Annotated in this window: 32 protein-coding genes; 17 read left to right on the top strand and 15 right to left on the bottom strand. The window is 49.6% G+C overall.

What is annotated here, in order from left to right:
• Positions 1 to 136 precede the first annotated feature (136 nt).
• The gene (locus tag ACLR2L_RS06550) at positions 137 to 520 is read left to right on the top strand and encodes a carbohydrate porin (RefSeq protein ID WP_413366722.1); all 384 of its coding nucleotides are present in this window, start codon (positions 137 to 139) and stop codon (positions 518 to 520) included.
• 167 nt (positions 521 to 687) lie between these two features.
• Here the strand turns inward: ACLR2L_RS06550 and ACLR2L_RS06545 are convergent, their stop codons facing one another.
• Positions 688 to 1,368: a Fe2+-dependent dioxygenase gene (locus tag ACLR2L_RS06545; RefSeq protein WP_413366720.1), complete on the bottom strand. Its 681-nt coding sequence runs from the start codon at positions 1,366 to 1,368 to the stop codon at positions 688 to 690.
• A 20-nt stretch (positions 1,369 to 1,388) separates the two neighbouring features.
• Complete coding sequence (locus ACLR2L_RS06540) at positions 1,389 to 3,713, bottom strand: TonB-dependent receptor (RefSeq protein ID WP_413366718.1); 2,325 nt, start codon at positions 3,711 to 3,713, stop codon at positions 1,389 to 1,391.
• Between the two features lie 220 nt (positions 3,714 to 3,933).
• Here ACLR2L_RS06540 and ACLR2L_RS06535 point away from each other — a divergent pair, with 220 nt between their 5' ends.
• Entirely contained in the window at positions 3,934 to 4,377 is a 444-nt protein-coding gene (locus tag ACLR2L_RS06535; protein WP_140957622.1) for a DUF2721 domain-containing protein, read from the top strand.
• A 21-nt stretch (positions 4,378 to 4,398) separates the two neighbouring features.
• Entirely contained in the window at positions 4,399 to 6,138 is a 1,740-nt protein-coding gene (locus ACLR2L_RS06530; protein WP_413366716.1) for a GGDEF domain-containing protein, read from the top strand.
• Here the strand turns inward: ACLR2L_RS06530 and ACLR2L_RS06525 are convergent.
• From ACLR2L_RS06525 to ACLR2L_RS06515, 3 genes are read right to left on the bottom strand one after another with little or no spacing between them, the layout of a single operon-like run.
• Complete coding sequence (locus ACLR2L_RS06525; protein WP_413366714.1) at positions 6,119 to 6,739, bottom strand: flavin reductase family protein; 621 nt, start codon at positions 6,737 to 6,739, stop codon at positions 6,119 to 6,121. The genes ACLR2L_RS06530 and ACLR2L_RS06525 overlap by 20 nt on opposite strands.
• A gap of 12 nt (positions 6,740 to 6,751) precedes the next feature.
• Positions 6,752 to 7,708 carry a hypothetical protein gene (locus ACLR2L_RS06520; RefSeq protein ID WP_413366711.1) on the bottom strand — a complete coding sequence of 319 codons (957 nt, stop codon included), beginning with the start codon at positions 7,706 to 7,708 and terminating at the stop codon, positions 6,752 to 6,754.
• Positions 7,708 to 8,724: a purine phosphorylase gene (locus ACLR2L_RS06515; RefSeq protein WP_413366709.1), complete on the bottom strand. Its 1,017-nt coding sequence runs from the start codon at positions 8,722 to 8,724 to the stop codon at positions 7,708 to 7,710. The genes ACLR2L_RS06520 and ACLR2L_RS06515 overlap by 1 nt, the downstream gene beginning before the upstream one ends.
• Before the next feature lie 307 nt (positions 8,725 to 9,031).
• Between ACLR2L_RS06515 and ACLR2L_RS06510 the strand changes: the two genes are divergently transcribed.
• Positions 9,032 to 9,478 (top strand): Hsp20 family protein, encoded by a 447-nt coding sequence (locus ACLR2L_RS06510; RefSeq protein ID WP_140957630.1) that lies wholly within the window; start codon positions 9,032 to 9,034, stop codon positions 9,476 to 9,478.
• Between the two features lie 137 nt (positions 9,479 to 9,615).
• Here the strand turns inward: ACLR2L_RS06510 and ACLR2L_RS06505 are convergent, their stop codons facing one another.
• Positions 9,616 to 11,799 (bottom strand): prolyl oligopeptidase family serine peptidase, encoded by a 2,184-nt coding sequence (locus ACLR2L_RS06505; protein WP_413366707.1) that lies wholly within the window; start codon positions 11,797 to 11,799, stop codon positions 9,616 to 9,618.
• A gap of 349 nt (positions 11,800 to 12,148) precedes the next feature.
• Between ACLR2L_RS06505 and ACLR2L_RS06500 the strand changes: the two genes are divergently transcribed.
• Positions 12,149 to 13,147, top strand: a complete 999-nt coding sequence (locus ACLR2L_RS06500; protein ID WP_413366705.1) for a proline iminopeptidase-family hydrolase — start codon at positions 12,149 to 12,151, stop codon at positions 13,145 to 13,147.
• A 194-nt stretch (positions 13,148 to 13,341) separates the two neighbouring features.
• Here ACLR2L_RS06500 and ACLR2L_RS06495 read toward each other — a convergent pair whose 3' ends face one another.
• On the bottom strand, positions 13,342 to 14,211 hold the full coding sequence (locus ACLR2L_RS06495; protein WP_140957635.1) for a LysR substrate-binding domain-containing protein: 870 nt from the start codon (positions 14,209 to 14,211) through the stop codon (positions 13,342 to 13,344).
• Positions 14,212 to 14,328: 117 nt separating this feature from the next.
• On the opposite strand from ACLR2L_RS06495, the gene ACLR2L_RS06490 reads away from it, so the two are divergent.
• From ACLR2L_RS06490 to ACLR2L_RS06465, 6 genes are all read left to right on the top strand, one after another.
• The gene (locus ACLR2L_RS06490; RefSeq protein WP_140957637.1) at positions 14,329 to 15,456 is read left to right on the top strand and encodes an S-(hydroxymethyl)glutathione dehydrogenase/class III alcohol dehydrogenase; all 1,128 of its coding nucleotides are present in this window, start codon (positions 14,329 to 14,331) and stop codon (positions 15,454 to 15,456) included.
• A 65-nt stretch (positions 15,457 to 15,521) separates the two neighbouring features.
• Entirely contained in the window at positions 15,522 to 16,361 is an 840-nt protein-coding gene (fghA, locus tag ACLR2L_RS06485) for an S-formylglutathione hydrolase (protein WP_413366702.1), read from the top strand.
• A 149-nt stretch (positions 16,362 to 16,510) separates the two neighbouring features.
• Positions 16,511 to 18,544 carry a TonB-dependent receptor gene (locus tag ACLR2L_RS06480; protein WP_413366700.1) on the top strand — a complete coding sequence of 678 codons (2,034 nt, stop codon included), beginning with the start codon at positions 16,511 to 16,513 and terminating at the stop codon, positions 18,542 to 18,544.
• Positions 18,545 to 19,294: 750 nt separating this feature from the next.
• Positions 19,295 to 21,403 carry a TonB-dependent siderophore receptor gene (locus ACLR2L_RS06475; protein WP_413366698.1) on the top strand — a complete coding sequence of 703 codons (2,109 nt, stop codon included), beginning with the start codon at positions 19,295 to 19,297 and terminating at the stop codon, positions 21,401 to 21,403.
• 128 nt (positions 21,404 to 21,531) lie between these two features.
• Positions 21,532 to 22,023, top strand: a complete 492-nt coding sequence (locus ACLR2L_RS06470; RefSeq protein WP_140957645.1) for an Lrp/AsnC family transcriptional regulator — start codon at positions 21,532 to 21,534, stop codon at positions 22,021 to 22,023.
• Between the two features lie 2 nt (positions 22,024 to 22,025).
• On the top strand, positions 22,026 to 22,958 hold the full coding sequence (locus ACLR2L_RS06465) for a 2-hydroxyacid dehydrogenase (protein WP_413366696.1): 933 nt from the start codon (positions 22,026 to 22,028) through the stop codon (positions 22,956 to 22,958).
• A gap of 57 nt (positions 22,959 to 23,015) precedes the next feature.
• On the opposite strand, the gene ACLR2L_RS06460 is transcribed toward ACLR2L_RS06465, so the two are convergent.
• Genes ACLR2L_RS06460 through ACLR2L_RS06450 form a run of 3 tightly spaced genes read right to left on the bottom strand, consistent with a single transcriptional unit; the run spans position 23,016 to position 27,262 of the window.
• Positions 23,016 to 24,491 carry a tryptophan halogenase family protein gene (locus tag ACLR2L_RS06460; RefSeq protein ID WP_413366694.1) on the bottom strand — a complete coding sequence of 492 codons (1,476 nt, stop codon included), beginning with the start codon at positions 24,489 to 24,491 and terminating at the stop codon, positions 23,016 to 23,018.
• On the bottom strand, positions 24,488 to 26,053 hold the full coding sequence (locus tag ACLR2L_RS06455; protein ID WP_413366692.1) for a tryptophan halogenase family protein: 1,566 nt from the start codon (positions 26,051 to 26,053) through the stop codon (positions 24,488 to 24,490). The genes ACLR2L_RS06460 and ACLR2L_RS06455 overlap by 4 nt, the downstream gene beginning before the upstream one ends.
• 42 nt (positions 26,054 to 26,095) lie before the next feature.
• Positions 26,096 to 27,262, bottom strand: a complete 1,167-nt coding sequence (locus ACLR2L_RS06450; protein WP_413366690.1) for a helix-turn-helix domain-containing protein — start codon at positions 27,260 to 27,262, stop codon at positions 26,096 to 26,098.
• A gap of 858 nt (positions 27,263 to 28,120) precedes the next feature.
• On the opposite strand from ACLR2L_RS06450, the gene ACLR2L_RS06445 reads away from it, so the two are divergent.
• The 6 genes from ACLR2L_RS06445 (at position 28,121) to ACLR2L_RS06420 (ending at position 38,240) form a co-directional block, all read left to right on the top strand.
• Complete coding sequence (locus ACLR2L_RS06445) at positions 28,121 to 31,099, top strand: TonB-dependent receptor (protein WP_413366688.1); 2,979 nt, start codon at positions 28,121 to 28,123, stop codon at positions 31,097 to 31,099.
• A gap of 80 nt (positions 31,100 to 31,179) precedes the next feature.
• Positions 31,180 to 31,902 carry a SapC family protein gene (locus ACLR2L_RS06440; protein ID WP_413366686.1) on the top strand — a complete coding sequence of 241 codons (723 nt, stop codon included), beginning with the start codon at positions 31,180 to 31,182 and terminating at the stop codon, positions 31,900 to 31,902.
• Positions 31,895 to 32,917, top strand: a complete 1,023-nt coding sequence (locus tag ACLR2L_RS06435) for a cupin-like domain-containing protein (RefSeq protein ID WP_413366684.1) — start codon at positions 31,895 to 31,897, stop codon at positions 32,915 to 32,917. The genes ACLR2L_RS06440 and ACLR2L_RS06435 overlap by 8 nt, the downstream gene beginning before the upstream one ends.
• 238 nt (positions 32,918 to 33,155) lie before the next feature.
• Positions 33,156 to 35,708 carry a carbohydrate-binding protein gene (locus ACLR2L_RS06430; RefSeq protein WP_413366682.1) on the top strand — a complete coding sequence of 851 codons (2,553 nt, stop codon included), beginning with the start codon at positions 33,156 to 33,158 and terminating at the stop codon, positions 35,706 to 35,708.
• Between the two features lie 98 nt (positions 35,709 to 35,806).
• Positions 35,807 to 37,333, top strand: coding sequence for a glycoside hydrolase family 30 protein (locus ACLR2L_RS06425; protein WP_413366680.1), 1,527 nt, complete (start codon positions 35,807 to 35,809; stop codon positions 37,331 to 37,333).
• 142 nt (positions 37,334 to 37,475) lie between these two features.
• Positions 37,476 to 38,240 (top strand): DUF6445 family protein, encoded by a 765-nt coding sequence (locus ACLR2L_RS06420; RefSeq protein WP_413366678.1) that lies wholly within the window; start codon positions 37,476 to 37,478, stop codon positions 38,238 to 38,240.
• Positions 38,241 to 38,266: 26 nt separating this feature from the next.
• Here ACLR2L_RS06420 and ACLR2L_RS06415 read toward each other — a convergent pair whose 3' ends face one another.
• The 5 genes from ACLR2L_RS06415 to ACLR2L_RS06395 form a co-directional block, all read right to left on the bottom strand.
• Positions 38,267 to 39,817: a carboxylesterase family protein gene (locus ACLR2L_RS06415; RefSeq protein ID WP_413366676.1), complete on the bottom strand. Its 1,551-nt coding sequence runs from the start codon at positions 39,815 to 39,817 to the stop codon at positions 38,267 to 38,269.
• 117 nt (positions 39,818 to 39,934) lie between these two features.
• Positions 39,935 to 40,306 (bottom strand): cupin domain-containing protein, encoded by a 372-nt coding sequence (locus ACLR2L_RS06410; RefSeq protein ID WP_140957651.1) that lies wholly within the window; start codon positions 40,304 to 40,306, stop codon positions 39,935 to 39,937.
• 129 nt (positions 40,307 to 40,435) lie between these two features.
• Positions 40,436 to 43,582 carry an efflux RND transporter permease subunit gene (locus ACLR2L_RS06405; RefSeq protein ID WP_413366674.1) on the bottom strand — a complete coding sequence of 1,049 codons (3,147 nt, stop codon included), beginning with the start codon at positions 43,580 to 43,582 and terminating at the stop codon, positions 40,436 to 40,438.
• A gap of 20 nt (positions 43,583 to 43,602) precedes the next feature.
• Positions 43,603 to 44,880, bottom strand: a complete 1,278-nt coding sequence (locus ACLR2L_RS06400) for an efflux RND transporter periplasmic adaptor subunit (protein ID WP_413366672.1) — start codon at positions 44,878 to 44,880, stop codon at positions 43,603 to 43,605.
• A gap of 3 nt (positions 44,881 to 44,883) precedes the next feature.
• Positions 44,884 to 46,035: TolC family protein (locus ACLR2L_RS06395; protein ID WP_413366670.1), on the bottom strand; the 1,152-nt coding region annotated here is incomplete at its 5' end.

The following is a 46,035-nucleotide window of genomic DNA, read 5'->3' as shown; positions in this document are numbered from 1 at the left end:
TGATTCCGGTGTACTTGAACACCGATTCCGGAAATTAGCCCAAAACTGTACTAAATAAATCCGGAATCAGTGTTCAAATAATTCCAGAATAAGTGTTCAAGTGTTTCCGGAATCGCTGTTCAGATCCGGCCGGAATATGCAATTAGTCAGTAATCAATATCAACTTAATGATTCTGCAGCAAAACTGAACAGCTTTGTTCGGTTTGGAGTCACCGACTCCCACGTTAACGCGCTAGGTAGTTATTGGGGGCTGGGTGTTACACTGAGTGAATTTAGCTCACGGCGTCCCGATGATCAGCTTGGAATTGCCATCGCCAATGCCCGTACCAGCACCTACGGACAAATTTATGATGGTTTGTCCGCCACCAGTGAAACCAACATTGAGATGACCTACCAAGCCACAATTGGCGAACAAATTATCCTGCAGCCTGATATTCAGTACATCATCAATCCAGGCAATTTAAAACAACGAGAAAATGCCCTGGTATTCGGACTACGCGCACAGTTTACATTTTTGTAAAATGCCCCTGATACCCAAATAGTTTGCAGGCTGTTACTTGTACTGCAGGCCTTGTTTATTTTTTGTCTACTATCAACGAATCCTTTCAGTGAACCTTGCCACTTTGTCCGTTTATGGTCATCACTAGTTGGTAGCTGTCGTTATTACTCTCGCATAACAGCAAACCACTACACAGACGCAAACTGACGAATCAGGTTGTGATACACGTTGTGAAGGTTATCGAGTTCTTCGCGGTCGGTTTGTTGTTTCGCGATCAGCATTTGAATGGTTTGGTCAAGGTCGAACAGGGTTTTGCGCAGGCTGATATCCGCTACCATGCTTTGCATCCAGGTGATAGCCGCCAGGCGCTCGCCTTTGGTTACTGCGGTAACTTTATGCAGGCTGCTCGACGGATACACTACAGCAGAACCGGCAGGCAATTTCACTTTTTGCTCGCCAAATTCGGTGGCAACCACCAGTTCACCGCCCTCGTATTCGTCGGGATCACTGAAGAACAAGGTCATTGACACGTCACTACGCAGTACATCAGGCGAATTAGGGATCCGCATTACTGCAGCATCAACGTGAAAGCCGTAGGTTTCTGATTGCTGATAACGGTTGAATACCGGAGGGAAAATGCGCTGCGGCAGCGCCGCAGACACGAGTTTAGGTGTGCTGCCGATACGGGCAAGCACTTCATTGCTGAGTTGCTTTACCCGTTTGTCGGTAGGATCGGCCTGGTTGTTTTGCTTTACGCTGGCAGCCATACCCATGGCGGTAGACTTGCCATCCTGCCAGGGAAGCTCTTTGAGCACCTGCCGGTACAAAGCCACTTCCTCAGCAGATAACATATTTTCAATAACAACCATGCCGTTTTTACTCCGTTCGCTTAGAACTCGTAGTTTATGGTGGCGCGGAAGTTACGTCCATCGCCTAAGTACATAAACGAGCCTGAACGGTATGCGGCAGTCCAGTATTCTTCGTCAAACGCGTTGCCAATGTTCACACGCACAGTCAGCTTTTCGTTTACGTAGTAGTTGGCAAACAAGTTAACCACTGCATAAGACGGTACTACGATGCTGTACTGGCCTGCATCGGCATCATAGCCCGCTGCAGTATCTGGCTGGCCGCCGTACATTTCGCTTTGGTAGCTGTAGTCACCACCAAAGGCGAACGTTTCGTTCGGCTGATAGCGAAGTTGCACGTAATAGCTGCGATCGGCAAAGTTACTCAGCGCCAGACCCACGTTGCTCTCAGAGTATGATTCCAGTACTTTTGAACTCATTAACGACGCAGATGCCTGTACACTCAAGCCTTCAATAATGTCGCCACTCAAGCCAAATTCTGCACCTTGTACGCGGTTCTTACCGGTATTCAGGGTGCCCAGTGTGGAGTAGCTGTCGCCCACACTTTCCATTACGTCGCCTTTGGTCATGCGGAAAATAGCCGCCGTTGCCATTAACTGCTCGTCGAATACCATCCACTTGGTACCCAGTTCGATGTTTTCAACGGTTTCAGGATCCGCTTCGGCTGCCTGAGTAGGATCACCACACAAACCACCGTAGCCGCAGTTTGCGCCTAAGTCTGATTCGCCACCGTTAATATTGGTTGCGGTGCTATAGGTGGCATACAGGTTGCCGTTTTCAGCAACTTCATACACTACGCCAAGGTGGCCGTTGTACATGCTATCAGAGAATTGATACAGCAGGTCGCCACTGCGGCTGGTGGTATCATTTGAATAATCAAAGCTATCCTGACGAATACCGAAAAATACATCCACGTTTTCAGCCACTTTAACGGTATCCATGATGTATACCGATACGGTTTCGATGTCGAACAGTGCGTCAGTGCTGTCTTTAGTGAAGCTGCGGTTCATTAAACCGCCCACATTCGCTACTGCATTACCGTCACCGTCGAGCGCACAGTAACCCTGTGATACACCTCCGCGGCCGCTCACCATACAGTTACCCTCGTTGCCGTAGGCAATGGAGTACACACCGTTATCTACTGATTCGTCGGTATATTCCAAACCAAATACCAGCTGATGAGTCTGACCCAGCACAACCGGATTCACAAACAGGTTAAATTGCGTGGTGAAGTAATCTACTTCCTGCCAGCCCTGGTGAGTACTCAGCGTTATGGTTGCCGCACCGGGTGCCACGGGATCAGATGCGTCGCGATTGGTGCCGCGTGCACCGGTAGTAATATAACCGTTCTCGGTTTTGCCGGTACGCGTCGCATTGTAAAGACGCACTTCGTCTGTGATCCAATAGTTGGTTCTTAACGTGAAGGTATTTACTTCTGATTCCAGGAAGTCTTCGTCCTGGGCATAAACCACGATGTCGCGAATTGGCTGACGGGCATCGCGATCGAAGTAGCTGCCTAAATCCGGGCGATCTTTGGCATCGAGGTAGTATACGTCGGCAATGAACGATAATGCGTCAGTGGCTTCGTACACACCAGACAGTTGCAAACCATCACGCTCACGCTCAATGCGATCACGACCTGGTTTGGTTTCGTCGGCAGTTAACGCATTAATACGCACGGCTGCATTGTCGGTGAGGGTAGCGTTATAGTCGGCGGTTACACGGAAATAATCGTCAGAACCCGCACTCAAATCTACCCGTCCAAAGTTATACGATGTAGAGGCTTTTTTAGTAATGCTGTTTACCGCACCACCTGATGAACCGCGGCCAGCGAAGGTTGAGCTTGGGCCTTTAGTAATTTCTACACGTTCCGTAGCAAAGCTCTCGCGGGTAGTCATACCCGGGTCGCGCAAACCGTCGACAAACACGTCACTGCGCGCTTCGTGGCCACGAATAATATAACGGTCGCCAAACGCGTTGCCGTTTTCACCGGTACCCAGTGTTACACCCGATTGAGCCGCAAGAATTTCCTGCAGATCCGTTTTACCTGATTCCTGAATTTGATCCTGGGTTAATACGCTGATGGTTTGCGGAGTGTCTACCAGATCAGCAAGACGACGAGGATCACCTGATTTATTCACGCGATAAATTGAATGGCGAATGCCGTGAATTTTAATCAGCTCAATGGCTTCATCAGAACTTTGTGCCGCACATTCTGCAGAAGAAGTGTTGTCACAGGTTTCATTTTCCTGTGCATACACAGCAGAACTTCCGATAGCCAACGCGGCAGCAATAGAGGTAGCGCCCAGAGACAGTGCCAGTCCCTGTGGGTGTTTTTTATGTGTCATTGTATGTTCCTTGTGTCCGATTTTGCGCGCAGAGTATAAATGTAAACATACGTAAATTGAACATAAATGAGAATCATTTTTATTTGATCTCGCAATATCAGTTATGATTAAAAGCAATATCTTACTTCAATAGGCTATAAGATACTGATTCTGCTATTGAATCACGCTACACTATTGCCATAATTCCACTGTTTTATTAACTACGGCCAGCCTGAAAACCATGGAAACACTGATTCCTTCTCTGTCTACCCTAATAGAAATTGCCGTTGCACCCGTGTTTTTACTGGCTGGTATTGCCGGCTTCCTTAACGTGATGTCCGGGCGATTGGGCCGAATCACCGATAGGGTTCGCGCGGCAGAAAAAGACATTGTTAAACTGACCGCTGAGCAGGAAAGCAGCCGGCTCAAAACCGAGATTATTTTGTTGTGGCGCAGGGTAAGATTAATTAACTGGGCAATTGGATTTTGTACCGCGTCGGCTTTTATGGTGTGCAGCGTGATCATGAGTTTATTTGCCGGGGAATTGTGGCAAATCAAATTAAATCTGCTGGTGATCACGTTGTTTATTTTAGCCATGCTACTATTGATTTGCGCGCTGTTATTGTTTTTATTAGAAGTGAAGCTGGCAACGGCAACGATTCGGGTGATCAGAACCATCCGATAATTTACTAAAAAGGAAAGTAAGGTGTTGGTGAATGCGGTAATAACATCGTGTTTGTGTGTAGTTACCCTATTGTTCAGTGCGGGGTTGTCTGCGCAAACCCGCTGCGAGCATGCCCTGCCGCTGTCGGAAATTACCGTAAACCGGGCGATTAATGAGCACGATATACCGTTGCTGCAAGAAAGTATTAGCGCTCGCGCCTGTGATGACCCGGCCAACACCACACCTTCCCAACTAAATGACGCCATTGACATTTATTTGTACCTTCAGGATTTCTCCCGCCCGGATCCGGTAGCATCTGCAGAACGTTTACTCAGTCAGCTTTCACTCAACCAAAATCTCGACCAGTTGGCACTTTACACACAACTGCTTGCGCAATACTCGCTGCACACCGACGACGTAAAACAAGCGCTGGCGCTCACACACCTGCTTACCAGCGAAATTCTGCCCAACATGTCTGGCGAATCCCTGGCTTTTGCGCAAATTGCGGTGGCCGATATTCATGCCAAAATTGGCTTTTTCCAGTCTGTGCGTGATTTGCTCACGCCCTTGTTAAATCATTCGGTACCAGCCATTGCCATTCAGTCGGCCATCAATCTTTGGCATGCTCCGCGTGATGAAACGCAGCTATCCGATGTACTCAGCGTGCTACGCAGCAATACTGTGCAATCTGTTAGCCTACCATTACAGGCGAGGGTTGCTCTGGTGTTAGGTAAACAGGCAGAAGAAGACAATCAACCCCAGTTGGCTGCGGCTTACTTTACTCAGGCACAAAATTTGGCGAAACAGGTTGGACAAACAACGTTGCAAACAGCGGTGTGGCTGTACCAGGCCCAACATGGTTCAGACAATAGCAGCGAAGCCGCGATCCAGCAGTTAAACGCGTTGCCAGAAGGGATGCTCTCCAGCGCTGATAAACTCAGCTTAACCACCATGAATGCCAATCGCGCACAAGCGCGTAACGACTGGCAGGCATCGACTGGCTATTATGAGAAAGCACAAACGCTAAACCAGGTTGTTACCCGCAACAAAGCACTGGCGCGGGAATATGCCAGTTTTCAATTAATCGAGCAGGCCAAAGCCCTGGAAGCGGCACGCCAGGAGTCTGAATTACAAAGTTTGAAAGTAGAAAAGCAATCACAGCAACAGCTCATCTATTTATTGGCTTTAGTATGCTCGTTGTTGTGCCTGGCAATGGTGATTTTACTGTTTGTGCGCAAGTACAAAGACGCCAAGCGCTTTGAGCATCTGGCTAACACCGATGGACTCACTCAGGTTTTAAACCGCCGGGCAGTGCAGGATTATGCCGGGCAGGTTCGCAAAGAGTTTCTGCATAACAATAAGCCATTCGTGCTGGCACTGGCCGATATTGACCATTTTAAATCGGTAAACGATACCTATGGCCATGACGCCGGGGATATTGTACTGACTACCTTTGCAGAACGGGCCAAATTGCTGATCCGTCAGCATGATGCAGTGGGACGTTGGGGCGGCGAAGAATGGTTGTTTGTGTTACCCGCCACAGAAATATCAGCCGTTCAGGGGCTGTTTGAACGCTTGCGCAAAGCGGTTGCCGAAGTCGATATTGGCACGCAAACTCTCAATATTACCTTCAGCATGGGCGCTGTGCAGGCCAACAGGCAAACAGAAGTAATAACCCTGATCAATCAGGCTGACGAGTTATTATATAAAGCCAAGCGCAACGGCCGGGATCAGCTGTGTGTCCCCAACGGGCAGGCAGACACTACGCCGGACGTCCCATAAAAAAGCCGTTATCAGCGCTAATGGTAAAGTAATCACCCGGTCCACCCGCGCGCATGATGGGCTGCGCGTCTACCAGTTGGAAAACGCCTTCGTTTAAATAGGTATGAGCAATGTGAACTGCCACCACCTGCCCGAACACCACCCAGGTATCCAACGGCTGTTTTTCGGTATTGTTGAGCTGTACTATCTGCGTTAACCGGCACTCCATCGACACCGGACTGGCAGCCACGAAGGGCACATTAACCTGTGTTGGTGAACCAGCATCAAGTCCTGCCAATTCAAACTCACTCACGTCGGCACTTACTGGCTGACTGGTACGGTTCATCGCGTCGGCCAGCGGCTTTGTGGCCATGCTCCAGCAGAATTCACCGGTATCTTCTATGTTTTTCACGCTGTCTTTGTAGCCAACGCTGGCAAAACCTATAATCGGCGGCGTGTTATTGAAGGCATTGAAAAAACTGTAAGGCGCCAGGTTCATAACACCATCTAGGCTCTTAGATGCTATCCAACCAATAGGACGCGGTGCAATGATAGCTTTAAACGGGTCATGGGGAAGACCATGTCCATTCTCTACAAGATAAGAATAAAATTGCTCAGACATACGTATTTCCTGTTAATAAACCCAACCGTCGAGGCAATTGGTTGGCTCGCCTAATTCATTAATCTCTACAATGAAGTCTTCAATGAAATCAGCTTGTTCAGGGTTGGTTTCCTTGGCTTTTTGAAGCCAGAACAGGGCATCGGGTTTATTTCCCTGACACCCCTGGTAGTTACCGTACCAGCGCTGCGCTTCAAATAATCCCGCTTCGGCGGCTTGCTTGTACATTATTACACTGGCTTTTCTATCAGTGTGCGCTTTACCTTGAGCCAATGCGTAAAGATTATCGGCACTTGGCTCCTGCTGATAGGCAAATTCGAACAGCTCTACCGCTTTCTCGTGGTTAATCCCAATGGTAGGTAAAAATACCAGCTGTGCATAATGGTAGCCGCCAGTGTTTAAGGCTTTTGCAAGTCCAATGATTTCGGCAGCGCTTAATGTTTTATACGCCAATACTTTTGAACGAAAATGAGCCAGTGCTTCCTGCTCACTCACTCCGCGAGCGTGTAATCCCATAATAGTGGGCAATGCAGTGAGCGCCTCTATGGCGGGACCAACCAGATTTTGTTGCATCCCCGAAAACCATTGCTGAACACCGTTTTGTTCACATTCGCCAATGTCTCTAAGCGTGTTGTTCAAAACGTCTGCTACCATGGCGTTAGCCTGCTCGGGATCGCCGAATTGTTGCTGCCATTGCTGAAAGGTCATGCCCGTATGCATACGCAGATGATAGTCGATAGACGAATCTTGTTGAGAGGTAAAGTTCAGCGCCAAATGGCAGTGCTCAGACATGCGCTCAAACAAGGACTCAGTGAGAGCCAGGCGCCCAACTAACGTGGCATAGTTGCGCGCAAGCTCCTGTTTTCGCGGCTCGGCATAGGCTACCGCTGATAATGCCAAACCAACCAAGAGTACGACAATGACAGTGTCTTTGAGTAAAGCAACCGCCCGCTGTCGACATCGAATCACCATTACTCAGCCTTTGCCAATTCATCCATTACGGCAAACAGCACGTTAGCGCCTACGCGAGACACTTCTTTGTCGTAGATATGCTCCACATTCACACCTTCCTGGCCACCGGCCAAATCGCTGATTGCACGAATAATTACCCAGTCCACGTCGTTTACCGTGCATACCTGACCAATCGCTGCTGATTCCATCTCAGTGACTTCCGCCTCAAATACATCGCGGGTCCACTTGCGGTATTCACGGTTGTCCATAAATACCGAGCCGGTAACACCATTTCCGCCAACATGTAATTTGGCTTCGCGCTGGTCCAGAATCATTTGCGCGGGCATGGCATTCATTGCCTTTTCTGCCGCCGATAGCAGCCGGTTACTGGCAGAAAAATAAGCGGTATCAACCGGTTTTTCCATACCCTCTTTAATGATCAGCACTTCGTCGGGATGAATAAACGCAAACGGTTTGTAGTTGGGGTAGTGAGGGTCGGCAGCTTTGCGCGCAGGTTGTTCCTGCATAAACTTCGCGTAGTACTCAGGCAATACCGACTGGCCGGGATTAGCCGGATCCGGATTCGCATACACGCTTTCATCGTGATAATACCAACGCGCTGGCACAATCACGTCGCCCGGTTGCCAGGCGGGATTCACTGCGCCCGCAATGCCCATATATACCACTTGCTTCACCGGGAAATAGTCTAATGCCATTTGCATGGTCATCGACGCATTCGCAATACTCATGCCTGTGGCAAACACTAAAATAGGCTGGTCGTGATATTTACCCAAGCGATACTTCACACCTTTGTAAGTAACCGTAGAGGTAATACTGGCATTTGGATCGGCTTCAATACGCCCCAGAATCCCCTCCATCTCAGGCGCATAGGCAACCACTACCGCAGTAAAGCCTTCATTGTGCTGCGCAAATTGAGGGCCAAAGGCGGGTGGTGGCGTTGTTTGACATGCCGATATCACAAGTATCATTACGCCAAGCCATAGCACGCGTAAAGGACGGGAAGTTACTGCTACCATAAAAATCTCTTTTTTAATGTGTAAAATGCGGGAATGTGAATACGATTACTGCCTGCGTTCGTATTTCCGTGATACGGCTTAGTTCCGCGGCCAACAGACGCTAGCTTATCAGGTAATTTGTTGGCATGTGAATGTGTGTTACTCGCGGCTATTGTTACGCTTATCGAAAAAAAATTAATTTTTTTACTTGAAAAGCGATTGGGCGGTCACATATATGAGTTGTCGGTGCTTAACAGTAAGGCCGAAATAACCGCCGCCGAATTCGGGGCATCACTTTTTACATATTGCTTTATACAAGGATATGACTATGCGTACTATCGATCTATCTCCACTTTACCGTTCTTTTATTGGTTCAGACCACCTTGCATCATTAGTTGATGCTGCCAGCCGCGCTGAAAAGCAAAGCACCTACCCGCCTTACAACATTGAATTACTGGCGGAAGACAAATACCGAATTACTATGGCCATTGCCGGTTTTAGTAAAGATGACATCAACATTGTGGTGGAACATAACACCCTGGTGATCAACAGTACTAAAACAGTTGATGCCAAAGACGCTCAGGAACGTAAATTCCTGCATAAAGGCATATCTGAGCGCAACTTTGAACGCAAGTTCCAGTTGGGCGACCACGTAAAAGTACTCAGTGCAGATTTGGAAAATGGCTTACTGCATGTCGATCTGGAAAGAGTGATCCCGGAAGCGAAGAAGCCTCGTAAAATTGAAATAGGCAGCCGGTTATTCGAAAACGAATAAGTTGTAGCTCCCTGGTTTCCATGTGTTTCTCTCATTGAACGGCGCTTAACGCGCCGTTTTTTTTATATCTGACGTTCATCGCCCAGACGCTAAGTAAATATCAACGCCTGGGCTGGCTTGTGTCTTTTTTCCCTAACTTATTCGGTCATTAACTTTTCAGTCAGATAAGTAAACTCTAACGCTACGCGTCTGGCCGTTTCCTGCTGGTTTGCCGCCGCAGAGTGCCCGCCATCGATATTCTCGTAATACAGGAATGGTTTACCGGCGGCTTCAAACAGTTTTGCCATTTTGCGTGCATGCCCTGGATGTACACGGTCGTCTTTGGTAGAGGTAACAAAGAAGGGCTCCGGGTAGTCTGTTGCTGCGTGGAAGTTGTGATAAGGCGACATTGCTTCTAACCACTCGCGCTCTTCAGGCACATCAGGAGAACCATATTCCCCTACCCAACTCGCGCCAGCCAGCAGTAAGTGATAACGCAGCATATCCAGCAATGGCACCTGCACAATTACCGCGTTCCACAAATCGGGGCGCTGAGTAAGCATTACGCCCATCAGTAAACCGCCGTTAGAGCCGCCCTGAATCCCCAGATGTTCAGGTGAGGTGAGTTTGTGGTCGATTAGCCATTCACCTACTGCAATAAAGTCATCATAAATCACCTGACGATGGGTTTTCAGACCGGCCTGATGCCACTTAGGCCCAAATTCACCGCCACCACGAATATTGGCAAGCACAAAGGCACCGCCGCGTTCCAGCCAGAGTTTACCGCGCAAGCCGTTATAGCTTGGGCGCATCGACACCTGAAATCCGCCATAACCGTAGAGCAAGGTAGGAGTATTTCCGTCGTGTTTGATACCCTTTTTATGAATAACAAAGAACGGGATAAGCGTGCCATCTTTAGACGCAACCTGTTTTTGTTCAACCACTAAATCATCGGTATCAAACCAGCTGGGCAAACTTTTCAGCGTACTGACCTTGCCAGTAGACGCTGAGTAGCTCATCAGCGAATCTGGTGTTAAGAAGCCTTCGTAGTTCACAAACACGGTATCTTCATCAGGATCGGCAAACGACACTGACAGCGTGCCATTGGCGGGCAGGTCGAGCTTTGTTGATACCCATCCTGATTTGCCTTTGGTGATCGCAAACACGTTACCCACCACATTATCGCTTAGGGTCATCAGGATTTGCCCTTTGGTCATGGTAACGTCTTCAATAGCCTGACGGTCATTGGGCTCAAACACTACCTCTGGTATTGTCGCCTGCGTAATACTGCTACTCACAACAAACGGCATGGCTAACAAACTGCCCGATTTAAACAGGATGTCAGTACCGTCTACTGATACTGTCCAGTCCTGTTTCACAGTAAAGAACAGCTGTTCTTCATATAAACCAACCAGGTCGGATTGTTCTGGCAACGGGAGCTTAACAACGTCTGCGCCGGAGAACAGGTAGTACTCTCGGGTAAAAAACGTAGGGGCTACCACTACGCCTTCAACTTTGCTGCCGTCTGCTTTATCGAGGGTAAATGGGAATGCACCTACATCGGTCTTGCTCGCTGTAAACAGCGTATCGGCCTGTTCCAGCGGCGTGCCGCGTTTCCAGCGTTTCACTACCGACGGATAACCCGATTCGGTAAGCGTTGAGCCATCGCCATCCCAGTTTGTAGTAACCAACAAGGTATTGTAATCAACCCACTCTGCACCGGATTTGGCTTCTGGCAACGTAAATCCATCGCTTAAAAACTGCTTTGCGGACAAATCAAATTCGCGCACGGTAACAGCGTCTTTTCCACCGTCAGACAAACTCACCAGGCATTTGTAATTGGCAATGTCTTTGGCAGTGTAGCAATCTGCACCTTTGTAAACCCAGTTTTTGTTTTCCAGTGTGGCCAGGGCGTCAAAATCGACGATAGTGTCCCAATCCGGTTGGTCAGTAGCGTAGCTTTCAAGTGAGGTTTTGCGCCACAGGCCGCGCACGTTGGTTGCGTCCTGCCAAAAGTTATATACCTCTCCGTTGCGGATACTGCCGTAGGGAATACGTTCAGATGAGTTAACTATATCAAGGGCCTGCGCTTCCAGACCTGCGTACACCGGGTTAGCCTGCAATTGCGCAAGCGTACGGTTATTCTGGCCTTTTACCCAGCCAAGTGCCTGCTCACCTTCTACCTCTTCAAGCCAAAGGTACGGATCCTCGGCGAGTACTTTCTTTGCCGGTTCTGCCGCCACGTCCGCAGGTTGAATAGTGACACTGGAGTCCGGTGAACTGCACCCTAATAAGCCCAGCAGGACAATCGATGCTATCGATGACTTCCTGAAAAAATCCATTGTGTTTCTCCTTTTTGTGCGTTTCTGTGAACACATCCTGTTTATAAACAAGTGTTAACAAGCCACCTGTGAGTGCTATCGTTAAGCGAATTGGTATTATAGTTAGCCGTTGAAAAGCATACTACGTAAATCCCGTGATGCACTTGTTTTGGCCAAATAAGCCGATCATTTAGCCAATCAGCCTGTAAAGGCTGGGTTGCACCAGATCAGATTATTGCCTGTTGGTTTGCCGATCGGATCACCGACTGGTTTACCGATCGGTTCGCCGATCGGATCGCCAACTGGTGTCGTGATCTGAACATGCTTATACTGCTATGCCATTTACTGCCGTATTCCTAAGGTTCATCCCATGCACACATCGATACGCCATTGTTTCAGCCGTTATTTGTTCTTACTTCTTGCAGGGTGCATAGCGTTTAGCACTCACGCAAATACACCCGCCTTTGCCAAACCCGAAAAAGAACTCATGGTGCCGGTTGAAGGCGGAAAAGTGTATGTAAGGCTTAATGGCCTGGCACACCAACATGCGGTGCCGGTGATCTTTATTCACGGTGGACCAGGCGGCACGCACAATGGCTTTGCTGGCATGACTGAACTGGCCAACGAGCGCATGGTGATCATGTACGACCAACTCGACAGCGGCAAGTCTGAACAACCCAATGACCCGGCCAACTGGCGCGTTGAACGCTTTGTAAATGCCATCGACACCATTCGCAAACATCTGGGTATCAATAAGTGGCATGTTGTAGGACATAGCTGGGGCTCAGCGCTGGCGCTTGAATACACCGCAAAATATCCTCAACATACGGCTTCTACCGTACTGGGAGGCACGTTTATCTCTACCCCACATTGGATAATGGACGCCAATTTGCTGGTTAAAGCTGCACCTCAATCGGTACAGGACACATTACGCCAGTGTGAATCTGCCACGCCACCTGCAGGTGACGAATGCAACGCCGCTTATACCAAGCTCTATTCGGCCTATTACACGCCGGGTGAGGCTAGCAAGGCCAGACAGGATTATTACGAAAACGTTGGGGGTAATGGATTTAATCCGGTGATCTACAACGCCATGTGGGGGCCAAGTGAGTTTTCCTCAACCGGCGTATTAAAGCACTATGATGCCACCCATTTACTGGCTCAAATAGACCCGCTGAAAACCTTGTTTATGATTGGTCAGTACGATTCGGCGCGCATCGACACCGTGCAGGATTATATTGCCCTTACCCCCGGCGCAGAACTGGCCGTAGTGCCCGGCGGCGCGCACGGTTTTTACAAAGACAGACCACTGATCACACTGGCAATTTTGCGAAGCTGGCTGGAAAGACACGACCCGACCTCAAAATAATCCAGATGTGATAGCACTGTTTTTCAGGCAAAAAAAAGCAGGCTAGTGGATGAGAGCCTGCTAAAGAGTCCTAGTAGAGTTAAGAGGCTTCTATTAAGAACTACGTACAGGCTCAATGTAACTTAGCCTACCCTTATTTGCAAATGATAATTATTATTATTTGCAAATAAGGGTAGAGTGATGTTGAAGTATCGCTATTTTAACGCTTCTACCAGCGCATCAATTACCAGTCGCACTTTGGGCGAAAGATGCCGACTGGAAGGATAAATAGCCCATATCCCTTCATCGGCAATCTGAAATGACGGCATGACTTCTACCAGTTCACCCGACGCCAGATAGGGCGACACGTAATAATCGGGCAATTGCACTATACCCAGACCTTTTAAGGCGGCGTCTACAACCGCTACACCACTATTGCAGCGCATACGCGCTTTTACACGCACTAACTCGGTCTTTCCCTGTCGGGCTATCTTCCAGTTATCTGATGTTCCCAGAATACACTGGTGCTGTGGCAATTCAGATATGCTGTGAGGCGTACCATACTTCGCCAGATAGCCTGGCGATGCAGCCATGTGCCAGGCCCGGCTGCTCAGCCTTCGCGCTATATAAGACGAATCTTCCAACGAGCCCAAACGGATCGCCAGGTCGTATCCTTCATGAATTAAATCAACCAATTGATTGGTTAAGTTCAGGTGTATTTCCAATTCTGGATGCGCAGCTGCAATATCATTGATAACAGGCGCAATGATGCGCTCGCCATAAGTAACCGGTGCGGTCATCACTAATTTACCCGACGGTTTTGCCTGCAGGTCTGTGATTACGCGCTCAGCCGCATTTAACTCTTCCAGAATCGGCTGGCAGTGCCGGTAAAACGTCTCGCCGGTATCGGTAAGTGCTACCACACGCGTGGTGCGATTCAGTAATTTACTGCCCAATCTGTTTTCGAGCTTAACCACCTGACGCGACACCTGCGCCGTAGATAGCCCTAATCGTTTTGCCGCGCCAGAAAAGCTTTGCAGCTCAGCCACAGCAACAAATTCATTTATGCCTTCCCAGTTTGCCATGCCAGCATTATTACCAAACAGTAAAAGTGATTTACCAAATACTACTATTGTTACTTAAAATAACGCAACTACACTTGTTAACGTTAATTGTTAATCCACCATCAAGGAATTTTGTGAATGTCAGATGTGATCACATGTAAAGCCGCCGTTGCCTGGGAGGCCGGTAAGCCTTTATCGATCGAAGAAGTTCAGGTAGCACCACCGAAAGCCGGTGAAGTGCGCGTGAAGTTATTTGCAACAGGTGTATGCCATACCGACGCATTTACACTGTCAGGTGATGATCCAGAAGGAATATTTCCTGCCATTTTGGGCCACGAAGGTGGTGGTGTAGTTGAGTCTGTAGGTGAAGGCGTAACATCGTTGCAGGTTGGCGATCACGTGATCCCACTTTACACGCCAGAGTGTGGCGAGTGTAAATTCTGTAAATCAGGTAAAACCAATTTGTGTCAAAAAATCCGTGCCACTCAGGGCAAGGGCCTGATGCCTGACGGCACCACCCGTTTTTCAATAAACGGTAAGCCGATTTTCCACTACATGGGTACGTCTACGTTCTCTGAGTACACAGTGTTACCCGAAATTGCAGTCGCAAAAGTTAACAAAGACGCGCCATTAGAAAAAATCTGCTTACTGGGCTGTGGCGTGACCACCGGCATGGGCGCTGTGCAAAACACCGCCAAAGTGGAAGCAGGCAGCACAGTAGCTATTTTTGGCCTGGGCGGTATTGGTCTGGCAGCCGTGATTGGCGCACAAATGGCAGGTGCTTCTCGCATCATCGGTATCGACCTCAACCCGGATAAGTTTGAACTTGCGAAAAAGTTCGGTGCCACCGACTGCATTAATCCCAAAGACTACGACAAGCCTATTCAGGAGGTTATTGTAGAACTTACCGATGGCGGTGTGGACTACTCGTTCGAGTGTATTGGCAACGTGAACGTGATGCGTTCTGCACTGGAATGCTGCCACAAGGGCTGGGGCGAGTCGGTGATTATTGGTGTTGCGGGCGCGGGTCAGGAAATTTCTACCCGTCCGTTCCAGTTAGTTACCGGTCGCGTATGGCGCGGCACTGCGTTTGGTGGTGTAAAAGGCCGTTCTGACTTACCCAAAATTGTTGAAGATTATCTGGCTGGCAAGTTCGAATTGGATGATTTTATAACGCACACCATGCCGCTTGAGCAAATCAACGAAGCATTTGATTTGATGCATGAAGGCAAAAGCATCCGTAGCGTTATTCACTACAACAGTTAGTACTGAGCGTCGCTACCAATTTGACCCACATCCGGCAGCGACGCGTTTTTCACGGATTAGATTTCATGACCATAGATCACATCAGCAGTAACAAAAGCTTTGGTGGGTGGCATAAGCAGTACTCACACGCTTCAACAACCACACATTGCACCATGCGTTTTGCCATTTACCTGCCACCACAGTGCAGCAGTGGTGCTAAAGTCCCTGTTTTATACTGGTTGTCGGGACTCACCTGTACCGACGAAAACTTTATGCAAAAAGCCGGTGCTCAGCGTATAGCGGCGGAACTGGGCATAGCCATTGTTGCGCCGGATACCTCGCCGCGCGGAGAAAATGTGGCCAACGACGAAGGCTATGATTTAGGCCAGGGTGCCGGTTTTTATGTGAATGCCACACAAGCGCCCTGGTCGGCACATTATCACATGTATGACTACGTGGTTTCTGAGCTTCCAGCGCTAATTGAAGCCCACTTCCCTGTTACGCAGCAGCGAGCGATAAGCGGGCATTCCATGGGTGGCCACGGCGCGTTAAGTATTGCGCTGAAAAACCCTCAGCGTTACAGCTCAGCCAGTGCATTCAGTCCTATTTGCCACCCAACTCAATGCCCATGGGGGCAAAAAGCCTTTACCGCCTATTTGGGTGAAGACAAAAGCGCCTGGCAACAATACGACACGGTTGAGCTCATGAAGCAAAGCCAGCACGCGTTGCCGATGATGGTGGATCAAGGGCTGGACGATAGTTTCTTAAAAGAACAGCTCATGCCATCAGCACTCGCCGCGGTAGCTGCTGAAAAGGACTACCCCATCGTAATTCGTCAACACGACGGTTACGACCACAGCTATTACTTCATTGCTTCGTTCATTGAAGAGCACCTGCGATTCCACGCACAACATCTGTCACAGTAAATTCAGATTAAACGCAGTGTATCCTCGATACGCTGCGTGTTATTCACGGCCAAACCTGTTTAAATACCCCCTAATTTATCAATTGCTGCGTCCAGCAGTGCTGATGACGCGTATCCTCTGTATTAGTTAATTCCCGTTTGCCTGCTTTTATGAAATTTTTACTTAGTTCTTTGCCGTTTTGTTTACTTTTCTCTCCTGCCGTTTTCGCCGATGGCCCGGACTTCGAACGCTTAGTGGTATATGGCCGCCAGAGCGATCTGATTGGAGATTCGATCTCTGCGTCAGAAGGGGTAATAGGCTATGGCGATATCGAAATCAGGCCCATATCCCGCGCGGGTGAGATACTGGAGTTTGTGCCCGGTATGGTAGTTACCCAACACAGCGGCTCAGGTAAGGCGAACCAGTACTTTCTTCGCGGCTTTAACCTGGATCACGGTACCGATTTCAGTATTCTGGTTGATGGCATGCCAGTAAACATGCGCAGCCATGGCCACGGGCAAGGATATAGCGACCTGAATTTTATCACCCCGGAATTTATTCAGCGTATCGATTACCAAAAAGGCCCTTACCGGGCTATTCAGGGGGATTTTTCATTGGCTGGCAGTGCCAACTTCGCGCTGACATCTAAATTCGAACAACCGTTTGTAAAATTTGAACTGGGTGAATACGGTTATCAGCGTGCAGTGGCTGCAACCAACTTTTCACAAGACAACAGCAATCTGGCCGTTGGCGCTGAATGGCAGGGTTATGCTGGCCCCTGGACGGATATCGACGAAGATATCAATAAAAAGAACATGTTGATTCGCTATCAGCATAGCAACGATGACAGCCTGCTGCGCGTTACCTTTATGGGGTACGACAACAGTTGGAATTCAGCTGACCAAATTCCGGCCCGCGCAGTAGCGAGTGGGCTAATTAACGAATTTGGTTCGCTGGATACTGGCCTGGGCGGCGATTCGTCCCGTTACAGTTTGTCGATGAACTGGCAAAACAGCCAATGGGTGGTGAATGCCTATAGCATTAAAAGCCAGCTGAATTTGTTCTCCAACTTTACCTACTACCTGGGCAACTCCGAGCAAGGTGATCAGTTTGAACAGCTGGATGAGCGTATATTAAGTGGTGGCTCAATAACCTATTTGCAATCCAATAAAATTGGCAGCCTGCATGCTCACCATATGGCCGGCGTTGAGTACCGGCAGGATGACATCAGCGATATCGGTTTGTTCAATACCGAAAGCCGCCAGCGGATTGGCACAGTGCGCCGTGACAACATCAACGAGCAATCCCTGGCAGCGTTTTACGAACTCAGTGTAGACATTACCGACAATCTGCCGGTACATATCGGGGTGCGACACGACACCCTGTGGGCAGATGTAAATAGCGATCTTGCGGCAAACAGCGGCTCTGAAAACGATAGTCTGGTAAGCATTAAGGGCGGTGTTAGCTATATCATAAACGACGCATGGCAGGTTTACGCCAATGCCGGTCAATCTTTCCACTCCAATGACGCCAGAGGTGCAGTGATTAGTGTTGATCCGATTACCCTTGATCCTGCAACACCGGTAGATTTACTGGTTCGGGGAGTCGGCAGTGAGATTGGCATCCGGGTGGCAAACTACCGTTACTACAATGCGTCTTTTGCGGTATGGCAGCTACGCAATGATTCAGAACTGGTGTTTGTGGGTGATGCGGGTAATACCGAAGCCAGCCGGGCGTCGAAACGCTGGGGCGCTGAATTCTCTGGTTACTACTGGTTTAACAGTAATCTGACAGCCGATGTGGAACTTGCCTGGACTCAAGGCCGCTTTACCGAAAATGAAGAGGGCGAAGGCAACTATATTGATGGCAGTGTGCCGTTTGTTGCCAGCCTAGGACTCAACTGGCAGGCCACTGACACCATTCGCACGGGTTTACGGGTACGCCATTTCGGTAAGCGAACATTAGACAGCACCAGGTCACGTCAATCTGACTCATTTACCGTGATAAACGCCAATCTGGCTTACGAAATTAACAACTGGAAAGCTGAATTAACCCTGCTGAATTTGCTTAACAGTCGCGATCACGACATAGACTACTGGTATGCCAGCCGTTTAAATAACGAAGTGTCAGAGGGGGTGGAAGACAATCACTATCACCCCATTGAGCCCAGATCTGTCAGAGCGGGAGTAACCTACAAATTCTAGTATTCAGGTAAAACGTCGCTTGCCAATAAAGCTAGCGACGCAGCGATTTAAAAACACTGGAGGTGGTGGGTCAACTATGCTGCCAGATAAGTAATGTTATATCGCTGAAAACAATACATCGATGCCCACAAGCAACGACACTCCGATAACAAAGCAGTATAAATTTGGATCGGTTAAAAAGCCTTTTAACCGCATGTCCGCTGCATGCTTTGCATTTACTGTTTTAGCTGAAATCATGTTGTCACCTGCCAATGAATGTTAACAAGATGTAATGTTTCTATCTTAGCTAAGGCTTCTCTGGCTTCCCATTGTCCAAAAGTCTACATTCAATAGCACAATAGATAACTTTAAATAATGAGCAGAAAACCATTGATTTAAGCACTGCTAACAGTCCTTCATACCATCCGGTTCAGATGATTTTTCGCTTTTCCATCGAAATAAAAATGTTATAACATAACAAAACATGACATTATAGCTGTCGTTTTACTAGCAGAGTGGTTCGTTATTCGTTGTTTAGCATTTTCTGCCGCTACCGCTGCGCCGTTGAAACTTTACGCTGCCAAAGCCTGTTTTTTCGACGCATTTGCAGTGCACCGACTCACTTATACTGATTGTGGAAGGAATATCCAGCACCAATACAACATAAGTGTGGCCAACAAAATAAATAACACCAGCCACCAGGATAGTCCCTTTTGCCGTCGATTTGAGAACCTTTGGAGATAGCACAAGATGATGAAGCACCGAATTTTTATGAAAACTGCGCTCACGGCGGCAGTTTCTGTTGCGCTGGCTAACAGCACCAGCGTATTTGCGCAGGAAACCCCGGAAGATATGGAACAAATTGAGGTTGTGCAGCAGCGCCAGCCTTACCGTGGTGATGTACCACTGAAATCCTTACCGCAGAATATTGACATCGTTAGTGCTGAATTACTAAAAGACGTTGGCGTAAACGACCTGCAAAATGCCCTGGACTTCGCCAGTGGCGTTGCCCGTCAGAACAGTTTTGGTGGATTGTGGGACAGCTTTGCTATTCGCGGCTTTGCCGGCGATGAGAACCTGCCTTCCGGATACGTAGTTAACGGTTTTAGTGCTGGTCGTGGCTTCAGCGGTCGCCGCGATACCTCTAACGTTCAGGCAATTGAAGTACTAAAAGGCCCAGGCTCGGCGCTTTATGGCCGTAGCGAACCCGGCGGTACGATTAACATTATCACCAAAAAGCCTCAATTTACCGAAGAAGGTTACATTCAGGCGACAGTAGGTTCATACAGCCTTTATCGCCTTGAAGGTGACTATACCAACGCGATAAACAGCGATCTGGCTTTCCGTGTAAACGGCGCATACGAAGACGCTGGCAGTTTCCGCGATACCGTGGAAAGCAACAAACTGGCCTTTACACCATCACTCACCTATCAGATTTCTGACGACACTTCCTTAACTTACGAACTGGAAGTCCTCGACCAGGAAGCCCCATTTGACCGCGGCATTGTGGTAGTCGATTATGAATTTGGTGTGGTACCTATTGATACCTTTTATGGCGAGCCAAACGATGGCCCAATGAATATTGAAGCCCTGGGGCACCAACTCACGCTGCAACACCAACTCAACAGTGATTGGAGCCTGATGGTAGGTATGAGCTACCGCGAGTCATCTTTTGAAGGCTACTCCAGCGAAGTAGAATTGTCTGCGGGCCGCCAATTGCTGTACACCGATGGCGAAACCGTTTCGCGTCAACGCCGTTACCGCGACTATGATGCAGAAGACTTGTCCGGCCGTGTAGAGTTAAGTGGTACTGTGTCTACAGGCGACATTGTGCACCATATCCTGATTGGTGCTGACGCCTACGACTATCAACTGGATCAAATTCAGCAACGCTGGAGAACCGGCTGGGGCACAGGCGACACAACCTATTCTGTATCACTGATCAACCCGGTATACGGCGAAGCACAGCCTGCAACCGGTGCATTATGGGATCGCCGCGAAGAACAATCTACCGTAGGTTTATACGTTCAGGATCAAATTGACCTGACTGAATCATTTAAAGTACTCGCAGGCTTGCGTTTCGACGATTTCTCCCGCGATTTTTCTGATTATTTGTCGGATGCTTATACCAGTGAATCACAAACTGCAACCAGTCCGCGAGTTGGTCTGGTGTACGAACCGTCAAACCTGTATACCCTGTACTTAAGCTATTCTGAGGGCTTCCGTCCGAACTCAGGCACCGACGCCAACGGCGCGACTTTTGAGCCAGAAGAAAGTAAATCCTATGAGGCAGGCGTAAAATTTGCCAATAGCAATGAAAGCCTCACTGGTACCGTGGCGCTGTTCCGCGCTGAAAAATCCAATGTGCTGAGCGCCGATCCAGTGAACTCCGGTTACTCTGCAGCACTGGGCGAAGCAGAAAGTCAGGGGATTGAAGTAGACCTCAATGCCGTGATTGCCGACGATACAACCCTTACACTGGCTTACGCCTTCGTAGATGCAGAAACGTCAAACGAAGTGGTAAACGTTGATTGGGGTGTGAACATTCCGGCTGGCAGTCGCTTAATTAACATCCCGGAACACAAGCTGAATGTTACCGCCATGCACTTTATGGACATTGCGGGCAAAGAGTCAAAAGTCGGTGCCAGTGTAACTTACGTAGGCGACCGTCTGGGTGAAACTATTGATCCGGACTACATTTTACCGAGCTATACAACCGTTCGCTTATTCGGGTCGGTTAACCTGTCTGACAACGTGGTAATCAATGCCGATATCGACAACCTGTTCGACAAGGAATACTACGACAGTTCTTACTCTGCGCTTTGGACCATGCCAGGTTCACCGCGTACTGCTAAGATCAGCGTGAAATACGCGTTTTGATTGTACTGCCGGGCGTTCCCGCCCGGCGCTTTTCCGACCCTTAGCAAACATCCCTGAACAAACAGTTGCGCTGGTTTAGCCATTAGCGATACTGTGTCGGCATTGTGCAGTACAAGAGGAACACCATTGTGGCAGGTATTAAATTAGACAGAATCGACATTAACATTCTGGCAGAACTGCAAAAGAACGGGCGCATTACCAATACTGATTTGGCCGATGCCGTAGCATTGTCGCCCAGCCCCTGCCTGGCCAGGGTAAAGCGATTGGAAAAGGCCGGTTATATTACCAGTTACAATGCCAAAATTGCGCTGGAAAAGCTGGGTGAAACCGCAACAGTATTCACCGAAGTCACGTTAAGTGATCACCACATGGAAGACTTTGCTAAATTTGAACGCAATATCCGTACTATCGACGAAGTAATCGAGTGCCATTTGATCAGCGGTGGTTACGATTACTTGCTTAAATTTGTCACCCGAGGCATTACCCACTATCAGTCGCTGATGGAAGAAATTTTGGAAAGAGATTTCGGTATTTCAAAGTACTTCAGTTACATCGTTTTGAAATCGCCCATTGAAAAACTGCATTATCCACTTGCCACGCTTTTCAAGCCGGAAAAGTAATCATGGCCTTTAATCTGGTTTACAAAGGCCCGCAAACACGAGGCGAGTGCTGGCAGGAAACGGTAATCAACGCATTGCCCGATACAAAATGGCATACCTGGCCCCACGTTCCTGTGCCCGAACAGGTAGATGCCATCATCGCGTGGACGCTGCCAGACAATACCTTTGAAACCTATCCCAATTTAAAAGCGGTTTTCTCGGTTGGCGCCGGCGTTGATCAATTGCAGCCCGACAGGATTCCAGACACCATTAAATTGATCCGGCTGATCGACCCGTCACTAACATTACAAATGCAAACCTATGTGCTGTCGTCAGTAATGATGATCCATCGCGATCATTTTTTGTATCAATCGCAAAAAGCACAAAGGTGCTGGCAACAACACAAAGTGGCCTTGCCCCATGAATGCACGGTGAGTATTCTGGGTTTAGGAGAGCTCGGTAAAGCCGTCGCCAGCCAGCTCAGTTCATTAGGCTTCAGAGTAAACGGCTGGAGTCGAAGTGCAAAACAGCTGGATGGCGTATCTACGTTTCACGGCCAACAAGGTTTGTCAGACATGTTGGCAAATACCCACATTCTGGTGAGCTTGCTGCCGTTAACAGAAGAAACCAAAGGCCTGATCAATGCCGACACCCTGGCAACACTGCCCAAAGGAGCCTCGGTGATCAACGCAGGGCGCGGCGAGCAAATAGTGGACGACGATTTACTGGCAGCCCTGGATAGTGGCCACATTCAATACGCCATTCTGGATGTCTTTAAACACGAGCCATTGGCCGAATCTCACCCCTACTGGACACACCCCAGAGTGCATGTCACGCCCCACATAGCCTCCATTACCCGAAATGACACAGCGGGCCAGCGCCTGGCCGAAAACCTGTTGCGCTGGCAACAAGGCCAACCCATGATTGGCGAGGTAAATAAACAGCGCGGGTACTAAGCCCACTCGCGCTAGACTATTGGCTGGTAAAGAGCATTTCCCTGCACATATAAAATTCTACCGACAATAGCTGTTCAGGTACTGCTGATGTAACGGCAAGCACGCCACGGTCTGGCTAATGTTGTGCTTTATATGAGCCAGAAAATCTGCCAGTTCCTGTTGACTCATGGTGTCTGCAATGGGATGGTACGCCTTCGGTACCAACCCTTGCCCAATCATCACCTGCTGCCAGGAGTCGTCAAACAGCTCGTTGCCTTCCCGGTGGATTTGCCCGGTCTTTTCAAATATTACCAGCCGGCGCGCCAACGAATCAGGTACGTCCATTTTTTTAAAGTGCTGCCAAAACGGGCTATCCGTTCGCTCAGTCACTTTATAATGCAAAATAATAAAGTCGCGGATGCGCTCCATTTCAAACACGGTTTGCTTGTTATACTCGTCCACTATTGCCGGCTCGATGCCATCGTGTGGGAACATGCGCAACAACCTCACTATGCCCTGCTGTATCAAGTGAATACTGGTGGATTCCAGCGGCTCGATAAAGCCGCTGGATAAGCCTATGGATACGCAGTTTCGGTTCCATTGCTTTAACCGGCGACCGGGCCTGAATTTAATCACCCTTGGGCTGTTTAAAGGCGCACCGGTAATGTTTTGTTGTAGCCGCGCAGTTGCTTGCTCGTCTGAAAGGTAAGCACTGCAATACACCAGCCCGTTGCCCACCCTGTTCTGCAAGGGAATTCGCCACTGCCAGCCCGCCTCTCTGGCAATACATCGCGTATAGGGCAGAGGCGCTTCCACACTTTCTGTTTGCATTGCCACTGCGCTATCGCATAACAACCACTGCGACCAGTCTTCATAACCCGTATGCAGCGCTTTTTCTATTAACAGCCCCCGAAACCCGGTGCAGTCTATAAACAGATCACCGCAGAGGGTTTGCCCATTATTCAGCATCAGGCTTTCAATAAAGCCGTCCTGCTGACGTACCTTTACCCGCTCAATCGTTGCATCAATGCGCGTAACGCCAGCCTGCTCTGCCAATGCCCGTAAAAAGGCCGCGTATTTCGTAGCGTCAATATGAAACGCATAATTGAGGCCGTTGCCTGGTAAATGCGCAAATTTATTCGCTTCGGCAGCCACGCGCTCCAAACAGTACTGCCCGAAATCGTCACTTAAACCCAGATCCAATCCGCGACGCCAGAAATGCTGAAACCCCGCCGCCCAACAGTCTTTGCCCGTTGCGCCAAACGCGTGTAAATACGCATGGTTCAGTGAACGCCAGTTCTCAAAGTTGATCCCCAGTTTAAACGTGGCATTTGTAGCCGCCATAAAGGCTTGCTCGTCAATTTTGAGTAACTTGTGGAAAAACACCAGTGTAGGAATAGTTGCTTCACCCACCCCTACTGTGCCGATATCACTGCTCTCCACCAAGGTAACTTCGACACGGCCATGCAATAGTCTGGAAATGGCCGCAGCCGCCATCCAACCGGCGGTGCCACCACCAGCAATGACCACACGTTGTTTAGCAGGCTGTTTCATGAGTATTCCTTATTGTTCTTGTAAGCGCGGGTGAGGTGATTAAGCAATGCCCGATTCGTAGGCAAGCCGTTCAATTGCATGTCCACCTGCTGCTGATGCTGATTCATACGTTGTTGAATCACTGATGACGGACCTGCCTTGCCTATTCGGTTTATTGCTAATTCGGGTATAAATCCCATACCGAACAACACATACAGGTAGCTGGCGGTGGGGAATACTTCTTCCCGCAAGTTAAAGTCCAGTGGATCAGGGCTGCGGGTGCGCCACATTGCCAGCCAGTCCTGCAATTGCTCGGAACAGCTATGCCGATTGCGCATAGTCCGCCAGTACTCACTGTCATCGCGCTTACTCAACACATAATGTATCTTTAAAAAGTCCACTACCCTCGACCAACGCTGACTGAAAATGCGATTAAATTGCCGTGCCGCCGGTCCCAGTTGTTCGGTTGTAGCAGGCAGATGCTGAGCCAGGTGAGACGCCGCCAGTTCAACCATCACCAGCGCCGAAGCCTCGAGGGGTTCTAAAAATCCCATGGCAGTGCCTATGGCAACACAATTGGCCTGCCAGGGCGATTCACGGTAACCGGGTTCGAAAGTAAAAAAGCGTGCCGAAGAGGGGTCAACCGCTTGTACCGTTGGATCATTCTTTAAATACGTCAGCAGTGTTTGCAGGGCCGTTTCATCGTCGCAATAGTCACTGCTAAACACATAACCTGTGCCCTTTCGCGCAGGTAAAGCAATATCCCAAATCCAGCCACATTGCTGTGCTGTAGAATGGGTAACCGATGCAATTGGCGCTTCCGGAGTGTTGTATCCAGCCTGCAATGCCACGGCGCGGTTATTGGCAAGTTGATTGCGGCAGGACACCAGCGGCTGTTGATAGTGCTGGCCAATCAAACGCGCAGCAAAGCCACTGCAATCAACAAATAAGTCGCCGCATAGGGGCCCGTGTTGTTTACCCACCACCGCTTTTATTGCGGCACCGGGTACACCTTCAACAGACATAATGTGATCAACAATATGCCTGACACCGAGCCTGGTAGTGGCGTGATGTTTCAGGAAGGCAGCAAATTTGTAGGCATCCAGGTGATACCCATAATTGGTTACACCGGCAAAAGCGGGGGTTTGAATTTGTTTAGGAGCCAGGTGGTTATCACATACCCAGGGCTGTGTACTTACTTCATGCGCGAATGATGGCCCCGAACCCAGTGATTGCAGCCAGTCGTGTAAGTCGCCGTTGCCATACCCAACAGGCAGACTAAAAGGGTGATAATACTGATCGCCTACCTGATTAAACTGCCATTGATGAAATAACGTTCCTTGTTTAAACGACGCGTCGCAGCATGCCAAAAAGTCGGCTTCGTCGATTCCCAATTTTTGCAGCGTACCGCGCATGGTGGGCCAGGTGCCTTCACCCACGCCTAAAATGCCAATATCCGGCGACTCCACCAGGGTAACCTGACATGGGTGAAGAGACGTAGCGGCCAGTACGCTGGCCGTTAACCAACCCGCGGCACCACCGCCCACTACCACAATATGCGTGATAGTTTGAGTATCTTGCATGTCATTCTCCCGGCCTACGTTCATCAGCCGGGATCATCTACGTTACGATAAACCGGCTTGAAGTTGTTGCTTTGCCAGCCTTTTCTTCACGTCGTTGCGGTATTGGCTGGGCGTTTTATTAAACTTTTTCTTAAACAGCGTGTTGTACACTGACTTGCTGTTAAATCCGGCATCGTAAAAAATGTCGGTAATACTCTTATCAAAACAGGCCGGATCTTCTAGTAGCCGCTTGGCTTCCTGAATGCGGTAGTTATTGATGAACTCGTAAAAATTCACCTCATAGTGCCGGTTAATGGCGTTTGATAATTCCTTTACCGGAATATTGAGCTTTTCGGCTAAGCGCTCAAACGACAAATTCTGATTCAGGTAAGGTCTTTCCCGCTCCATGGTGGCTTCCAGTTGTGCCACCAATTCCTGACTCACAGGCTCTCTTTCTACCGTTTTGGGCTTGGCAGGTTGCGATCGCAAAAAGTGCGACGCCGCCATAAAAATCACCGTGTTAAACAATGCAAATTGCATGTAATACGACGCAAGCCCAATAATTTCGACGATATCGTAATAGGGAAACACATAAAGCGAGTGATACACCTTGATCACACTCAACATGGTTTCCCAGGCCAAAATTGCGGTGAATAACATCAGCATCTTTGGCAGCCAGGCCGGTACGTTATACTTCACCTTAGTTTGTTCGTCGCCTCGCATTATCAGTAAGATGGCAAATACGCTAAACACCACTCGGGTAGCCTTTGCCAATAGATCCATAAACACGTAGTCAAAATCGGCAAAGCTGTAATCTTTCACCATGGTGACTTTATCGTCGTAAGGCAGCGCGTAAAAATGCTGCCAGATAAACACCATAAACACCGCCACTGGTACCAATAGCAAACCGTGCCATCGTTTGGGTTTAAATTCGGCCTGTGTTACCGAGCAGGCAAATAAAAACAACAACGGGCCATCCAGCCAGTAGGCAAAATTCAGTATGAAGAAATAGTTGGGCGAGGCGTCGAGTACCCAATAGCGAAATGTACTGCCCCACAACACCAGTTCGTGCAGGGCAATACCCGCATGTACACCCAGAAAGGCTATTAACAGGCTGGTTGGCAAACTCTGTTTAGCGCGGTTTAAGCCCACATACACGGCCACCGCTAAACATTCAAAAGCAATAAGAAGGAGAACCAAATCATGTAGGTTGAAGAGGGTTTTATCCATGATTCTCTGCGCACACTTGTTGTAATAATGGTGTTAACGAATCGAAAGAATGTTAAACACTCCCTACCACGAAATCAATTGCTTAAATCTAAAACCAGCGCTTAGCCGAACGTTCGGCTGTGCGCCAGGGTTGCCATTTTGGGGTCATTCCGCTTGCCCGCCCTGTTGTTCTTTCATACTAAAGCCACACCAATAAAAATATAAGTTTCATTAGGTTACAAGTTCTTTCCGGGAAACGAACGTTCGAGTTGGCATTCAACACTGGCTGCTGATGCCTGAATTTATGGGCCAAATTTCAGTAAGTCCCTCATTTATAGGTTGTTACAAAATTGAAAACGCCACAGACAGGGCTTTTATGTAAAAGGACGAGGCGAACCTGCACAAACGAACAACTGGACGTAGCAAAGTACATAATTACACCCAGAATGTACTTCTACGGGTATAAAGAAGGCAGAAAAATAGCCTGCTTCTCCCCCAAACAAGAGTTAACACGCTAAACCGCAGTGTATTTGTTAATAATATCGCAGTGATAATGCGATAACCCGGGCCAAGAAAAGCATCGCTAGCAAATCCATTCTCCTCGTTCAGCTATCCGTATTTCTACTGCAATTGAGATTTTCCAGTACAACACCAGTCATCGAACAAATTCCACAAAACATTGATTTTTAACGCATTGAACTTATACCAAGGTTCTAATCCAGTACTCGAACGTTCGAGTGGGCGGTTTTTTCTACAGTAAAACGACATCTTATTTGACGGGGCGTAGGCTTGCGGTGCTTTTCGCAATTGTTAATGAAAAGTAGACCAAATGCGTGCAACACGAGCACAACACATAAAGTTATCGCAAGGGAGAAAATAATGAAAACTCGCCCCTTTAAAAAAAGCCAGATAGCCCTGTCGGTTTCTCTGGTGGTAGGTTCGGCGATGCTCACCAGCGCACACGCACAGGAAGCAAACACAGACGACGTGGTTGAGATCATTGAAGTCAGTGGTATTCGTGGCAGTATGATTCGCGCCATGGATATAAAGCGTTCTGGCGACGGTGTGGTAGAAGCCATCTCAGCAGAAGACATCGGTAAGTTCCCCGACACCAACCTGGCGGAATCGCTACAACGCATCACAGGCGTGTCCATTGATCGTTCAGATGGTGAAGGTAGCCGCGTTACCATTCGCGGGTTCGGCTCAGACCGCAACCTGGTGCTGTTAAATGGCAGGCAAATGCCCACGCCAACGCGTTCTTTTGACTTTGCCGACCTGGCATCGGAAGGCGTGAGCGCGGTTGAAGTATATAAAACCGGTCGTGCGTCTATTGCAACGGGCGGCTTAGGTGGCACAGTTAACATTATTACGCCGCGTCCACTGGCGACGCCAGGACGTCAGGCAACCGTTGGCTTTAAGGCAGTGCATGATGATTCAACCCAACGCGGTGATACCTGGACGCCGGAATTGTCAGGTCTGTATTCAGAGACCTTCCTTGACGATAAATTTGGTGTGTCGTTAACCGGAAGCTACCAAAAACGTGACAGCGGTAATAGCAATGCATCGGTAGGTTCAGGCTGGCGCTCGTTTATATCTGGACAGGATGAAGGTAGCTGGGGCAACCTGCCCAGTGAAGACCCGGACAATTCTTACCTGAACAAACCAGCCGACGGCGTGACTTATGCCGTGCCGCAAAACCTGATTTATCAGTTCAACGAAGCGTACCGCACCCGTGTAAACGGGCAGCTCACGCTGGAATATCAGGCTACAGACAAACTGAAAGCCCGCCTGGACTACACCTATTCTGAAAATAGTATCGACCGTGAACTGACCGACATGTCTACCTGGTTCTCGTTCAACTACAACAATTCAACCATGGTGTGGTCGGAGCCAAACAGCGAAGGCATTGCGTACCCCATTCAATATCAGGATACCGACAATTTCAGCGAAGACGCCATGCGTGGTGAAGGTACCGGTATTAATTCGGGCCGTGGTTTCTCCGCCACCAAGAACACCAATCAATCATTGGGTTTGAATCTGGAATATGCGGTAAACGACAATCTGTTGTTAGAGTTCGACTACCACACCGCCGGTGCCAAGCACGCACCTAACAGCCCTTACGGTAGCTGGGGCTCACTGGCAATGATTTCTGCCAACCGGATTCGCACCACTGTGGATTTCTCGCAAGTACTGCCAGTGCTTAGCATTGAATACCCAGACGGCGTAGACGGCTTCCGGCCAGCCGACATGATTGGCGCAGGCAGCAACTTTGGCAACAACCGCGAGCGCTCCGAGCTTGAGCAACTTCAGGCCAAAGGCAAATACACCTTTGATGCGGGTATTGTAGAAAGTATCGATTTTGGTGTGTCTCAAACCGAAGTGAACAACCATTCAAAATATGCCAGCGCGACACGCGGCACCTGGAGTGGTGTTGGTGAGCCTGAAGACTGGGAAGACAGCTGGTTTACCCAACGCTCGCTGCCTGACATGTTCGACAACATCCCAGGGCATGCAGATCCAGACCTTGAGCCTTATTTTATCGACTGGGACTTTGTACAAATTGCCGAATTCACCGCAGCTAATTTCTACAACGAAAATGCCGTGGAATGGCCATGTGGACCGCGTTTCTGTGGCGGAACCAACTACACTACTGACCGCTACACCGACGAAAAGATGCTGTCGGCTTATGTGCAGGCTAACTTAGTATTTGATATTGGCGCAATGCCCGCCACAGTCGTTACCGGTTTGCGCTATGAGGAAACCGAAACCCATGCGTCAGCACTGGTGCCCAGCTACGACGGTATTCACTGGAGCAGTACAAACGAACTGGTGTTACAGCCTACCGGCGACTCGATATTTACCGACGAATCCGGTGAGTATGACAACCTGTTACCCAGCATCGACTTTAAAGTGGACTTAACCGACGACCTGGTTGCCCGCGCATCGTACAGCAAAACCATATCCCGTCCGAGTTACGGCGACATGCAGGGGGGTAAAACCCTGAGTAGTCAGATCACAACGATTCAGGGCTCAGGCTCACGTGGTAACCCGGCTCTACTGCCGCTTGAATCCACCAACTACGATCTGTCGCTGGAATGGTATTATGATGAAGCCAGCTATGCCGCCATTGGCTGGTTTAACAAAGACGTGAAGAACTTTGTTGGCCGCCAGACTATTACTGAAAACGCCTTCGATTTGCGCAACCCTGCTCAGGGCCCTCGTGCCGACGCGGCACGGGCAGCAGGCTTTACCGGCAATGCTGAAATTCGTCAGTACATTCTGGATAACTACCTGGGCAGTGATCCGAACGTGTACCTGAACGAGCACGGTGACGTGGTTATTGTGGCCAGTCCGGAAGATGAACTGGCAGTATTCGAGATCACCATTCCATTTAACCAGCGCAAGAACAATGTGCATGGCTGGGAAATGGCAGTTCAACACATGTTCTGGGACAGCGGGTTTGGTATTAACGTGAACGGTACGCTGGTTGACGGTGATTTGTATTACGACAACGCCTCACTGGCACCACAGTACGCATTGACCGGCCTGAGCGACTCCGCGAATGTTATCGCTTTCTATGAAAACGACGATTTTTCGATTCGTTTAGCCTACAACTGGCGCGACAAATTCCTGGCCTGGATTGGTGATGGTTCGGGAGATAACCCGGTATACACCGAAGCATATGGTCAGTGGGACTTTAACGCCAGTTACAACGTTACCGAAAACCTCACTGTTTTTGCTGAAGGTATCAACCTGACCAACGAATATCAGCGTCAACATGGCCGCCATGAGCGCATGCTGATCAACCTGCGTCAGTCGTCGCCTCGTTACAATCTGGGTATGCGCTACACCTTCTGATTGTAACCTGGCTAACGGTGCCTCACTTATCTGCGGGTAAGTGTCGCGCCGTTTTTTGCGTTTTTATACAGGAGTAATTTATGACCAATGCTGTCGTCCTCAACAATGTGACACACAAAGATCTCCGCGTGATACGCCGACACTCGCCTGCGCTCAACCAAACGCTCAATATCACCCTGGCTCTGCCGTTTGAATTTCGAAGTTTGCAACACGAGTACCCATTAGTATTTATTCGTAATGACATCACACGCACCTATCAGGCAGTGGCGTTACTCGGTTTTGAGCAACAGGAAAACCTGTACCTGAGTGAGCACGGCTGGGATGCCAGTTACATCCCGCTGATGATTGAGCGGCAGCCCTTTTTAATTGGCATGCAACCCACTGCCGACACCAGTTCGGCGAATCCGCTACTGCTGATAGACATGGACAGCCCCAAAGTAAGTGAACACGAAGGTGAACGCTTATTTCTGCCGCATGGTGGCCACAGCGATTACCTCCAGCAGGTTACCGACATACTGGCGACTATTCGCGAACGGGAGAACGAAACCCAGACATTTTATAATTTACTGGCTCGCTACGAACTGCTCGAGCCTTTCTTCCTCGATATCACGCTGAGCAATCAGGCAAAGCACCGGCTAACGGGGTACTACACGATTAACGAAGAGCGGTTAAGCACACTGCCCGCAGAGGCCATAACCGAGTTACACCAGCAAGGCATATTGCCACTGATTTATTACGTGCTGGCCAGCCACAGTAACTTTCGTAGCCTGATCGACCGTAAGCAGGCTGTTATCCGTGTTTAATACACTTGATCTTCCCCGTTGCCAAACTCTGCAACTTAGCCCAGGCAAGGCGTTACCTGCGGCGCTATTGCAATCGACTGTACCAGTAAAACTGCCGGGTTATATTGCACACTGGCAAGCAGTAAAGCAGGGAATTGAAAGTACAGAATTACTGAGTAAGCAAATGCTCACTTACTACACAGGTGAACCATTAGGATTCTTCTATGGCAAGCCTGAGATACAAGGCCGATTTTTTTATAACGACACCCTAACCGGTTTTAATTTTGACAAAGTCGCCGCCACGTTGGATACCGTGTTGCATCGCCTGCAGCAAGAAGCCAATGTAGCAAAGCCCCATTCGCTGTTTATTGGCGGAACACACCTGCAACACTATCTGCCCGGCTTTGAACAACACAACCCGCCGGTGCCGGTACCCCACGCTCAACCGCGCAATGGTTTTTGGCTTGGCAACCAAACGCGGGTCGCGATTCATCAGGATCTGCCGCTAAACATTGCCTGTTGTGTTGCTGGCTCGCGTCGCTTTACGTTATTTCCCCCCAATCAAACCGCCAATTTGTACATAGGTCCGCTGGATATAACGCCATCGGGTCAACCCGTTAGCCTGGTTGACCTGCACAATGTTAACTATCAGCGATATCCAAAATTCAAAACGGCACTTGAACATGCCCTGGTAGCCGAACTGGAGCCGGGCGATGCCCTGTTTATTCCCAGCATGTGGTGGCATGAAGTGTCAGCACTGGCACCCTTTAACGTATTGGTGAATTACTGGTGGCGCACCACCCCCGACTACATCGACGCGCCGGTGAATGCGCTTTATCACGCTTTACTAGCGATAGCCCATTTGCCCGACAACGAAAAACAGATTTGGAAAGAGATGTTCAACCACTATGTTTTTGAATCAACGCCAGACCACTTCGCCCATATACCCGAGCACGCCAGAGGTCCGCTGGGGGAAATGAATGACGTAATGGCACGGCGACTTCGCAGCGTTTTACTGCAAAGTTTAAACAGATAATACAAATTATTTCAGAATGGCTAACGGGCTCGGCTGTTGGTCTTCTCGCTTTTGCCATTTTGCGCTTAATTCCTTGTAGCCCAGTAAAAACAGACGTTCTGTCCCTAATCCGAACGTTCTAATTAGCCATTTTGCTTGCAGTCGGAATCATCCTGAAAGAAATTTTGGTTAACTGATTGTTGCAAACTTGTTGAATCAAGCACGCCGACAAACCAACGGAGCAACTCGGAGATAACCGGTGAAAACAACCAATAAACAGAATAAGTTTACGCTAACCAAACTGGCACAGCTTTTTGCTTTAGGGGGCCTGGCCCTGAACATGACAGCCTGTAGTTTGGACCAAGCCAGCGATGCAAATAAACACAATGGCGAAACTGTGTACGACTTCGCACCACCCAAGCCAGCCGCTGGCACTGAGCAATACAGCATGCTTAGCCACGATCGCGAGCGCTGGATGAATGAACAAGGTGAAGTAGTATCATTACGCGGCGTTAACCTGGGCAACTGGCTAATGCTGGAAATGTGGATGATCGACAACGGTGGCAACCCGGTTGGCGAGGGCATAGAAGATCAGTGCACGTTTGAAGGCAAGCTGGAAGAGCGCTTTGGCGCGGATGAGCGTGCCCGCTTAATGGATGTGTACCGCGACAACTTCATTACCACTCGTGATTGGGACATTATGCATGAAGCGGGCTTCAATTTGATTCGTCTACCATTTCCTTACCAGTTAATCGAAGACGCCAACAATCCAATGACACTGCGCGACGATGCCTGGCAATACCTCGACTATGCTATTGCCGAAGCCAAATCACGTAATATGTGGGTGGTGCTGGATTTACACGGAGCCGCCGGTGCGCAAGGTTGGGAACACCACAGTGGCTGTGCAGGTAAAAACGAATACTGGGACGGCGACAACGCCGCCGACAATCAGGCCAGAACTGCGTGGCTATGGCAACAAATTGCAACGCGCTATAAAGATGAGCCAGCAATTGCAGGGTACGGCGTTCTTAACGAACCCTGGGGCACCGACGCAGACACCCTGGCAGAGAACGTCACCGAGCTTTACCACGCCATTCGCGAAGTGGATACAAACCACATCGTGATCCTGCCGGGTCACAACAGCGGTATCGATGCTTACGGCGACCCCAAAGAGGCCGGAATGACCAATGTTGCATTTGAAATGCACTTCTACCCAGGCATTTTTGGCTGGGGTGAAATTGGATACGACGTCCACCGCAACTGGCTGACATGCGGCCAGAATGGCACTACGGGTGTGTGCGAATGGGATGAGAAAATCCGCGAACTGGACACCCCATTCCTGATCGGCGAGATGCAGCCCTGGACCGGGTTAGGAGAACTGGGAGGCGCAATTACCCGTGCCACTTTCGACCGTTACAATGAGTTAAGCTGGGCAGCAACTGCCTGGTCTTACAAAGTAATGACCATCAACGGCGGTCAGGGCAATGGCACCTGGGGTTATGTAACCAACAAAGGCGAGCGCTTGTTAGCAAAAGCCAGCACCTGGAGCTGTGCAGGCTGGAACACCACGCTGGCCGAGGCCTGTGAAACACCGTCGAAAATCGTTACCCCCACTGACACCGACCAAACCTTTTACCTGATTGTGAAGTCAGGCTCATTGGGCGGCAATCAGGATATCCGCATAGACGATCTGGAGTTAATTGCCCAGTCCAGCGGCGAAAACGTACTGCAAAACAGCGCGTTCGATACCGCCAGCGACTGGATTGAATGGAGTGCCACCAACGCATCACCAGCTGATGACAATCTGAACTCGGAAGTGGGGTATACGGTTGATGGTAACGGTATCCTGCGGATCACTGCCAACGGCGGCTTTGCCAACGGTGGGGTATATCAGGCTGTTCAACTCACTGGTGGTGAATCTTATTTGCTATCGGGGTCCTTTGTGGATGCCGGTTCGTCAGATACCTGGGCAGAAATCTATCTGCTGCCTGCTGCCCCGGCAAACGGCGGTGATATCAGCGCAGCGGCTATGCCTCGAATTGATCTTAACAACGATTCACTGGAAGACATTGAAGCCTACTTTGCCGGTTTGTCTGCAATTGAATACGAGGTCAATGAACCAGTAAAAGCAGCTCTGACAGCCACTGCGCCAGCGGATATTTTTAATTTCCCCAACGCGCCCCAGGGCCTGACACTGGAAAAAACGGCCGAAGGCATGAGCCTGGTATGGACAGGCGTAAGCGATGCAACCTACAACGTTTACCGCACCACGTCTTCTGGCAGCAACTATCAGTTGATTGCCGAAGGGCTGGAAACAGAAATGTATCTGGACACCACAACCGCGGAAGGGGTGACTTACTATTACATTGTTACCGCCGACAACGGCGAAGAGAGTTATGCTTCTAACGAAGTTGCCACTGAAATCTTCTACGCCAGTATTCCGGGTTTAATAGAAGCTGAGCACTTCAGTGGACAATCTGGCTTCCAGGTTGAAGATACTCAGGACGAAGGCGGTGGCCAGAACCTCGGGTATACCGATGCAGGTGATACGCTAACCTACAACGTAGAAGTAGAAGAAGCCGGTGAATATACAGTATCACTGCGCGTGGCCAGCTCTGGCGGCTCCGACGGCATTGCCTTTAGCATGAACGGTACGCGCGTTGGCAGTATTTCGGTACCCAATACCGGTGACTGGCAAAACTGGACGACGATTTCAACAACCGTGACCCTAGCAGCCGGAGAACAAGAGCTGCAACTCACCGCACTGGGCGGCGCATGGAACCTCAACTGGATGCAGTTTGAGAAAAACTAAGCGCACACACTAGTGTAACCCTGGCAGCAGATTTATTTCGCTTTTGGTAAATCTGCTGCTTTTTTATTTGTTTTTAAATACTTCTTATTGAGTCAGTTATGATGTTTCGAATTTCTTGCTTGCTGCTTTGCTTACTGCCGGGTCTTTCCGCCTGTGCAACCAGTGTTGCTTCGTCGAAGACCCCAACACCACAGGCCTGGGCCTCAACCGAGCTTCATCCCAACGACCAACGCTGGTATTCCTCACCATGGCCAGAAAGTGACATCAGTCATACGCTAAGTCCGATTAAGGTAACTGAAGTATCTGTATTCAACACACCGGTATTCACCTTACAACCCGAGGTTACTTTTCAGACTATCGTTGGGATAGGGGCATCACTGGAACACTCAAGCGTTTACGCCATTCGCAAGAACAAATCAGAAGCCCAGCAACGGACCTTGCTTAGCGCCCTGATTGATCCGGTAAAAGGTATTGGCATGAATCTATTTCGAATTAGCATAGGCACGTCTGATTTTTCAGACGGTACCAGAGCGAAGACACCCACCAGCCACCCCAACGGATGGTACAGCTTGCAGGATAGCCCAGACAGCCCGTTCAGTATTCAGCGAAACAAAGAGCTGGGCATTATCGATACCTTAAAGATGGCGTTGGAAGTGGGCGCTGCCAGCAATAACCCGGTGCGGTTTGTGGCCAGCCCCTGGAGCCCACCGGCCTGGATGCGCGAGCACAACGCAATGGTACAAGGCGGCACCCTGCTGCCAGAATACTACACTGCTTATGCCCAATACCTGCGCAATTTCATAGAAGCCTACGCCAACGAAGGCATACCGGTGTTTGCCATTACGCTTCAGAACGAGCGGCAGTTTGAACCACCTGCTTACCCCGGCATGGTATTAAACTGGCAGCAGGAGCGCGACCTACTGATTGCAGTTTATGAAAACTTCCACAATATCAGCGGCGAGCACGGTAAGGATCTTCCGGTAAAAATATGGACACTGGATCACAACTTCGACTACTGGCAACAAGCTATCGAGCAGCTCGAATCCTTTACCGAAATAGGTAAAGCCCACTACGTGGACGGCACGGCATTCCACCATTATGGCGGCGATTCGTCAGCTATGGCTGCGGTGCACGCAGCCTACCCAAACAAAGACGTTATTTTTTCTGAAGGCACAGTGTGGGGAGCAGGCAACGACAACCCGAATCGCGGCTATCAGGCGATCATTCGTCATTTACGTCACTGGTCTACTGCGTATTTGTCGTGGGTAACCATGCTGCCGCAGCAGGTTGATGAAGCTAATCAGGGGCCGTATAACAAACTGGGTGTAGTGGGACCCACGATGATCATTCAGGAAAAAGGTAGCAGCGCGAACTGGTACAAAACCCCCGAATACTGGCTGATGGGGCAGTTTTCCCGTTTCATTCGCGAAGGCGCAACACGCATTGAAATCAAACCTGAGACGGTAAACCGAATCGAAGCCGTGGCATTTACCAACCCCGATGGCAGCGCAGTAAGTGTATTGAGTAACCCGCACGACCAGGAACAGGTGATCACCGTTGGCGCAAACAAAACCTACTGGCAGCTCACACTACCCGCCAACAGTGTAGTGACAGTGAAGTGGTAATAAAGTCGAGAAGCGACTTGTTGGACACCCACTAAAAAAGTGGGTGTCCACACATCCCAATTTCTGGGCGCTATTTCTGGACACACACCTTTCTCATAAAGACTAAATCATTTATTTTCAGTTGGTTAACAGAAAGCACATTATGGACACCCACTTTTATTCATCCTCCCAAACTCACGCTCACCCTGCCATTGGGCCTAACCCCAACGCGCGGCGTCATATATTGCAAATTGGTGCAGAGAAAACCCGGGTGATCCTGATTGACGATGCAATGCAATCCATAGATGCGGTAAAGCAACTAGCCTGCGAACAAACCTACTCTACTGAAACACACACCTATTACCCCGGCGTGCGTGCCCCCTGTCCACACCTGTTGCGCGAAGCCATCATTGCAGCCAGTGCCGAAATCATTCGACAGGCGTATTACTTACCTCCACAGCAAACATTTAGCGATCAGGGTTCCTGGCTGAGCATTGCTAATACTCCACCTGAGATCTTAGACCCTTTACAGCAATTTCCGCATTTTGATTCTCATTCACAACGGGACTTTGCTGTAATGCTGTATACCAATGAACAGGATTTTCAGGGAACTGGCTTTTATCGACATCGACCTACGGGATTCGAGAATATCACCGCTGCGCGCTGGCCAACTTTCAAAGCATCGCGCGATGCAGCAAACGCCATCCATGGCGGCTCCGAATCATTAAGTGAAACAAGATCTACCGGTTACTTTTCGGATTCCACCAACGAATTTGAGCGTTTGGGCAAAATAGATTACCGAGCTAATCGGCTGGTTGTGTACCCAGGCACATTACTGCACAGTGGGCTGATTGATCCAGCCCGTGACTTATCGGCTAATCCTGCCACTGGCCGACTCACCGTTAACGTGTTTATACGCGCCGATTAATCTATATTGGTTATAGAACAAACGAACTAACGGAGCAGTGGACTCAGCCTTGCTTTATAGGCTTTATCAAGCAGTTGAAGCTTATCGCCGCGAATGTGGGGTACTTGCGTGGCGCCGCTGGCCGTAAATACCATCCAATTTTCGCCATTGGTGTCTACCGCCTTCCATTCAGGCAAATCTGCTGCGTTGGGATTGCCGTACTTGATGAACTGCAACCAGTAGCGCTGCATGTGCTGTACCCCGGGCAATGAGGAAGGATAAAACAAGGCGTTCACCTCTGCGCCATGATGTGCGCCAGGTTCGCCGTTGCGGGTAACGTCAAAGAAATAACGATAACCCTGACTGACTTTGTTAAGCATCGCCTCAGTTGTTACCGAGCCCGCTAGTACATAGCGCATATCACCAAACAGATGTTGGTAAGGTAGCAATTGGTAACCATTGCCATCGGGAAGTGCCGGAAGCTGATAAACGCCTTTAATTCCCGGCGCTTCATCGCCAGCCAGTTCAATTAATCGCGCAGCCGGCACACCAGACCAGGGGTAAACACTGCCGTCATAACTATTACCACCGCTCATATAAGGCACATCGTGCTGACGCCCTTGCATAAACACGACACCCGGCTCATCTGGCAGAATTACCCCATCGGCCACTGGCAAGTGAAACCCTTCAATGGCCTCTACCCATTGGCTGGCTGATACGTTTGTTAAGTCTTCAGCTGTCACGGATGATGCTGCTTTGCTGATCACTTTAGACACCAGCACTTGCGCATATTCATGCGCATTCAGGCTCTGTGGTAACGGTTGTAACTTATTGGTTCTGGGTAAGGGCCAGGCACCGTACCCGCTTTGTGAGATAGCCCGGTGAAATAACGACTCGCTTTGCGGTGCAACCATCAGCATTTGTATCGCCATGCCACCAGCAGACCCACCAGCAATGGTGACATTATTCGGGTCCCCGCCAAATAGGCTGATATGGCTTTTCACCCATTTAAGCGCGGCCACCATGTCTAATACGCTGAAGTTCGCTCCCTGACTTGCATCAAGTGCGGGATGCGCAAAAATACCGAGTACGCCTAAGCGGTAATTAAAGGACACCACCACTACGTCATGCGACAGCCAGTGAGACACGGCCCGCATATCGAGATTACCGGAGCCGCCTACGTAGCCACCACCATGGATCCACACCAGAACAGGCTTGGGCTCAATGGCTGCACTTGAATCGGCTATTGCAGACGTAAAGACATTGATAAACAAACAATCTTCACTGGTGATTTGATCGGTGCGCTGCGGGCATTGCGCGCCATAGCGGGAAGCATCAATATCGCCGGCATACGTAAACGGTTGAGGCGGCTTCCATCGGTTTTGGCCTGCTGGGGAAGCGGCGTAGGGTATTCCTTTGAAAGTCAGTACCGAGCCCGACGCTTCACCACGCAGTACAGACGCATCAAGACGTACCTCAACCGCTCTGGAATTGGCATTAGCGCTGCTTACCAACGCCAATGTCGTCGATAATGCGGCGGCAAATATAGCGGTTAATATAGCGACAATACGCGTTACTTTTGCAATCAATTGCTTCACTTTCTGTTCATCCTACAAAATACTTATGGCACACCATATCAGTGATTGGTAAGAAAGTGCAGCGCCAGCCTCATTTCGAACGTTCGAATTAGTAACAGAACCCGAAAACCGCTGGTATTACTGTGGGTTATCTAACCCATAGACACACACATACACCTTTTTATAGGTCTCTATGGTACGCCACTGCCCTTTATAGCCCGGCTCCATATAAAACGTATCGCCCGCGTGATACAGCTTGGGTTCACAGCCGTCTTCAGTTAGTTCAATCACACCTTCAATGAGATAGCAGAACTCAAACACACCGTCTTTGATTGAGCGGTTGGTGCCCGGTTCACCACCCATTACCCCAACTTTAATTTTGTCGTTGGCAATGCAATCTGGCGCCCATTTTTGTAGCAGTGGATTACCCGCTAACAAGATAGCTGGGTTAATGTAGCCTTCTTCAGGCGCGGCAGCGGGATGCTGGATAACAGTAGTAAGACGAGACATGACGGCTCCTAATCAGTAAACAGATTTAGCAAGCCAGTATAGTAAGAATACCCGGCAAATTAGGCTGATTCGCCTTGTTTGCCGGGCAGATCCTGTTGAGTCACAGCTAATGTTTAGTGGAATTCACTGTTAGCGTGTATTGCATACAAATCGCGCATACAAAACCGGTAAAACAACCAGCGTTAGCAGTGTGCAGGTTACCAAACCTCCAACTATCACTGCAGCAAGTGGTTTCTGGATTTCCGCGCCTAAGCCATTCGACATCAGCATGGGCAGTAAACCCAGTGCCGATGTGAGTGCCGTCATCAGCACCGGCCTCAACCGTGAGCGAGCACCGTCTTTAATCGCATCAATGGCATTCTGCTCACCGGCACCAGCACCGGTATGTTGGTTCGCCAAGCGCTGATTAATACTTTCAACCATCACCACACCGTTGAGCACCGCTACACCAAACAGGGTAATGAAGCCTACAGAACTGGGTACCGACAAATAGTGACCACTTAAATAAAGTGAAAATATTCCACCCACCGCAGCAAGGGGCACATTCACCATGATCAGCATCACCAGTTTCAGTTCGCTAAACGCCAGGTAAAGTAACACAGCGATGAGCGCCAGTGACACAGGCACCACCAGCATCAGTCGCTGCATCGCACGCTGTTGATTTTCGAATTGCCCACCAATTTGCACGGTATATCCGGCGGGCAGTTGGACAGAGGTATCAATAGCTTTGCGAATATCGTTCACCACGCTCCCCATATCGCGGCCATCCACGTTTGCCTGGATCACGACGCGCCTTTGCACATCATCACGGCGAATTTGCGGCGGCCCGGATTCAATAGCAATCGTGGCAACATCCTGCAGACGTACCCAAGCGCCCTGAGCAGAGCGAAGACGTAACTCGGCTAACGCTGCGATGTCGTCGCGATACTGGGAATTGATACGCACCAGAATGTCGTAGCGTTCGTTGCCCTGAATGATTTGGCCTGCACCTTGTCCGCCGAGACCTTGTTGCACCAAATTCATCACATTGGCGACATCCAGACCATAACGGCTTAATTGATTGCGGTCGGGTCGTATCACCAACTGGGCTTCCCCACTGATTTGTTCCATGGCGACGTCACGGGTACCGCTGATTGTAGCCACTGCAGACGTGATCTGCTGACCATACTCAGCCAAGGCATCCAGATCCGGGCCGAATAGTTTTATTGCCAGCTCAGCCTTCACGCCAGACAGCAGCTCATCTACCCGGGTAGCAATAGGTTGGGAGAAGTTAAATAACAGACCTGGATGCACTTCCAGCGCCTTTTCCATTTCAGTTTGTAAGGCAAGACGATTCGACGCTGTGGTCCATTGATCTACCGGCGTTAAGCCAAGATAGATTTCGATGTTGTTCACAGGCTCCGGGTCGCCGCCAATTTCAGCCCGGCCTATTTTACTCACCGCATAGGTGACTTCCGGGAACTTAAGCAGGATAGCTTCCAGCTTAGGCGCAACGTCTAGAGCGGTTGTTAAGCTTGCCGATGGAGCCAGTGTCACCCTTAAGTTAATAGTGCCCTCTTCAAGCTCTGGTGCAAATTCAGTACCCAACTGCGGAAAGACCATGGCGCTGCCAGCCAATAGCACCGCAATCAAAAACAGCAGGTATTTCGGGCGATTCAAACACACATTAAGCACACTTTGATATTTAAACTCTAAATAGAGTAATGTGCGATTTTTACGTACTTTGGGCGCGCGCAGTCCAAGCACCAATACCGACAGCACTGGCACAAAAATAAGCGCCACAACCACCGCGCACACTAACGCCAGCATAATGGCAACCGCCATGGGCTGGAAGAGCTTGGCCTCTACCCCTTCAAAACTGAATAACGGCGTGAACACCACCAGAATAATCAGGGTCGCGAAAAACACCGGCTTTGCCACTTCCTGGGCGGCCTGCACAACCAGTTGCGCAATTGTAGAGCGTTCAGGTTCCCGCTGTTGCAGTTTTTGATAGATGTTCTCTACCACCACAACTGAGCCATCTACCAGCATGCCTATCGCTACTGCTATGCCCCCTAAAGACATAAGGTTGGCTGAGATGCCCAGCATACTGAGTACAGACAGCGCTAACCCAATCGACACCGGAATCGACAGCAATACCAATAAGGTGGCACGAACGCTCATCAAAAACAGCGCAAGCACAATAACAATAAACACGAAGGCCAGTAGCAGCGCTTGCACCACAGTATTGACCGCTTGCTTTATTAGCGCCGCCTGATCGTAGTAAGGTTCAAAATGAACCCCCTTCGGCAAGGCTTGTTGAATCAATCCAATTCGCGCGTTGATACCTTCAATGGTAGCGTTTGTGTTGGCACCCATGCGTTTAAGTACCACGCCAGATACCACTTCGCCCCGCGATGCAATGCTGCCACCTTCATTGCGTATTGACATCGTAACCGCGCCCTGACGAATTTCAGCGCCCAATTCAACGGCAGCGACATCGCCAACGGTCACAACACCACTGCCTTCAGTAGAAAGCGGTATTTGCTTAATCTGCGTGAGCGCTTCTGTACCGGACGCCAGCCAGCCTGCACCGCGGATCACCAGTTGTTCGGGTCCACGGTCGAGATACCAGCCACCCGCATTGTTATTATTGCGGGCCAGCGCATCCATCACGTCCTGTTGAGTCAGGTTATACGAAAGCAATCGATTCGGGTACAGATTGACCTGATACTGCTTTACTTGTCCTCCGAACGACAGCACATCGGTGATCCCGTCTACTGGCATCAATAACAACTTGATCAGGTAGTCATTCAGGCTGCGCAGTGCCATAGCGTCGTAACCTGAATCCGGATCGGCAATTAGCAAATACTGATACACCTGCCCAAGGCCAGAGGTATTGGGGCCAATTTCGGGCATACCGATACCGTCGGGGATCATCTCAGATGCCACTTGCAGGCGCTCGAATACCAATTGCCGGGCGAAATAAATATCGGTGCCTTCCTTGAACACCACGGTGATACCGGATAAACCAGTTTTGGAAATCGAGCGCACCTCTTCAACATCAGGCAGAGCGTACATGACCGCCTCAATGGGATAGGTGATCAGTTGCTCCACTTCTTCAGCGGCCAGCCCCGGCGCTTCGGTGTTGATTGCCACCTGAATGTTGGTCACATCAGGAAACGCATCGAGGTTGAGTTTCGGGATCATCAGTGCGGCAAAAACGCCAAGCCCCACCAACACGCAGAGCACCATAAATCGCAGCCGAACGGCGACTTCAATCAGGTTTGAAAACATCGTTATCTCCTGACCAACAATTAATGGTTATGCGGATCAAATCCGCCTTTGGCAATTTCTGATGCCACAAAAAACGCACCGCGACTTACATAGCGTACATTTGCTTCAACACCGCTTATTTGTTGCCATTTGCCATAGCGTTTACCCAGCTGTACCACCTTTGGCACCAGTTCGCCGTCTTCGTCTACAACGAATAACTGCCAATCGCCATCGGCATCGCGCATCAGTGCGCTTTCCTGCACGGCCAGTACGTTTGACGCCTGTGGGCCGCTGAAATACACGTCGGCAAACATGCCGGAATGAAATTTGTGCGCCTGGTTATTCAGATTTAAACGAACGGTGCGCGTACGGCTTACCGGATCAATCGTGTGGGACTCCTGCGTAATCGTTGCGGTTGCGGCAATATCACCTACCACCACACTGGCGGTATGCCCTGCTGCCAGATGCAAATCGTTGTACGCAGGCAGCCTGGCTTCTACCCAGAGTTGTGATTCGTCAGAAACCAGCATAAGTGCCTGTCCAGGTGCGATTTGCTGACCCTGATTAAAATCGTCAGTCATTACCACACCCGCAGACTGAGCCACCAGCGTATACTCACCAAGCGGATAATCTGGTGTTTCAGCGATTTCATCGATTGTTTTCAGAGACAATCCAAACGCCTGAAGACGCCGTGACGCCGCCTGATAATCATTGCGCGCAGCCACATAACGCTTTTCGCCAACGGCGGATTGACCTAATTTGCGAATACGCTGCCATTCTACGGCGGCGGTTTGTAGCTCGCTTTGTGCCGTGATCATGTCTTCGCTAAACAGCGACACCAAAGGCTGGTCTTTTGTAACCGGCTCACCAAGTGCGGCGTGACGTTTCACAACCACCGAGCTAACACGCGGCGATACAATGTAGCTTTGATAGCCGTTTGCTTTAATTTCACCTGGTGCGTACACAGCCTCGCTTAGGCTGAGTGGCTCCAGCGTGTCCAGGTGAATATCGGCCATAGCGACTTGCTCACCGGATAGACTTACACCGCCATGTTCTTCATGTTCTTCATGTTCTTCATGTTCTTCATGTTCTTCATGTTCTTCATGTTCTTCATGTTCTTCATGTTCTTCATGTTCTTCATGTTCTTCATGTTCTTCAGCAGCCTGCTCAGTATTGAATGGAGTGTCATGCTTTCCATGTGCATCATGGTTATGTGTTTGTTCGTGCGCCGGCTCTGTACTTACAGTTTCTGTAGCCTGTACTTGCCATGCCAACAATACGCTCAACAATATGCATTTTTTGTTATGTAGAAACGTCATGGATTACTCCTCGTCGGCCAGGGCACTGATATGTGCCACCAACCCTGCGCTCTGATGTAAATAGTTGATGTAGGCCAACTGATACTGATAAGTAAGGGTTAGCGCTGCTTGCTGGCCACTCAATAATTCATTCAACTGCGCATGAAATTCTGTGAATGGCAGATCTCCGGCAGAAAACCGATCTACAAGCACCTGTGCTTGAACCGTAAAATCGCTCGAATCAATCTGCTCCCAAATGCGATACCGTTCGCCAAGTAGTTGTAATTGCTGGTAGGTTGATGAAATCGCCTCGCGTACAGCAATGACCTCGGCCTGCAATTGCTGCTCACTGGCCAAAGCGCGCTGTTTGGCAACCTCAGTGACATCAATGAAGTCGTTGCGAATATTCAGCGGCACCGACATCGATAATGAAAGCAACGGCTCCCCCGCCTGACGCCCCACGCCAAAACCAACCGTAGGCACAGGCTTATTGCTGGTTCGCTGGACATCCACCTCATTGGTGGCTATCAGCCAGCTCAGATGTGCATAGCGCAGTGACGGTAACTGTTGAATTTGCCCAGGCGAAAGCAAGGAAAGTGTGGGTGTCCAGACTTTGTCGCTGATGGGTGTGTCTAACCCCATTCGGCCCAGCACCGTCACTACGTCTTGCTTTGCCTGTTGCCAGGTAGTCAACCATTCACTCTCGGCCACCATGGCTTCTGCAATGGCAGCCTTGGTAAACGCAAGGGTAATCTCCGGCACCTCACCTGTTTCAACTTTCTTCCCGATAATATCAAGCAATTCAATGGATTGATTCACACGCTTTGTTGCAATTTCATATTGTCGCTCAGCGTAGCTAAAAGATATTTGAGCTTTAAGAGATTCAGAGAGCAAATCTGACCTTGCGATTTCCAGTGCCAACTGACTTTGCTCAGCTAAAAAGTTACCCGCCTGAATTTGCGAAGACTGCACATCGTGCCAGTCCAGCTGACTTGATAACCCAATCTGATAGTTGATTTCGCTACCTTCGCGTTCCAGACTGGTATCCAATGAAGGGTTATAAAGCGGCTTAGTGAAAGCCGCGGCCTGATACCCGCTCGCTCTGGCGTCGTGTTTCAGTGCCAGAATGGAAGGGTGGGTGTCTACAGTTTGCAGCAGCCAGCCGGCCCAGTTTTT

Source organism: Alteromonas sp. AMM-1, from assembly GCF_047290655.1.
In the GTDB taxonomy this organism is placed as follows: Bacteria; Pseudomonadota; Gammaproteobacteria; order Enterobacterales; family Alteromonadaceae; genus Alteromonas; species Alteromonas mangrovi.
The sequence above is the reverse complement of the archived record's forward strand: the minus strand, read 5'-3'. Positions and strand labels throughout refer to the sequence as shown.

Coding starts and splice junctions, on each gene's coding strand:
- ACLR2L_RS06550 (WP_413366722.1), top strand. CDS start 137: ATGCAATTAGTCAGTAATCAATATCAACTTAATGATTCTGCAGCAAAA.
- ACLR2L_RS06545 (WP_413366720.1), bottom strand. CDS start 1,368: ATGGTTGTTATTGAAAATATGTTATCTGCTGAGGAAGTGGCTTTGTAC.
- ACLR2L_RS06540 (WP_413366718.1), bottom strand. CDS start 3,713: ATGACACATAAAAAACACCCACAGGGACTGGCACTGTCTCTGGGCGCT.
- ACLR2L_RS06535 (WP_140957622.1), top strand. CDS start 3,934: ATGGAAACACTGATTCCTTCTCTGTCTACCCTAATAGAAATTGCCGTT.
- ACLR2L_RS06525 (WP_413366714.1), bottom strand. CDS start 6,739: ATGTCTGAGCAATTTTATTCTTATCTTGTAGAGAATGGACATGGTCTT.
- ACLR2L_RS06520 (WP_413366711.1), bottom strand. CDS start 7,708: ATGGTGATTCGATGTCGACAGCGGGCGGTTGCTTTACTCAAAGACACT.
- ACLR2L_RS06515 (WP_413366709.1), bottom strand. CDS start 8,724: ATGGTAGCAGTAACTTCCCGTCCTTTACGCGTGCTATGGCTTGGCGTA.
- ACLR2L_RS06510 (WP_140957630.1), top strand. CDS start 9,032: ATGCGTACTATCGATCTATCTCCACTTTACCGTTCTTTTATTGGTTCA.
- ACLR2L_RS06505 (WP_413366707.1), bottom strand. CDS start 11,799: ATGGATTTTTTCAGGAAGTCATCGATAGCATCGATTGTCCTGCTGGGC.
- ACLR2L_RS06500 (WP_413366705.1), top strand. CDS start 12,149: ATGCACACATCGATACGCCATTGTTTCAGCCGTTATTTGTTCTTACTT.
- ACLR2L_RS06495 (WP_140957635.1), bottom strand. CDS start 14,211: ATGGCAAACTGGGAAGGCATAAATGAATTTGTTGCTGTGGCTGAGCTG.
- ACLR2L_RS06490 (WP_140957637.1), top strand. CDS start 14,329: ATGTCAGATGTGATCACATGTAAAGCCGCCGTTGCCTGGGAGGCCGGT.
- fghA (WP_413366702.1), top strand. CDS start 15,522: ATGACCATAGATCACATCAGCAGTAACAAAAGCTTTGGTGGGTGGCAT.
- ACLR2L_RS06480 (WP_413366700.1), top strand. CDS start 16,511: ATGAAATTTTTACTTAGTTCTTTGCCGTTTTGTTTACTTTTCTCTCCT.
- ACLR2L_RS06475 (WP_413366698.1), top strand. CDS start 19,295: ATGAAAACTGCGCTCACGGCGGCAGTTTCTGTTGCGCTGGCTAACAGC.
- ACLR2L_RS06465 (WP_413366696.1), top strand. CDS start 22,026: ATGGCCTTTAATCTGGTTTACAAAGGCCCGCAAACACGAGGCGAGTGC.
- ACLR2L_RS06460 (WP_413366694.1), bottom strand. CDS start 24,491: ATGAAACAGCCTGCTAAACAACGTGTGGTCATTGCTGGTGGTGGCACC.
- ACLR2L_RS06455 (WP_413366692.1), bottom strand. CDS start 26,053: ATGCAAGATACTCAAACTATCACGCATATTGTGGTAGTGGGCGGTGGT.
- ACLR2L_RS06450 (WP_413366690.1), bottom strand. CDS start 27,262: ATGGATAAAACCCTCTTCAACCTACATGATTTGGTTCTCCTTCTTATT.
- ACLR2L_RS06445 (WP_413366688.1), top strand. CDS start 28,121: ATGAAAACTCGCCCCTTTAAAAAAAGCCAGATAGCCCTGTCGGTTTCT.
- ACLR2L_RS06440 (WP_413366686.1), top strand. CDS start 31,180: ATGACCAATGCTGTCGTCCTCAACAATGTGACACACAAAGATCTCCGC.
- ACLR2L_RS06425 (WP_413366680.1), top strand. CDS start 35,807: ATGATGTTTCGAATTTCTTGCTTGCTGCTTTGCTTACTGCCGGGTCTT.
- ACLR2L_RS06420 (WP_413366678.1), top strand. CDS start 37,476: ATGGACACCCACTTTTATTCATCCTCCCAAACTCACGCTCACCCTGCC.
- ACLR2L_RS06410 (WP_140957651.1), bottom strand. CDS start 40,306: ATGTCTCGTCTTACTACTGTTATCCAGCATCCCGCTGCCGCGCCTGAA.
- ACLR2L_RS06405 (WP_413366674.1), bottom strand. CDS start 43,582: ATGTTTTCAAACCTGATTGAAGTCGCCGTTCGGCTGCGATTTATGGTG.
- ACLR2L_RS06400 (WP_413366672.1), bottom strand. CDS start 44,880: ATGACGTTTCTACATAACAAAAAATGCATATTGTTGAGCGTATTGTTG.